Origin of the sequence: Spirillospora sp. NPDC029432, from assembly GCF_040703975.1 — a bacterium.
GTDB lineage: Bacteria > Actinomycetota > Actinomycetes > Streptosporangiales > Streptosporangiaceae > Spirillospora.
Window position 1 is genome coordinate 1 of the sequence record NZ_JBEZWH010000051.1, and the last position, 56,736, is coordinate 56,736.

Below are 56,736 nucleotides of genomic sequence, written 5' to 3' on the forward strand. Positions count from 1 at the left end.
TCCTCCAGCCCCGCCGGCGTGACGGTGAAGACACGCTTGTTGGGACGGTCGTGCTGGATGACCTGGCGGCGCCATCGCCGCGGGCACGCCGAGACCGGCGGCCACCAGCACGGGAACGCCGAGGATGGCCGCCGGCCCCCGAAGCCGGCCACGCACGTCACGCATAGTCGCATCGTTAGGGCGCCCGTAGAGGCGCATCCGACCGTTTACCATCCGCGGATTCCCCGGATCGCCCTTAAAGTCACTTGCTGTGGGGGAACGGGGAGGAACCGGCGAGGTGATCCGGCGCTGGCCGGGCGTCGCCGACTTCGCCGTGCCCGCGGTGCTGGCGGCCGTCCAGCTCGGCGGGACCTGGCTGCTCACCGAGGGGCCGGGCGACGCGGGGACGGGCGGGCCGCTCACCCGCGAGCGCTGGATGATCACGGTGGCGGCCGTCCTGTGCTGCAGCGTCGCGCTGATCTGGCGCCGTACCGCGCCGCTGACCGTGCTGGCCTGCACCGCGCTCATCGGCACCGCCGCGACGCTGGCCGCCGATCATCCCGACGTGCTCGTCGGCGGCGTCGCCGACATGGTCGCGCTGTTCTCGGTCGCCGCGCACCGCGGCCGCCGCGACGCGATGATCGGCTGCGCCGCCGCGTTCGCGCTGATGACGGTGGCGTTCGCACCGCAGCGCACGGACCCCGCCGTCCTGGTCAGCAACGGGTTCCTGGACGCCGCCGCGTACGTCGCCGTCACCGCGCTGGGCCAGCTGCGCCGCCAGCGCAAGGCCCGCCGCCGCGAGATCGCCGGCCGGCTCGCCGCCGCCGACCGCGAGCGCCGCGACGCCGCCGCGGCCGAGCGCGAGCGGCTGGCCCGCGACCTGCACGACGTGGCCGGCCACCACCTCAGCGCCGTGGTCGTCCACAGCACCGCCGCGTCCCGCATCGACGACCCCGACCTGACCGGCCGCGCCCTCACCGCCGCCGCCGACACCGGACGGGACGTCCTCAAGGCGCTGGGCAACCTGGTGGACGTCGTCGGCCCCGGCGAATCGGCCGACGGCGGCCTGGACACCCTCCTGCCGCCGCTCTGCCAGGGGCTCGCCCGCCTGGGAGTGCCCGTCTCGCTGTCCGTGGAGGGCTCTCGGCGCCTGCGGCCACAGGTCACGAACGCCGCGTACCGGATCGTCCAAGAGGCGCTCACGAACGCGATGAGGTACGCGCAGGGGGCGTCCGTCACCGTCGCCGTCCAGTACGAGCCCGGCGCCCTGTACGTCACCGTCCACAACACCGCCCCGCCGGAGGAGATCCCCTCCCCCGCCCTGGGCGGCGGCCGCGGCATCGCCGGGATGCGCGAGCGCGCCGAGTCGCTCGGCGGCACCCTCGCCGCGGGCCCGGACGAGGGCGGCTGGACGGTCCACGCCCGCCTCCCCACCTCCGCCACCGCGGGCCGCGGGCGCGGCTGGCCCGAGGTGCTGGACGGCGCCGCCATCGGGATCTGCGTGGCACTGCCGGCCGCGCTGGCGTTCGCGCCGCCGGACGCGGTCCTCGCCGGCTGGTCCGCGGGCGGAGCGGCCCTCGCCATGCTCGCCGTCCTCGGCCGGGCGCTGCCGCTGTGGTGGCGCCGCCGCGCCCCGTACACCGCGCTCGCCGCACTCGCCGTGATCGACTCGGTGTGGGCGGTGCTGGCCGGCCGCGCCGGTTCCGGAGAGATGCTGGGCCTGCTGTTCCTCGGCTCCCCCGCCTCGATGATCGCGGTGGCCTCGGTCGGCTCGTACGCCCGCCGCGGCCTCGTCACCTGGCCCGCGCCGCTGATCGCCGCCGTCCCGTGGGGCATCGCGTTCGCGGCGCTGGGCACCCTGGACCCGGGCCCGCCGCCGGAACGCCCCGACCTGATCGCGTTCGGCCTGGTCATGGGGGCGCTGTTCGCCGTGCTCGTGCTGCTCCCGTTCTGGGCCTGGGGCCGTACGATCTCCGGCCGCGGGCGGCGCTGGGAGCACAGCGCCCTGGAGAGCATGGCCCTCCGCACCGGCGAGGCCGTCCTCGCCGAACGCCACCGCGTCGCCATCGGCCTGCGCGGCACCGTGCTGGAACACACCCACCGCCTGGTCAAGGCCGCCGACGAAGGTCTGGCGGGCAACGAGGGGCTGGCGGGCGACGAAGGGCTGGCGGGCGACGCGCAGGAGGCGCTGACGGCGGTCGCGGACCACGCCCGCGCGGCCCTGACCGACATGCGCGCCCTGCTGGACGCGCTCGACGAGACCGCCTAGGCGTCCTTCTCCAGCGACGTCTTCTCGGACTTCTCCGCCTTCTCGGGCGCCTCGGGCTCCTCGGACTTCACCGGCTTCTCCGGCTTTTCGAGATCGACCGGCGCCTCGGGGGCCGCGCCAGTCTCGCCCGTCTCGTCCGGCTCGTCCGCCTCGTCCTCGTCGGTCAGCAGGACGCCGACGACGGCGCGGATCTTCTCCTCGGAGACGGCGCCCAGCCGGAGCAGCCGCGGCACGGGCCCGGTGAGGTCGACGATCGTGGACGGCTCGGCGTGCCCGGACGGGCCGCCGTCCAGGTAGACCGAGACCGAGTCGCCGAGCATCTTCTCGGCCTCCGCGAGCGTGCGCGCCGCCGGCTGGCCGCTCAGGTTGGCGCTGCTGACGGCGAGCGGGCCGGTCTCCTTGAGGAGTTCGACGGCGAGCTCGTGCATCGGCATCCGGACGGCGACCGTCCCCTTGGTGTCGCCCAGGTCCCACAGGAGGTTGCTGTTGGCCCGGCAGACGAGCGTTAGAGCCCCGGGCCAGAACTCGTCGATCAGATCCTGCCCGTAGGTGCCGAGATCCTCCACGAGGGCCGTGGCGGCACGTACGGAGCCGACCAGAACCGGCGGTGGCATGTCCCGGCCGCGGCCCTTGGCGTCCAGGAGCGCGGACACGGCGGGCGGCGTGAACGCGTCGGCGCCGATGCCGTACACGGTGTCGGTCGGCAGCACGACGAGCTCTCCACGCCGTACGGCCGAGACCGCCTCGGCGATTCCCCGGGTGCGCTCCATCGGCTCGGAGCAGTCATAGCGTCGGCTCACGGTCGCCCGTCTTCCCAAGTGTGCGGATGTGCTCGGTCGTTGGCTCGGTTGCTGGCCCGATCGTCGGCCCGATCGTCGGCCCGGGTGCAGGATATCCAGGGCCCGGAACGGCTAGGGGACGCCCAGCCGGGCGGTCACGAAGCGGTCCCGGTTGGTCAGGTCGCGGCGGTTGCGGACGTCGCGCCAGCCGTTCTCCTCAGCGAAGATCCAGTAGACGCCGTTGCCCTGCAGGTCGCTGTGCTCGACGGCGACGTACCCGCCGGGGCGCAGCAGCCGGCGGGCGGTGCGCTCCACGACGCGGATGGCGTCCAGTCCGTCGTCTCCCCCGCCCCACAGCGCGTCGGCCGGGTCGTGGTCGCGGACGTCGCGGGGCACGTACTCCCACTCGCTCATCGGGATGTACGGCGGGTTGCTGATCACGAAGTCGACGGTGCCGTCCAGCTCGGAGAGCGCCGCGCCGAAGTCGTCCAGGTGGAGGCGGACGCGGCCGCGCTCGTCGAGCTCCTCGATGTTGCGGGTGGCGTGCACGAACGCGGTGGGGTCCTTCTCGACCGCGTGGACGCGGGCCCGCGGGGCCTCCACGGCGATCGACAGGGCGATCGCGGCGGAGCCGGTGCCGAGGTCGACGACGAGGGGGTCCTGCACGTCCATGTCACGCAGCGTCTCCAGCGCCCAGCCGACCATCACCTCGGTCTCGGGCCGCGGGACGAACACGCCCGGCCCGACCTTCAGCTCCAGGTAGCGGAAGAACGCCCGGCCGGTGATGTGCTGGAGGGGCTCGCCGGCCTCGCGGCGCGCCACGTACTCCCAGAACAGCGCGTCGAACGCGGAGTCGGGCACCTTGTGCAGCTCGGACCGGTTCACGCCGTGCACCGCCGCGGCCAGCTCCTCGGCGTCGGCGCGCGGCGAGGCGGCCCCCGCGTCGGCCAGCCGCGCGGTGGCCCTCGCCACCTCGTCGAGGAGCAGGTTCATGACGCCTTCTGCGCCTCCGCCAGCCGGCGCTCCATGTCGGCGTCCACCAGCGCCTGCGTCACGTTGTGGAGGTCGCCGTCCAGGACGTGGTCCAGGTTGTACGCCTTGTAGCCGACGCGGTGGTCGGAGATGCGGTTCTCCGGGTAGTTGTAGGTGCGCACCCGCTCGGAGCGGTCGACGGTGCGGACCTGGCTCTTGCGCTCGGCGGCCGCGGCGGCGTCGGCCTCCTCCTGCGCCATGGCGAGGAGGCGGGACCGCAGGATGCGCATCGCCTGCTCCTTGTTCTGGAGCTGGCTCTTCTCGTTCTGGCAGGAGACGACCACGCCGGTCGGCTCGTGGGTGATCCGCACGGCCGAGTCGGTGGTGTTGACGCTCTGCCCGCCGGGGCCGGACGAGCGGTAGACGTCGATGCGCAGGTCGTTGGGGTCGATCTGGACGTCGACGTCCTCGGCCTCCGGGGTGACCAGGACGCCGGCGGCGCTGGTGTGGATGCGGCCCTGCGACTCGGTCACCGGGACGCGCTGGACGCGGTGGACGCCGCCCTCGTACTTGAGGCGGGTCCAGACGCCCTCCTCCTGGTTCCCCCTGGCCTTGACCGCGACCGTCACGTCCTTGTAGCCGCCCAGGTCGGACGGGTGCGAGTCGATGATCTCGGTGTTCCAGCCGACGCGCTCGGCGTACCGCAGGTACATCCGCAGCAGGTCGCCGGCGAACAGCGCCGACTCCTCGCCGCCCTCACCCGCCTTGATCTCCAGGATGACGTCCTTGGAGTCGCTGGGGTCGCGCGGGACCAGCAGGCGGCGGAGCCGCTCCTCCAGCTCCTCGCGGCGCTTCTCCAGCTCGGTGGCCTCGGCCGCGAAGCCCTCGTCCTCGCCGGCCAGCTCGCGCGCGGCCGCCAGGTCGTCGGTGGTGCCGGCCAGCTCGCGGGACGTCTCGACGATCGGCCGCAGCTCGGCGTAGCGCTTGCCCAGCCGGCGCGCCAAGGCCTGGTCGGCGTGCACGGCCGGGTCGGCGAGCCGCCCCTCGATGTCGGCGTACTCGCTGATCAGATCGTCGAGATTCACGGTGCTTCCTGGCCCGTTCCGGCCTCGCGGCCTGCGGGAGAGATCGGACGGCCCGGGGAACGCGGCGGATCCCCGGGCCTGCCCCGCCGCCGAGCGGCGGCGGGGGTGGTGCTGCCCGTACGGGCCTGCGCCTACTTGCGGGCGGCCTTCTTGCCGAAGCGCTGCTCGAAGCGCGCGACCCGGCCGCCGGTGTCCAGGATCTTCTGCTTGCCCGTGTAGAACGGGTGGCAGTTGGAGCAGACGTCGGCGTGCATCACGCCGTTCTCGGCGGTGCTGCGGGTCTCGAAGGTGTTGCCGCAGGTGCACGTCACGGTGGTGACGACGTAGTTCGGGTGGATGTCAGGCTTCACGGGTTCTCCTCGCTTGTGGCGGTCGCCGGGCACTTCCCGGGCACTTGCCGACTCGCGCGCGGGAGGCGCGGGAGATGGGGAAGCGTGAACCGGTACCGCAGCGGTTGCACTCCAAGTGTGCCAGATACCCGAACGTGCCGAGGTCAACGGGCATTCCCGATCTTGCGCCCGCGGCGGGGGCGGAACGGGCGGGCCGGACCGGCCTCAGGTCTCGGAACGGCCCAGGTAGGCGAGCACGGCCATCACCCTGCGGTGGCCGCCCTGCGCGGGCTGGAGGTCGAGCTTCATGAAGATGTTGGAGATGTGCTTCTCCACCGCCCCCTCGGTGACCACCAGGTCCTGCGCGATGGCCCCGTTCGACCGGCCCTGGGCCATCAGCCCCAGCACCTCGTGCTCGCGCGGCGTGAGCGCCTCCAGGGGGTCGCCCGTGCGGCGCCGGCCCAGCAGCTGGCCGATCACCTCCGGGTCGATCACCGTGCCGCCGGCCGCGATCCGCCGTACCGCGTCGATGAACTCGGCGACCTCGGCCACCCGCTCCTTCAGCAGGTAGCCCACGCCCTTGGCGCCGCCGCCGATCAGGTCGGTGGCGTACCGCTCCTCCACGTACTGCGACAGCACCAGGATCGGCGTGTCCGGCAGCCGCTCGCGCACCTCCAGCGCGGCGCGCAGCCCCTCGTCGGTGAACGAGGGCGGCATCCGCACGTCCACGATCGCCAGATCGGGGCGGTGCTCGACGACGATGCCGAGCAGGCCCGGCCCGTCCCCCACCGTCGCCACCGTCTCGATCCCGGCGTCGCCGAGCAGCCGGACCAGCCCTTCCCGCAGCAGCACCGAATCCTCGGCGATCACGACCCGCATGGGTCCATTATCGGGGCCCCGGCCGCGGCCGGGGCCCTCGCTGGGAGACGGGGTGCCGAAGATCGCGAACCGCTACCAGGTGCAGGGCAGGTCGGCGCGGATGACCGTGGGGCCGCCGGGCGGGCTGTCGACGATCAGCATCCCGTCGATGGTCGCGGCGCGGTCGGCCAGCCCGGCCAGCCCGCCCTCGGCGCGGGCCACCGCCCCGCCGACCCCGTTGTCGGCCACCTCGACGACCACCCAGGAGTCCTCCCGGGCGACGCGCACGGTCGCGCGGGTGGCGCGGGCGTACTTGGCGATGTTGGCCAGCGCCTCGGCGACGATGAAGTACGCGATGCTCTCGACCGCGGCGGGCGGCCGCTCCGGCAGGTCCACGTCCACCTCGACCGGTACGGGCGCGCGCCCGGCCAGCCCGGACAGCGCCGGGTCCAGGCCCCGGTCGGTGAGGATCGCCGGGTAGATGCCGCGGGCCAGGTCGCGCAGCTCGGAGATCGCCTCCTTGGTGCCCGAGTGGGCCTGCTCGATCAGCGCGCGGGCGCCCTCCGGGTCCTCGTCCAGCTTGGCGCGGGCGCGGCCGATGTCCATCGCGACCGCCAGCAGCCGCTGCTGGGCGCCGTCGTGCAGGTCGCGCTCGATCCGGCGCCGCTCGAACTCCGCCGCGTCCACTCCGCGGGCCCGGCTGGCCTGGAGGTGCGCGGTCCTTCGCCGCAGCCGCTGGTTCTCCTGCTGGGACGCGCTGGGCCCGAGCAGCGGCCGCGCGATCAGCAGGTGCCCCATCGCCATCGCGCGGGTCACGTACATGGCCATCACCGCGAGCAGCACCCCGAACGCCGTGCCGGGCAGCGCCGCCACCGGGTTCCCGGCCCAGAACGAGACCACCCCGAAGTTGACCTCGACTCCGCCGTCGTGCGTCGCGAGCACCGGCAGGAAGAGGAACGTCGCGGCCGCCGACCACACGAGCGCCGACAGCGCGAACTCGACCACCGACAGCGGGAAGCGCAGGAAGAGGTACAGCAGGTCCTTCCAGGTGGCCGGGTCCGTGGCCATCGCCTTCAGCTTGACCAGCGGGTTGCGGCCCTCGGGGAGCGGCCGGTACGGGCTCGGGATCCGCACCCCGAACGCCATCCAGGCCATCGTCCGCTCGACCGCGGCGGCGAACCGCCAGGCGAGCATCATCAGCACCAGCATCGGGATGCCGATCCAGAAGATCGTCAGCGCGGTCGACAGCGCCAGCCCGACGACCAGCCCGATGAACCAGGCCAGCCCGAACCCGAGGCTCGCGGCCAGGTAGAGCGCGGAACGCCAGGTCACCGAGGACCTGGCCATCGCCGCCGGGCGCCATGATCCGGTCACGACCGTCATCGCGCGACCACCAGCGGCGGTGGTGCTGCTCAGCTCGCCCACATCGTCCCTCCGTGCCCGGTCCAGCGTACGTTCCCAGCCTGCCGCCGCGGCACCCCGCCTGCCATGGTGCTCACCAGCGAGGCGGGGGTGGGGCTAACCCCACCATCGGGCGCGGCGCGGCTGTGGCACGAACGCGGCACGGGCGCGCGGGACCGCCCGCGCAAAGGGCGGCGCCCCGGGAGGGATATCCCGGGGCGCCGTCTTTCAGAGTTCGTGCGGTTGTCGCGTTCCCGTCGCTCAGCGGTCGTCGGAGACGGTCGTCTTCTGCACCTGGAGCAGGAACTCGGCGTTGGACTTGGTCTCCTTCATCTTCTCGATGAGGAGCTCCAGCGCCTGCTGGGTGTCCAGCGCGTGCAGCACCCGGCGCAGCTGCCAGACCACCCGCAGCTCCTCCGGCGCCATGAGGATCTCCTCCTTGCGGGTGCCGGACGCGTCCACGTCCACCGCGGGGAAGATCCGCTTGTCGGCGAGCTGCCGGTTGAGCTTCAGCTCCATGTTGCCGGTGCCCTTGAACTCCTCGAAGATGACCTCGTCCATACGGGACCCGGTCTCCACCAGCGCGGTGGCGAGGATGGTCAGCGAGCCGCCGTTCTCGATGTTGCGGGCCGCGCCGAAGAACCGCTTCGGCGGGTACAGCGCGGTCGAGTCGACACCACCGGACAGGATGCGCCCGGACGCCGGGGCCGCCAGGTTGTACGCGCGGCCCAGCCGGGTGATCGAGTCGAGCAGCACGACCACGTCGTGGCCCAGCTCCACCAGCCGCTTGGCCCGCTCGATGGCCAGCTCGGCGACCGTGGTGTGGTCCTCGGCCGGCCGGTCGAAGGTCGAGTGGATGACTTCGCCCTTCACCGACCGCTGCATGTCGGTGACCTCTTCGGGACGCTCGTCGACCAGGACGACCATCAGGTGGCACTCGGGGTTGTTCTTGGTGATCGCGTTGGCGATCGACTGGAGCACCATCGTCTTGCCGGCCTTCGGCGGCGACACGATCAGCCCGCGCTGGCCCTTGCCGATCGGCGACACCAGGTCGATGATCCGCGTGGTCAGCACGCCCGGGTCGGACTCCAGCCGGAGCCGCTCCTGCGGGTACAGCGGGGTCAGCTTGGAGAAGTCGACCCGGCTCTTCGACTGCTCGGGCTCCATCCCGTTCACGGTGTCGAGCCGCACCAGCGCGTTGAACTTCTCGCGCCGCTCGCCCTCGCGGGCCTGGCGGACCGCGCCGGTGATGACGTCGCCCTTGCGCAGGCCGTTCTTGCGGACCTGGGCCAGCGACACGTACACGTCGTTCGGGCCGGGCAGGTAGCCGGTCGTGCGGACGAACGCGTAGTTGTCGAGGATGTCGAGGATGCCCGCGACCGGGATCAGGACGTCGTCCTCGGTGATCACCGGCTCCTCGTAGCGCTCGCGGCCGCCGCGGCCCCGGTTGCGCTCGCGGAACCGGCGCCCGCGCCGGCCGCCGCGGCCGCCGTCGTCGTCGTCGGACTGGCCGCCGCCGCCCTGGCCCTGGCCGCCGCGCTGCCGGCCGCCGTCGCGGCCGCCCTGGTCGCGGCTGTCGTTGCGGTCGCGGTCGCGGTCGCGGTCCCGGTCACGGCCGCCGCGGCCGCGCTGCCGGCCGCCGTCGCGCCCGCCGTCCCGGCCGCCGCCGTGGCCCTCGCCGTCGTCGTCGGAGGACCGCCCGCCGCCGCCCTGGCGCTCGTTCCGCTCGCCGCGCTCCTGCCGGTCGCCGCGGTCGCCACGGTCGCCGCGGTCGCCGCGCTCGTTCCTGCCGCCCCGCTCGCCCTTGTCGCGCTCGCCCCTGTCGGCCTTCTCCGCCTTGTCGGCGCGGCCGTCCTCGGCGGGCTTCTCCGCCTTGTCGGCCCTGGCCTTCTCCGGCTTCTCGGCCTTCTCGGCCTTCTCCGCCTTGGCGGGCTTCTCGGCCTTGCCGGCGGCGGGCGCCTCGGCCGGAGCGGCGTCGGCGATCGTCACCTGGCCCTCGGCCGCGTCGCGCTTGGCGGCGGTCGAACGGGTACGGCGCGGCCGCTCGGCCTTCTCCGCGCCAGCGGCTCCCTGCTCGCCCCCCGCCGAGCCCGCTACCTCGCCACCCTGCTTCTCCTGGATGGCGGCGATGAGCTGGCTCTTGCGCATCCCGGTCACACCGGTGATGCCGAGGCTGGACGCGAGCGCCTTGAGCTCGGGCAGCACCATGGCCGACAGGCCGGTGCCCGACCGGCGGCGCCGGGGGGTGGCACGCTCGGCGCCATCGGCGGCGGGTGCCGTGCTGGATGCGTCCGTAAGGAGTTCGCTGGATTCGCTCACTAAGGGTCCTTCCCAGGGAGCGGGCGTAGGCCGGCGATCGGCCAGGCAACCCGGTGGTGCGGCCCGGCGGGGGCGCCGAGTCGGGCTCCGCGGCCCACGGCTTCGCCGTGTTCCGCGATTTCTGGGTACAGCCAGATGGTGGACGGGACGGTTCGCTCGCGGCCGCTCCCGGTTCCGTGACATCCGAAGCTTGTTCGCTGGAACGCATGACATCGGGATGTCACGGTGTCGGGAAGCCTGGTACGCGGGACCGGCACGGCCGGAGGGCCGGAACGGTGACGCGCGGCTGACGAGCACACGGCCCCGAACGGGGCATCTGGTGCGGCATTCAGCCTAACATCACCAGGGCGCACTGCTATTCCCCAGAGTCGATGTCTTCGCATTTTACCTAGCTGGATCATTCCACCTGGGTGGGTACGTCGCACCGCCCCGGCCCCGCGCGAAGCTCAGGGCCGGACGCCGGAACCGAGGTGCTGAACGCAGGCGCCGCGGGGGGCGACGTTCAGCGGGTGTATGTGCCACCCATTACCCAGTTCCGCGGTCATCGAATCAACTTCGGAAGCGCTTGTGAAGACCAGGACAGTAGGACCTGCCCCGGAAATGACGGCCGGCAGCCCCGCGGCGCGCAGCCGCCCGACCAGCGCCGCCGACTCCGGCATCGCGGGCGCGCGCTGCTCCTGGTGCAGCCGGTCGGCCGTCGCGTCCAGCAGCACGTCCCCGCCGAGCCCCTGCGTGAGGGCCGCGACGAGCAGCGCCGCGCGGCCCGCGTTGGCCGCCGCGTCGCCGTGCGGGACGGTCTCCGGCAGCAGCCCGCGGGCCCGTTCGGTGGCCAGCCCCTGATCCGGTACGAACGCCGTGACCTCGGTGAACGCGGGATCCAGCCGTACCGAGCGAGCGCCGGACTCCGACGTCCAGGCGACCGTCAGCCCGCCCGAGATGCACGGCGCCACGTTGTCCGGATGGCCCTCGATCTCGGTGGCCAGCCGCAGCGCCGCCGCGTCGTCCAGCAGGTGCCCGGCCGGGTGCAGGTGCCGCGCCGCGACGATCCCCGCGACGATCGCGGCCGAGGACGAGCCCAGCCCGCGGCTGTGCGGGATCCGGTTGACGCAGCGCAGCCGCAGCCCCGGCGGCTGGCCGAGACCGGTCTCGGCCAGGCCGTCCAGGACGTCGAACGCGCGCCGCAGCACCCTGACGATGAGATGCCGCTCACCGCGGTCGGCGACCTCGGCGCCCTCGCCCGTCGCCTCGATCGCCAGCCCGCCGCCGGTGATCTCCACTTCGACGTCGTCGTACAGCTCCAGCGCCAGCCCCAGCGAGTCGAACCCGGGGCCGAGGTTGGCGCTGGTGGCCGGGGTGCGTACGGAGACCGCCGCGCCCCAGCCGCCGTGCGCCGCCGTCACGCGAGGCCCAGCGCCGACGCGGCCGCGTGCGCGTCCACCTTCACGGTCGTCGGGGCCGGCGCGCCGGAGATCGCCCAGTCGGGGTCCTTGAGGCCGTTGCCGGTCACCGTGCACACGACCGTCGAGCCGCGCTCCACCACGCCCCGCTCGGCCGCCTGGAGCAGCCCCGCGACGCTCGCCGCCGAGGCCGGCTCGACGAACACGCCCTCCTCGGCCGCCAGCATCCGGTACGCGGCCAGGATCTGCCGGTCGGTGACCGAGTCGATCGCGCCGCCCGACTCGTCCCGCGCGTTGATCGCCAGGTCCCAGGAGGCCGGGTTGCCGATCCGGATCGCGGTGGCGATCGTGGACGGCTTCAGCACCGGCTCGCCCTTGACGAACGGCGCCGCGCCGCTGGCCTGGAACCCCAGCATGCGGGGGCTCCTCGACGCGACCTTGTCGGCGGCGTACTCCTTGTAGCCCATCCAGTACGCGGAGATGTTGCCCGCGTTCCCGACGGGCAGGCAGTGCACGTCCGGGGCGTCGCCCAGCGCGTCCACGATCTCGAACGCGGCGGTCTTCTGCCCTTGCAGGCGGTACTTGTTGACGGAGTTGACCAGTGCCACCGGGTAGTCGACCGACAGCTTGCGGGCCAGCTCCAGGCAGTCGTCGAAGTTGCCGTCCACCTGGAGCAGCCGGGCGCCGTGCACCAGCGCCTGCGCCAGCTTGCCCATCGCGATCTTGCCCTGCGGCACCAGCACGGCGCAGGTCATCCCGGCGCGCACCGCGTAGGCCGCGGCCGACGCCGAGGTGTTGCCGGTGGAGGCGCAGATCACGGCCTTGGCGCCGTCCTCGGCGGCCTTGCTGATCGCCATCGTCATCCCGCGGTCCTTGAACGAACCCGTCGGGTTGGCGCCCTCGACCTTGAAGTACACCTCGCAGCCGGTCAGCTCCGACACCCGCCGGGCCGGCACCAGCGGCGTCCCGCCCTCCAGCAGCGTGACGACCGGCGTCCGGTCCGTCACCGGAAGGCGGTCGCGGTACTCCTGGATGAGGCCGCGCCAGGCGCGGGCGGTCGCGTTCACGTCGTCTCCTCGTATGACCTGCTGTGTTGCGCGAATTCTAGGCCCGTACGGGCTACTGCTCGCCCTCGACCCGCATCACGCTCGCCACCTCGCGCACGATGTCGAGCTCCCGCAGCCGCTCCACGGTCGCCGACAGCGCCGCGTCCGGCGCCCGGTGCGTCACCACGACCAGCTGGGCGTCCTCGCCCATGCCCTCCTGGCGCACCGCCTTGATCGACACCTCGTGCCTGGCGAACTCCTCCGCGACGGTCGCGAGCACGCCGGACCGGTCGGCCACGTCCAGCTGCACGTAGTAGCGCGTCACGGTCTCGCCCATGGGGAGGACGGGCAGCTCGGCGTACGTCACCTCGACCGGGCCGCGGCTGCCGCCGACCAGGTTGCGGGCCACCGCCACCAGGTCGCCGAGGATCGCCGACGCCGTCGGGGCGCCGCCCGCGCCCGCCCCGTAGAACATCAGCGAGCCCGCCGACTCCGCCTCCACGAACACCGCGTTGTACGCCTCGCGCACGCTCGCCAGCGGATGCGACCGCGGGATCATCGCCGGGTACACCCGCACCGAGACGCCGCGGCCGCCGTTGCGGCCGTCCTCCGCGGGCACCCGCTCACAGATGGCCAGCAGCTTCACCACCGAGTCCATCTCCTTGGCGCCCGCGACGTCCGCCGCGGTCACCTCGGTGATCCCCTCGCGGTGCACGTCCGCCGCCGTCACCGGCGTGTGGAACGCCAGCTGCGCCAGGATCGCCGCCTTCGCCGCCGCGTCGAACCCCTCGACGTCCGCGGTCGGGTCGGCCTCCGCGTACCCGAGGGACTGCGCCTCCTCCAGCGCCTCGTTGAACCCGGCGCCGTTGGTGTCCATCTGGTCGAGGATGTAGTTCGTGGTGCCGTTCACGATGCCCAGCACCCGGTGCACGTGGTCGCCGACCAGCGACTCGCGCAGCGGGCGCAGCAGCGGGATCGCCCCGGCCACCGACGCCTCGTAGTAGAGGTCGGCGCCGTACTCGCGGGCCGCCGCGAACAGCGTCCCGCCGTCCTCGGCCAGCAGCGCCTTGTTGGCGGTGATGACCGACTTGCCGGCCTTCATCGCCTCCAGCATCAGCGTCCTGGCCGGCTCGATCCCGCCGATCACCTCCACGACGAGGTCCACGTCGTCCCGGGTCACCAGGGACTGCGCGTCCGTCGTGAACAGGGCCGGGTCGATGCCCGCACGGGCCCGGTCGAGCCGCCGTACGGCGATCCCGGCCAGCTCCAGCGGGGCTCCCACCCGCGCGGCCAGATCGGCCGACTGCTCGCGCAGCAGCCGGACGACCTCCGAGCCGACGACACCGCATCCCAGCAGCGCCACGCGCAGCGGGCCCCGTTCGGGACCGACCCCGGGTTTCACGCTTCGACCTCCGCATCGAGCCGCAACAGATCCTCGTCGGTCTCCCGGCGCACGATGACCCGCGCGACGCCGTCCCGGACCGCGACCACGGCGGGCTTGGGCACGTGGTTGTAGTTACTGGCCATCGATCGACAGTACGCACCGGTCGCCGCCACCGCCACCAGGTCGCCCGCCGCAAGATCTTCGGGCAACCACAGGTCACGCACGACGATATCTCCGCTTTCGCAGTGCTTTCCGACAAGCCTGCTGAGCATGGGACGCGCGTCCGACGCCCTGCTCGCCAGCACGCTCGTGTATTCCGCGCCGTACAGGGACGTGCGCAGGTTGTCGCTCATGCCGCCGTCGACCGAGACGTACGTCCGCAGCCCCTCGACGTTCTTGACCGTGCCGACCTCGTAGACCGTCACGCCGCCCGGGCCCACGATCGCCCGTCCCGGCTCCACCGTCAGCTTCGGCATCCGCAGCCCGTACGCCCGGCACTCCCTGGCCACGATCGTCCGCAGCCCGTCCGCCAGCCCCTTCGGGTCGTGCGGCTCGTCGCCCGCGACATAGGCGATGCCGTAGCCGCCGCCCAGGTCCAGCTCCGGAAGCTCGACGCCGTGCTCCTCGCGAATGGCGACGAGAAGCTCCGCCAGCCGGTGCGCCGCGACCTCGAACCCGTCGGTCTCGAAAATCTGGGACCCGATATGCGAATGCAGACCGACCAGTTCCAGCTGCTTCAACTCCAGCACCCGCCGGACGGCCTCCAATGCCGCCCCGGAACCGCGCGAGAAACCGAACTTCTGGTCGTCGTGGGCGGTCGCGATGAACTCGTGCGTATGCGCCTCGACACCCGTGGTGACGCGGATCATCACCTTGGCCCGGACGCCCTTCTCCTGCGCCAGGTAACCGAGCCGCGCGATCTCCTCGAACGAGTCCAGCACGATCCGCCCGACGCCCGCGTCCAGCCCGCGCTCCAGCTCCGCGACCGACTTGTTGCTGCCGTGCATCGTGATGCGCTCGGGCGGGAAGTCCGCCGCCAGCGCGACGGCCAGCTCGCCCCCGCTGCACACGTCCAGCCCGAGGCCCTCCTCCTTCACCCAGCGCGCCACCGCCGTACACAGGAAGGCCTTGCCCGCGTAGTGGACGTCGCCGTCATGGAACGCGGCCGCGTACTCCCGGGCCCGCGCCCGCACGTCCTCCTCGTCGTAGACGTACAGCGGCGTCCCGTACTTCTCCGCCAGCTCCCGGACGTCCACGCCGCCGATGCTCACGACCCCGCCGTCCCGCTTGGCGCCGGTGGGCCAGATCAGCGGGTCAAGCGCGTTCAGGTCCTCGGCCGGAGGCATCGGGTGGTCTTCGGGCAGCACGTCCGCGTGACGCTGCCCTGCGGGGTGTACTCGGCTCATAGTCGCTCTCTAGGGGATTCACCGATCATTGTCAGGCCGTTGCTCAAGGCGATGCGCGCGGCCGCCGCCAATGTGACGCGCGCCGCATGCACCGCCCCGGGTTTCTCCTGACCCTTGGGCAATGCGGGGCACCGCTCATAGAAGTCGTGAACTCCATCGGCGAGGCGCTCCAGGAACCCGGTCAGCACCCCGCTCCGCGCCCACCCCGGCAATTCACCCAACAGACCCAACAGTGCCAGCTCTTCCCGGCATTCCAGCCCCGCCGGCGGCCCGCCCCGTACGCCCAGATCCCGGGCCCGCCGCCCCACCGCGGCCATCCGCGCATGAGCGAACCGCACCCGGAACCCCGGATTGTCGAACGTCCGCGGCCGATCCGCCCAGCCCGCGGCCGCGACCTCCGCGGCCCCGTACCGCTCCCCCTCGGCCAGCACGTCCTCGACGAGCTCCCAGGGCTCCGCCACGAAGACCTTCAGGAACCCCCGCTCGGTCTCAACCCGCGAGATCCCCGGAACCCTCTCGACCATGCGCCCCAGCACGCCGGCGTCCACCCCGGCCCGGAGCGCCACCGGACTCCCGTACACCCCCGGCCCCAGACACCGAAGCGCCACGTCGGGCACGCCTTTCCCGGCGTCCCGAACCGCGCCCGCGAGAGCGTCGCCCACCTCGGCTGGAGTCACCCTGGCGAGACTATCCGACCACTATGTGGACGCGGCCGCCAGCTTCCGCACGGTCTGGATCAGCTGGTTCGGATCGAACGGCTTGGTCACGTACGCGTCGACACCGATCTCATGCCCCCTCCTGACATCGTGCTCCTGCGCCCGCGCCGTGATCATGACGACCTTCACGTGCCGGGTGTCCTCGTCCTCCCGCAACCGCATCGCGGTCACCCACCCGTCCAGCCGCGGCATCATCACGTCCAGCGTGATCACATCGGGCCGTACCTCCCGCACCCGCTCCAGGCAGTCCTGACCATCCACCGCGGTCGACACCTCGAACCCCTCGAGCTGCAGGTTCACCGCGATGAGCTGCCTGATCACCTCATCGTCATCGACGACCAGCACGCGTCCCAGTGGCTCGGTCACGGCCTCGAAGTTAGTCGACTCCACACAGCAACGCACGGCGAACCGTCCAGGTGCGCGCGGACTCCCCAACCCTGGTAACCTTCTTCTCGCGCCGCAGGGCGCACGCCCCCTTAGCTCAGGGGATAGAGCAACGGCCTCCGGAGCCGTGTGCGCAGGTTCGAATCCTGCAGGGGGCACCACCAACTGATCAGCAAAACACCAAGCTGACCAGCACAGACACCACGAGAGCGGGCGGGACCTCAGTCCAACTGAGTCCCGCCCGCTCTCGTTGTTTAGCAGTGTCCGCGAGAGACCCACGAGAGAGACCCCCGTGATGGCTCGTTGGTCCCCGTCATCCCTCTTCTGTGGCGCTGCAACCTTCGGCGACAGCCACGTGACGGCCGACGAGTTATACGACGTCCTCAGGGCGGCCGGCAGAATGTCGTACCCCTCAGGCACGCTGCTCAGACGCTGGCCTACGCAAAGGCCTCCCGGGACGCTCCGAGGGACAGATGCCCAAGCCGAGGTTGATTGATCATCATGAACTGATGAGCCAATGGCTTTGGGAGCTAAACGAACCACTAGGGCTTGACCCACGTCGCCTACGACAGGGCAGCGACAAAAAGGCATATTGGCGATTCCCCTGCGGCCATGTCGGTGCAGCAATAATCAACGCTCGAGTCAGGGGACACGACTGCAAACTCTGCGCACCGACGAAAGTGGGACTCAAGCGTCGCATTCCACGCCCCGGACAGTCCCTCGCCGAAAAACGCCCCGATCTCCTGGCCGAGTGGGATTACGATCTAAATGAAGTAGATCCCTCGGAAGTTGCAGCCCAATCCAATCTCCGGCGTCACTGGATCTGCCCCACAGGACACAGATACGATGCCGGAGTCAATGAGCGCCACAGAGGCAGGGGGTGCCCATATTGTCGTGGATTAAGGGTAGGGCAAGGCAATGACCTCGCTACTCTACGTCCCGACCTAGCGGCCGAATGGGATTGGGATAACAATGGCACCCTCACCCCCAGTACTGTCACCACCGGCTCAATGAAGATGATTAGCTGGATCTGTTCTAACAACCCTGATCATCGATGGGATGCTACGCCCGCGAATCGTCGTACACGAAACTGCCCGTACTGCGCAAATCGCCGTTTACATGCAAGCAACAGCCTCCTCGCCGCGTCACCTTTGCTGGCATCCGAATGGCATCCCAATAAAAATCACCCACTGACTCCTGATCGAGTCCTGAACGGGGGAGCCCAGAAAGTTTGGTGGCTCTGTGCCGCGTGCGGACATGAGTGGCATGCAGCAATAAGCAGTCGGATCAACGGCACGGGATGTTGGCCTTGCGGAAAGACTAAGACTCGCCAGAAGCTGCGAAAGCCGGAGGCAGGTCACGCTCTTGCGGATCTGGCGCCCGACCTCGCCGTCGAGTGGCACCCAACACTGAATGCCTTGACCTCGTTCGATGTCGGCCCTGGAAGCGGACTGCCCGCTTGGTGGAGATGCTCTAGGGGACACGTGTGGCAAGCTGCACCCGACACTCGTACGCGCATCGGAAGTGGGTGCGAAAAGTGCCAGATGGGAAGCACGTCCGCCCTCGAAATTAGAATATTTGCTGAACTAGAATACGTCTTGAGTCGCTGTAATTTCATTGCCCAACATAGCATTAAGCCAACAGGTGTCGCGCGTGCAATCGGTGCGGTGGACATGCTATTTGCTGACCGCGACCAGACCCAATCCGGGATTGTTGTGGAGTTCGATGGTTCCTGGTGGCATAGCACGCGCGATGAAGCAGATAGACACAAGGTCTACGTCCTCGAAGAGGCCGGATATGGAGTGATCCGGATCCGAGAGAATCCCCTTCCCCTACTAGGTCCGTGTGATATCAGTGTACGCAAATACGCTAGTCCTCACTCGATCACAGTCAAGGTGCTGCGGAAGATCGTGACGCTCGACTGGGTCGACACTCGGACTTCCGATGCCATAGATTCATATGTAGCGAACGGCCTGCCAGTTGCCACAGAGCGTGCCTCTAAAATGATCCACGACAGGGGCGGCTACGATCTAGCAGTATCCGCCGCGTTACTCAGGAAGGCGGTTCGCTCCCGGTAGCGATTGGAAAGACTAAGTTGCAAGGTGTGGGTGCGACTCTGCAAGTCGATCCATCGAGACTGGCCGGACCGAACCGCGGACCAGCCGAAATATCGGGCGAGCACTAAACAAGGTGCCCGCCCGATTCAATTCGTCGACATCGCTCGCGAAAGAAGCCTGCCAGGGGCGCTTACTTGCCTCCGTCGCCCTCCTCTAGTGTCCGTTCGATACGCCGGTTGATGTTGTCCTCCTGACCGTCCAGGCAGCCGGCGTAGCGCTTGAGTAGCACCTCTACCGAGTTGCCCGCGCGCTTCGCCACGTCGGCCGGCGAGACTCCCGCGTTGAGCCATGTGCTCAGGGCCGCGTGCCGCAGGTCGTACGGGCGTCCGGCTAGCGGAGATTGCGCCTGGGCGGGTGTGAGCGCGAGTTGGCGGGCTTCCTCCCATGCTCGGGAGTAGGTAGAGGCGCCCAGGATGCCGCCGCGCTCGTTGCGGAACAGACGGCCGTCATCGGCGGCCCCGAACTCCTTGAGATGCCCCATGAGGATGGCCACAAGGCTCGGCGGGATGGGCACGATCCTCGCGCTGTACGCGGCTCGCTGCTTGAGGCCGCGCGGATCGTGTCGTTCCCCGTGGTCGGTCCACTTCTTGGACGTGACCGGCAGCGTCTTGACCAGCGTGAGCCGTCCCCATCCCTCGTCCGGTAGGTGGCAGTCGATTTCCCGTAGCGCGATGGCCTCAGCCAGGCGGAGTCCGGCGTAGTACAGCGTGGCGAAGAACGCCACCAGGCGGCGGCCACGGGCGCGATGGTACGAACCAACGTAGGACAGAGCGGCCAGCAGCTCCCGAGCCTGCCCGTGCGTGACAACTACGCGCGGGTCTACCTCCTCTTGCTTGGCTATGCGCTTGTCCTTGACGCCCTTGAGCGGGTTCTGGGGCAGCTCCCCCAGCTCTACGGCGTACTCGACCGCCGTGTTGAGCCCGCGCCGGTGCCGGTTATAGGTGTCGCTTGCCGCGGGCTTGTCGTCCAACGTCAGCGCGAGCCGCCGCACCACCCGGCGCGTGATCTCCGGTACGGCAAGCGCGCTGAGCGGCCGGGAGCGCGACCGGAGCCACCGGAGCCCGGCAGACAGCTCCCTTGGCGGCTCGGCATCCTTGTTGACCGGCAGGACGGCCCACAGGAACGACGTACGAAGCTCCCTGTACGGCGGGCAGTCGGCACCGTCCTCAACCATCGCCAGCATCGCCGTTGCGAGACTGTCGGTGATGGAGTCGCGCGTCTTCGCCGCGGCACCGTCCCGGTCGGCAGTACTGACAGCATTACAAAAAGAGCAGATGCAGAGAATGCTTGAGCTGACCTCTACCTCACTCGCAGACACACCACCTATCGAGGTCACGCTAGGACGGGTGCTATACCACCCTGAGGCAGTCATGCTGGGCATAGAGCCCACAGAGGATCTGGCTCCAGTACTGCTCGCAGCAAGATCGGCCACACAGCAAGTCACCGGCCAGGAAGGTGTCACAACTAGCGGCCCTGGTGATTGGGTTCCCCATATGACGCTGTGCTACAGCACTGCTAATCAGCCAGCCAAGCCGTTGATCGACGCCATCGGCCTAACCATTGGACACTGCACCGTGACTATCGACACCATGACACTCGTTGTCCAGTGGGGACCGGAGCGTCAATGGGCTTGGCAGCCGATGGGTGAAGTTCACATTGGCCGCTAGTCGAAGCCTCAGCTCGATCACGATCCTCCGCGTCCTCTGACGCCGATCGAGGAACGCTGACATCATCGACCGTGGGTGCCGACGTCCACCCAAGCGATGCCCGATTTATGCAACATCGACCGAATCCATCTACTACAAAGGGTAGTATTTTCGAATCATTGCAACTATACTATCGACTACGCGCACACCACGACGAATCCGGAGACCATGATGGCCGACAGAAGCAGGATCGAATGGACAGAGGCCACATGGAATCCCACAACTGGATGCGACAAGATTTCTTCTGGATGCGATAACTGCTACGCCTTGACTATGTCTGCAAGACTGAAGGCAATGGGAAAGGTAAAATACCAGAACGACGGAGATCCACGAACTTCGGGTCCTGGATTCGGACTAACGACACACCCCGATGCTCTAGAGTTGCCTCTCAAGTGGCGGAGCCCGCGCGTCGTATTCGTTAATTCCATGTCCGACCTCTTTCATGCACGTGTGCCTCGGTCTTTTATTGGGCGGGTATTTGAGGTCATGGCCGAGACTCCTCAGCACACATACCAGATTCTCACGAAGCGAGCTCGGCGCCTCGCATCGATAGCCGATGATCTCACCTGGCCTCATAATGTCTGGATGGGTGTCTCAGTTGAGGATTCGAGCCAGTTGCACAGGGTCGATGACCTACGCAAAACTCCAGCACAAGTCCGCTTCCTATCGTGCGAGCCGCTTCTTGGACCACTCGACGAGCTGAACTTGCAGGACATTCATTGGGTGATCGCAGGTGGTGAGAGTGGGCCTCAACATCGACCGGTTGACGCCGACTGGGTACGCGGGATTCGAGATAAGTGCACAGAGGCGAGCGTTCCGTTCTTCTTCAAACAGTGGGGAGGACGCACACCGAAGGCCGGCGGACGAACACTGGACGGCCGCACCTGGGACGATCAGCCCCAAAGGAAGGTATTGAGTACAACTCAGTCTGAGGAGCCGTAAAACCTCACGATCGATTCATCCGGCCACGGCGACCTTGACTCTAGTGGACTCTCTCGCACAGCCATCCCGTCCCCAGCCATGGCCGTAAGAACATTACGAAGATGCGTCTTCTTGAAACCAAGGCGAAAAGTCTGCTCGGTCAACTCATGGAGACTCTTCTTCTGCCCTTTCAGGGACTCCAGCCATTCACGCAGCCTGTCAACGAGCGGCTCTTCACCGCCAAAGATGTCCAACTGTTCCGTACCACGAAACTCGTTGACCACTTCGCCTTTGTAGTTGTCCATACGCCACTTGACCTGATTAAAACACTGAAGTCCAGCAGGGTTGTGGGTGGCGAAGACAATAGAGTATCGGGCAGCCTCATTCTTGCTCGATATAGAGAAGGCTTCAGTGTAGACAGACCCGAGAGACTCAAGACTATCGCGATATATACGCTGGAGTTTTGCTTTTCTCGCTGACTCTCCTTCGACTTTCAGCGCCTCCTTCCAGTTGGCGCCACCAAAGTGCCGATTCAGAGCCTCATGTTTGTTAGGGTCACCACAGAAGCGGTAGATCTCATCCGCGAACCATGTAATCAGCACTTCGTCTCGTGTTTGCGCGAGACAGCGTCTTACCAGATCCAGAGGCAGACTGTTGATGTCGAACGGGTCAAGAATCCAGAGCGCAGGAATCCCCGAATCATTCCCATGCGCAGCGAAGTTCAGTTCATCAAGCCTGTCGAGAGCGGTCCCAGGCGGCAGAACGTTAGAGACAAGTTTCGGCGTCTTCGGCAGCGCAGCAAGCAATCCAGCCAGGTGATCGCGTCGATCTTGCCGCTTCTCGGAGCACACCAGGCGCAGTGTGTTAAAGCGATCCCGTCGAGAATGCTCAAGGAACGTCTTGGCGATGACGATAGACGACCCATCCGGGCCGTCCAAGTACTCACCAGGACCAGCAAACGCATCGACGATCGCTGCGTAGTTGAAACGCTGGCAGAGCTTCCCCATCCAACAGCCCAGATAGCCTCGGTACACCTGGTGCTTGAGCAGAGTACGCGGCTCACTCTTCCACAGAAGCCCCTGCGGCTGCCCCATCTTGCCCCCTTGGTGTATGCCCTCGTACCGCTCAATTGTGCACAAGCAACATCACTCTGACAACAGACCGTTACCGGTCTAGTACACATCTGGCTGCCGAACCTGGCCGTAAACCAACTAGCTCCTCGCGCGTCCCGCGCGCAGCAGCAGTCGATGCGAAGACTCAGGACCGACGTGGCTGAACCTCGGACAGGGACTAGATCACCCCCGACGAGAGAGACGCGAGAGGGCGGCGGTTCTAGGCCGAACTCCAGGCGTCGCCCCAGCTCAGCGCCTCGCGCTCTACGGAGTTGGTATGGCCTCCGGAGCCGTATGTGCAGGTTCGAATCCTGCAGGGGGCACCCAAGATGATCAGCCAGAACCCCGGTTGACCAGGCACTACGCCGGTCACCGGGGTTTCGCATGTAGGCAGCCATGCGCCAGGGGAGGCCACCGTTTGTCGCCGTTCCCGGAATATACGCGGAATGGCTTCCGAGCCCCTCAGCGCAGGTCACCCCAAAGAAAAGGGCCCCGGTACGGAACCGGGGCCCATGTCCCCCACTCGGCCACGTTGACCGCCGGCACCTCGGCGTTCAGCCGCCACGAGACCCCGGCATGCCGGAAGTCGCACGGCCTCCGCGCCAACAGCGCACTCGGGGCGCGGCAACGGCCCGAGTCGCCAAGGGCTGGGCGTTCGTGTCCCAGTGCCCGCCGTTCCTCGGCTGCCATCGGTCACTGGGCAACGCGTTGATACCAAAATCGTTAGAACCGCAACATTCACTGGGAGATCAACTCGTGTCACCGTGGCACCTATGAACCGCGAAGAGCATTCGAATCGGATGCAGAAGCAGCGCGAAGCCAACGGCGAAACCTTTACCGGTGTTCTACGGCGGGTGGGAACGCGGCCACTTCTGGCGATCAAGGTGCTTCTCGTCCTCATCACCACAGCCATTATCGGTATCGCTCTCTTCGAACCACCCTATGAGTCAGTTCTGACGATGCTCGTCGGTGTGCCGGCGGTGACATGGCTGATACGCCGATCCCAGTAGCAGGTAGCTGGTAGACCGCTGCACAACAAGCCTCCGGCAGGGCCTCAAGCAGTCACCCTGATTTCGGAGGAGAGTAGATCAATTCGATCGGCCTGGACCGGGCTATGACGTAGCCACATGCCCACTCGGCTTGCATGCGATAAGAATATGCAACCTCCGTCGACAGATTGGGCCGACCGCGATTCTGAGAGCCGCTTCACCCTCGTCCACACCAACCAAAGGTCGGCAGCATGCGCGAGGTCGTGATCTGAGGAGGACTACTGATAGATGCGGTCACCCGGTCTCGATCGGCAAATCGGCACCATGCTCGCCTTATGTGGAAGAATCCGCGCATGACCGACCGCTGGCCTGAGATTGATGAGCACATCGTCAATCATCGAATTATCCCGGCCCTGAGGGTCTTGCGAGAGACGTTCGGCTACTGTATTTCCGAGGCGATCGAGGTATTCGACGAACGGTGCAGCCATCTGCGGGAGACCAGGCCTGGCAACTTCACCGTGGGCCCCGAGGAGTACGGCAAGTACGTCTACAGCTGACTTGCGAGATCTAGAACGTGCGCGAAACAGGGCGAGGGCGAATTTTGTTCTGGCGGGTGGTCAGTCGTACTGGGACTGACTTCTTGCCCATCGGCGGAATTTCCATCGGTAGATCGGGCCGACCGCGAACCTGAAAGCCGCTTCATCCTCGTCGAGCGCCAGCCGTAGTCGCCTGATGGTCGGAGAACCGTCGGTCGAGCGCAAGCGAAGGCGCAGCAGGCGAACGCGGAAGAACGCCGCCCACGTGGGGTCGTTCCGTTGAGCCTCGATTACCGGCCGGACGGCGTCGAACGCCGGCAAGGGATGGAAGCGGCACCGGACCACGGGTTGGTCCCGCTCGATCTCCCGGAGGAGGGCGATCGGCTGCGACCCTCGTGTGAGGACGTAATCGACTTCGTCCATCTCCGCCCGCTCCTGCCGCCGATTCGCCGCACTCAGCCCTGATCGCTGTACAGCCTCCCATTGGCGGGCTGCCAGGGAAAGCCTCAGCGTGGGCACTCAGGGAAGGGCCTGAACGAGTCGTGCTACTGGGCCGAGGTCGCTCGGGCTAGTCATCTGGACTCTGGGGCGAAGGCGGATGGAAATAGACGGTCAGGCTCGGCCATGGGCCGTCTTCGTTGATCTCGTTGTGGAGGATGAGGTCCTGCACCTCGATCGGCCCGAGCTCTTCTATGGAGTCGGCGACACGTCTCAGCAGGGCGGGCACGTCCCCTTGCTCAGGGCCCCTCGGGTTGGACTGCGAGAAGTGACGGATCGGCCAGGAAGTTGTCATCCGGCCATGTTGCCCTGCATGGGCGCCTCCGCACGAAAGTCCGGCGAGATCCCACTGGGGCTGGTCGCTGCTGGTGGCTGTGCTGATTTTCGGGCGGCGGCTCTGGCCTTGCGTGCGGTATCTGCCTGTGGGGCCGCGACAACGGATGGCTGCTTGCTTGGCGGTTCAGGCGGGGCTTTCGTGAGTTGGTGTGCTGGATGCAGTCGATCAGCCCGGAGGGTGATGTTCCCCGTGCGCCGGGACGCGGCGCATGGGGAACGGGGTCATTCGCCGGGGTTGCGGCGGCGCATGGATCTTGGGAGGGCGGTCACGGAGCGGCCGACCCGGAAGCTGACGGATTCGCGGACGCAGCGGAGCTCGTCGCGCGTGTCGGCCAGTTTGCGCTCCGTACGGGCGAGGCGCTCCTTCAGCTTGGCGACCTCGTCCTTCTTCGCGGACGAGGACTTCCCCTTGACGCGGACGAGAGGGCGCCCGGCGACCTGCTGCACCTCGTGCCAGAGGTCCTCGCGCCCGGCCAGCCATTCGAGGAGGTCCTTCTGCACGGGTTCCATGTCGCCCCAGACGCCGTACAGCTTCTGGGTGGTGACGCAGATCGGGCGCAGGCCGTCGACGGCGACCGCCTCCCAGACCGCGGCCGACACGCCGGGGGTGTGCTCGGAGCGGTAGTCGTCGCAGACGACGACGCCGTCGTCGGGCAGCATCACATGGGAGGCGTCGATGTCGGCGTGGACGTGTTCGTACAGGTGGGACGCGTCAACGTGCACGAAACGGCAGCTGTCGGGGTCGACATGCTCGAGGATCTGGGACGTCGGCGCCTGGACGATCTCTGGAAGCCGGTCGTGGAAGGCGGTGTAGTTCGCCTCGAAGGCCTGGCGGGTCAGGGTGGAGTACGACCCGTTCATCTCGGCCTGGTTGGAATCGTCGGGCGCCTCGGAGTCGAAGAGGTCGCAGACGGTGAAGTTCTCGTCCCCGCGCAGGTGGCGTCCCATGAGGACGGCGCTCTTGCCGAGGTAGGAACCGAGTTCCACGAGGTCGCCGTGCTGGCCGAGGCGTTCCTGGCGTTCCAGGAACCAGGTGAACAGGAGTTGGTCGACCTTCGGGAACCATCCCTTGATCTGGTCGAGTGAGGCTGGGGGCTTGGTCTCTTCTCTGATCACGTGAAGCTCCAACGTCATCATGTCGGGAGCGGTGGGCACAGGGATGCCCGCGCACGCGGGGCGTACGGAGGACAACGTCGTCGGCTTTGGCGGAGGGCCGAAGCCGACATGATAGGTGAGCCGGGCTTCTTGGCAACCGCAGCCGATCACTCGGTCGTGGCCTTACGAGTACGGTACGTTCCCTGCCGGCCGGCCGCGCCCTTTCACGCCGGGTTTTACTCGTAGTAATCCAGGCCGATCCCCAGCGTGCTCTGCATCGGGAGGAGGCCGGTGGCGACGATGTCGAGGACCGGGGGCATCAGGAGGTCGGCGAGACGGTCGGTCTCGGCGGGGGTGAGCGCGTCCCAGGGGGCGGCGGCCAGGTCGTCGGTGCGGTGCTCGACGGCGGTACGGAGGCGGCGGCCCTCGGCGGTGGCGGTGCCGTCGGCCTCCAGCAGGCCGCGGGCGGTGAGGCGATCGCGGGCGGCGGCCCATTCCTCGGCGGGCCACTGCCTGCTGCCGAACACCTCTTCGGGGGCGGCGCCCATGGCCGCGTGCGTGATCAGGGATTCGGCGGGGCCGAGGCCGTGGGCCTGGAGGGCGGCGATGTGGCCGTCGCCGCGGTGCTCGCGCAGGATCGTGGCGGCGTGCCAGAGCTCCAGGTGGGGTTCGGCGGGCCAGGGCAGCGCGGCGTTCGCGGCGGCCATCGGGCGGCCGGCCGTGCCGGCCGCCTCGGCGGCGCGGCGGGCCAGGGCGGCGGCCTCGCGCAGTTCGGGCGAGCCGATCCGGTCGCCGAGGAGGCGGCGGAGGGCGCGGTCCATTCCGGCGGTACGGGTCTTCAGCACCTGCTCGGGCGTGGCGGTACGCCAGGCGGGCGCCGTGTAGCGCTCCACCATGCGGGGGTTGAAGCTGTAGAACAGCGCGTTCACCAGGTGCGGGCCGGCCGGGCCGAGGGGCGCGGCGCGGTACGGGAAGTAGGCCGGCCAACGCTCGCCGGTGTCGTACCCGAGCGCGGCGGCCTCGGCGATCACCTCGGGCGCGTAGTAGAGCGTCGCGTGGACGGGCTCCAGCAGCTGCCACAGTCGCCGGGCGGTGTTCTCCATGTCGTTCCCCCAGTCCTCAATTCTTGACAGTGTCTAGATTGGGGCATGAGGGGCCATCTTGTCAATGACAAGTCGGGGGTGGGTCAGTCGCAGCCCTCGAACTGCGGCACTTCGGTCATCGCCACGTCCAGGCCGGTGCCGCCGAACCACTTCGCGACCAGCGTCCGGGCGGTTCCGTCCTGGTACATCCGGGTGATGGCCTGATTGAGGGCCACGCAGCCGTCCGGATCGCCGTGCCGGATGCCGATGCCGGTGTTCTGCTCGCTGAGCTTGACGTTCAGCAGGCGGGCGCCGCCGCCGTCGCGCTTGATCAGGCCGGCCAGGATCACGTCGTTGGTGGTGATCGCGTCGACCGCCCTCGCCTTGATCATCGCCATGCAGGCGTCGTAGTCCTTGGCCGGGACGAGCTGGGCGGACATCCCGTGCAGCGCGAGCAGCCGCTTGGTCGGATCGGCGCCCTCGACGGCGCAGAACCGCCGGTCCTTCAGGTCGCGGACGGCCTTGACCCGGGCGTCTCCGGCACGGACCATGACGTCCTGGTACGAGGTGTAGTACGGGCCGGCGAAGGCGATCTTCGTCTTGCGGTCGGGGGTGACCGACAGCGTGGCCAGGACGAGATCCGCGCGCTTCGAGGTCAGGGCCGGGATGCGATCGGCCGCCAGTACGGGGATGAACCGGACGTCCTTCCCGAGCCGGCGGGCGACATAGCGGGCGACGTCGATGTCGAAGCCCTCGAACGTCCCGTCCGGGCGCCGGAGGCCGAGCGACGGAAGGTCCGGCCGCACGCCCACGACCAGGGTCTCCTTGTCGAGGATCGACTCGGAGCGGGCACCGCCACAGCCCGCCGCCGCGAGACCTGCCAGCAGGACCATCGCTATGAAGAGCCGCATTTCCCGCCTCCCGGCGTTTTCAGATCCGTATCACCCGGATCCGCCCGTGGAGTCGGGCCTTGAACCGGGATTATCCCGGCATTGGAGATCGCGCCACAAGGGCGACGGCGAACGCCCATTCCGTTCGACCAGATCCGGCTCACGCTCATGTCGAACGGTGCCGCCGCGACGGGGCAGGCGGCGATCCCGCCTGGCGGACGTGCTCGCGCCATCGAGGACGTCCAGCGAGTTCACCGGTGACGATCTGCGGGTGTTCCCTGGGACTTCGCGTCGTTCGTGCGGATGTGCCGGGAGGTTGCGCGGGCCCGAGCCGATGGGCTTGGAATTCGGCGCCTAAGTCCTGGTGCGGGTGATCAGGTTCTCAGTGCGGGGCGGCCGCCGGGGTGGGCGGTGGTGGCTCCGGCGGCGGCTACGGCGTGGCGGGCCGCGTCGGGCGGGGACGCGCCGTGCAGCAGGGCGGCCGTGAGCGCCACCACCAGCGCGTCGCCGGCGCCGGTGGTGTCGACGACCGGCACGTCCTCCAGGGGCAGGAAGAGCTCACCGTCCGGCCAGACGAACATGTTTCCCGCGTCACCGACGGCCAGCGCGACCAGCGACGGGCCGCGGCGCAGCAGGTCGCGGCCGAGCCGGGCGGCTGTTTCGGGTGTATCGACGGGCGTTCCGGCCAGCAGGGCGGCCTCGCGGGCGTCGGCGCGCAGCACGTCCGCCGCGGCCAGCAGTTCGGGATCGTCCGCCGGCGGCGCGCCGTCCAGCACGATCCCCGCGTCCCGCGCCAGCCGCGCGGCGCGCAGGGCGGCGCCCGGCGGCTGCTGGAGCTGGAGGAGCACGAACCGCGCCCGCCGCAGGGAGCCGCGCGCCGCCTCGACGTCGGCCTCGGTCAGCAGGGTCGCGTCCGGGATGTCCTCCAGGTAGCGCCAGCGTGCGGAGCGGTCCACGATGTCGACGATCAGCGCGCTGCCGGTGCCCGTCCGGCGCACGACCGGCGCGGTGTCGATCCCGTCGGCGGCCGCCTGCTCGATGAGGCCGGTGCCGGCCGCGTCGTCGCCGACCACGCCGAGCAGCGCCACCCGCGCCCCGAGCTGGGCCAGGCCGACCGCCTGGTTGGCGCCCTTGCCGCCCAGCATCTCGCGCCGCTCCCGTACCGGGGCGGAACCCCCGGCGCCGGGGACCTCGTCCACGAGCAGGACGAGGTCGCGCGCCACCTGTCCCATCACGACGACCTCGGCGCCGGCCATCCGCATCACCCCTTCTCCGCCGTCGTCAGCCCAGGCAATCGGCGGCGTCGACGATCTCCGCCCGCATGTTGCGCTCCATCATCCGCAGCGCCGCGGCACCGAGCTCCGGATCGATGTGCGCCACCGCGTCGCGCGGGATCCTGATCTGGAAATGCCGGACGTACGCGTCCAGCGCGCTGTAGAGCACGCACTGCTCGGTCACCTGGCCGGTGAGGATGATCGTGCGCACTCCCTCGCGGACCAGCAGGTACTCCAGCGCGGTGCCGTAGAAGACGCTGTGCCTGACCTTGGAGAGGAACGGGCAGCCGGCCGGTGGCCGGATCGGCTCCACCAGGTCGGGACGGCGGCCCCGCAGCGCGCTGCCGACCAGCTCGTCGGACGTGGCCGAGAAGTCGCCGTAGTTGTCGTTGACGTACAGCAGGTGCACGTCCTCGTGCTCGCGGGCGCGGTAGATCAGGTCCCGCAGCGGCTCGACGATCTTCTCGACATTGTTCCCGAGCGTGTCGGCGTCCTCGTGCTCGTACGGGTTCAGCATGTCGATCACGACCAGGGCCACGGTGCTCACGACCGGCTCCTGCCCTGATGATCGCCCGTTACTCCGGCCGGGCCGCCACAATGAGGGGATGCCCAAACGCCCCGCCACCTGCCCCTGCGGCTCGTCCGCCCCGTACCGCGACTGCTGCGGGCGGCTGCACCGCGGCCAGGCCCAGGCCAGGACGGCCGAGGAGCTGATGCGCTCCCGGTTCAGCGCCTTCGCCGTCCGGGACGCCGCGTACCTGCTGAAGAGCTGGCATCCCGGGACGCGGCCGCGGACGATCGACCTCCCGGCCGGGCTCCGCTGGGAACGCCTGGAAATCCTGAACACGGCCGAGGGCAGCCCGTTCCACACCAAGGGCACGGTCGAGTTCCGCGCGTACCACTCCCAGGGGGAACTCCACGAGGTCAGCCGCTTCGTCCGGCACGAGGGCGCCTGGGTCTATCTCGACGGCGACACCGCCTGACCCCGGCCGCGTGCGGCCAGGACGGGCCGCGGGCGCCCTCCGCTGCGTACGGTGAAGGCAGGTTGATCACCGGAGGAGCGGATGCGCGTCAGGAAGGGCGGGCGGGCGCCGGACGCGGACGAGCCGTGGAACGAGATCATCCCTGGTCTGTGGATGGGCGGCCACGTCTACGGCGGCGGCACGCAGGCGATCGTCCGGGACGAGTTCGACGTCGTCCTGAGCCTCTACGGGCGCGACGGCCACGGGCCGGACGAGCACGTGGAGCACCACTACGCGCCGATGCCGGACGGGCCGCTCGACCCCGATCAGATCTCGGCGGTCTGCCGGCTCGCGGACATCGCCGCCGAGGCCGTGCGAGACGGCCGGACGGTGCTCTCCCGCTGCCACTCCGGCTACAACCGGTCGGGCCTCGTCACGGCGCAGGCGCTGATCGCGATGGGCTACCCGGTCGGGGACGCGATCTTCCTGATCAGGTACCGCCGCTCCAGGTGGGCGCTCAACAACCCCCTGTTCGTGGACTACCTGGAGAGCGGTCTCGACGTCGCGCGCCTGCTCACCGGACTCGAATCCTGAACGCCGCTCCGGCCGCCGGCTCCCGGCTCCCGCCGGCCGTCAGGCGTCGGCGGACTCCTTCTGCGACCGGTCCTTCTCCTGCTCTGCGGCCTTCTCCTCCTCGGCGACGGCCTCCTCGTGCGTCTTGACGACCTCGCTGTCGCGGATCTCGCCGCGCCAGCCCTCGATCTCGTCGGGGCGCAGCAGCGACTGCGTCATCACGTACCGGCGGAAGTGCTTGAGCTCCAGCCGGACGCGGCGGCCCTGCGCCCGCCACAGGTTGCCGGTCCGCTCGAACAGGCCCTGCGGGTGGTACTCCAGGACGAGCAGGACGCGGGTCAGGTTGGGCGCGATCTTGTGGAAGCTGACCGTGCCGTCGACATGGCCCTTGGAGCCCTTGGAGCGCCACACGATGTGCCGGTCGGGGACCTGCTCAACGATCGTGGACTCCCACGTGCGGCTGGACCAGAAGATCTTGGCCTTCCAGTTCAGCTTCTCGTCGGCGGCCTGGTCGACGCTGACGACCTTCTTCATGAACGCCGGGTAGTCCTGGAACTGCGTCCACTGGTCGTACACCAGCCGCCGTGAGGCGCCGATGTCGATGTGCTCCTCGATGTTGGTCACCTTGACCTTCTTGGCGCCGCCACCGCCGCCCTTCCTGCCGAAGGACTCCTTGATGCGGGCGAAGAGGCCCGGCTTCTTCTCCTCGCCGCCGCCGTCGGGGTTCTCGCCGGTCTCGGCGGGGCGCTGCTCGTCCCTGGCCTCGGTGTCGGCCTCGTCGGGACGGTCCGCGCCGTCCTCGGCGCGGCGGCCGTTGAGGCGCTGCACGGCGCGTCCCGCGGCCACGGCGGCGCCGGCGCCGAGCAGCAGCCCGCCCGCGGTGCCGGCGGTACGGCCGCCGGGGACGCTGGGGAGCCGGCTCTTGGAGCCGCCGATCGGCAGCCTGCTCAGGGGGGACGCCTTCTTCCGGCCGCCGATCGGCAGGCGTTTGGCGACCTGCCCGGCGGGGAGCTTGGACGCCCAGTTTCCGCGCTTCATTGAATTCCTCCGTTCGTCAGCGCGCGATCGCGCGCTTCCGCTCGCTTTTCGGGGCTTCGACGACCTCGCCGTCATGGATCACGCCGCGCCAGCCCGCCACTTCCTCGGGGCGGACGAGCGAGCGCGTCATCACATGGCGGCGGAAATGCTTGAGTTCGAGCCGGACGCGGCGGCCCTGCGCCCGCCAGAGATTGGCGGTGCGCTCGAAGAGCCCGCGCGGCCGGTACTCGATCACCAGGAGCACGCGGGTGAGATCGCGCGCGAGGGCGTGGAAAGTGACCGTTCCGTCGATGCGGCCCCCGGCGCGCCAGGTGATGTGGTCGTCCGGCACCTGATCGACGATCGTGGCCTCCCAGCGGCGGCCGGACCAGAAGATCCTGGCCTTCCAGCTCAGCTTCTCGTCCGCGGTCTGGTCGACGCTGACGACCTTTTTCATGAAGGTCGGAAAGTCCTGGAACCGCGTCCACTGGTCGTACACCAGCCGGCGCGGCGCGCCGATGTCGATCTGCTCGACGATGGTGGTGACCCGCGCCTTCCGGCCGCCGCCGAAGATGCCCGCGAGCGTCTCCTTCAGCGCCGTCCAGCCCACGCTCAGCAGGGCCCGCACGGGGCTCTTGCCCTCGCTCAGCGCCCGCGCCCCGGCCAGTGCGGCCTTGACGAGGGGGCCGCCCTGCTCGGCCCTGGCGGTGAGCCGGCGGACGGCGCGTTCCAGCCTGCGCTCGTAGTACGCCACCAGGGACGCCCTCAGCCGCCGCCCGGGCCGCCACCGGCGCAGGGACATCCGTGCCCACAGTCCGGCCAGATAACCGGCGGCTCCGACCGCCACGCCTGTCCGGAATTTCATCTGCGCTTCACCTCGCCGTTCGCCCGGGGTCCTGCGCGGATTACCCGCGCAAATCCGAACAAAACAAAACGCAGCACCGGTCGAGAAGCCTGGAAGGCGAGAGAAGCGCCACCGTGATGAATCAGTCACGTACGGTGCCTGAAGTGGCCGCCTGGGCGGCCGCCGCAATGGCGGGTGCACATTTTGTGACGCCGCGCACATAAAGCGTGCGCGCCCTCACGCGAGAACGATTGTCCGGGTGATGAATCGGTAACCCACTGTGCCGTTCACCCCCACCCGAAAAGGCGACCACTCTCCGCGTGCGGGAGGGCGTGCGGGAGGGCAGGCGTGAAGGCCCCGCCTCCTGGTGGAGGCGGGGCCGTGGGGAGGCGGGCGGGTCAGGCCAGGGCCTTGGTCTCCTGGTGGTCGAACTGGGTGTGGTAGAGGTCGGCGTAGCGGCCGCCGGCCTCCAGGAGGGCGTCGTGGGTGCCGCGCTCGACGATGCGGCCGTCCTCGACGACCAGGATCTGGTCGGCGGCGCGGACGGTGGAGAGGCGGTGGGCGATGACCACCGCGGTGCGGCCGTCCAGCGCTTCGGTGAGGGCCTCCTGGACGGCGGCCTCGGACGTGGAGTCCAGGTGGGCGGTGGCCTCGTCGAGGATGACGACGCGGGGGCGGGCCAGCAGGAGGCGGGCGATGGTGAGGCGCTGGCGCTCGCCGCCGGACAGGCGGTAGCCGCGCTCGCCGACGATGGTGTCGAGCCCGTCGGGGAGGCCGGCGATGAGGTCCTTGAGGCGGGCGCGCTCCAGGACGTCCCACAGATCCTCTTCGGACGCCTCGGGGCGGGCCAGCAGCAGGTTGTCGCGGATGGACTCGTGGAACAGGTGACCGTCCTGGGTGACCATGCCGAGCGTCGCGCGGATCGTGGCGAAGTCCAGGTCGCGGACGTCGACGCCGCCCAGGCGGACGGTGCCGGCGTCGGGGTCGTAGAGGCGGGGCAGCAGCTGCGCGATGGTGGACTTGCCGGCGCCCGAGGAGCCGACCAGGGCGATCATCTGGCCGGGCTCGGCGCGGAACGAGACGTCGTGCAGGACGTCGACGCCGCCGCGGGTGTCGAGGGTCGCGACCTCTTCGAGGCTGGCCAGCGAGACCTTGTCGGCGGACGGGTAGGCGAAGGTGACGCCGTCGAACTCGACCGAGGCGGGCCCGTCGGGCATCGGGCGGGGCGAGCCCGGCTCGGCGACCAGCGGCTTGAGGTCCAGCACCTCGAAGACGCGCTCGAAGCTGACCAGGGCGCTCATCACCTCGACGCGGGAGCTGGCGAGGGCGGTCAGCGGGGCGTACAGGCGGGTGAGCAGCAGCGCGAGGGCGACCACGGCGCCCGCGTCGAGCTGGCCGCGCAGGGAGAAGAAGCCGCCGAGCCCGTAGACGAGGGCGAGGGCCAGCGCGGAGACCATCGTGAGCGCGGTGATGAAGACGTGCTGGACCATCGCGGTGCGGACGCCGATGTCGCGGACGCGGCGGGCGCGGGCGGCGAACTCGGCGGACTCGCGGTGGGGCCGGCCGAACAGCTTGACCAGGGTGGCGCCCGGCGCCGAGAAGCGCTCGGTCATCTGGGTGCTCATGGCGGCGTCGTGGCGGGCGGCCTCGCGCTCCAGGCGGGCGAGGCGGGAACCCATCCGGCGGGCCGGCAGCACGAAGACCGGGAGCAGCAGCAGCGCGAGGAGGGTGATCTGCCAGGAGATCTGCACCATGACGGCGAACGTCAGCAGGACGGTCACCAGGTTGCTGACGACGCCGGAGAGGGTGTCGCTGAACGCCCGCTGCGCCCCGATCACGTCGTTGTTGAGCCGGCTGACGAGTGCGCCCGTGCGGGTCCGGGTGAAGAACGCGACCGGCATGCGCTGGACGTGGTCGAACACGGCGGTGCGCAGGTCGAGGATCAGGCCCTCGCCGATGCTGGCCGAGAGCCACCGGTTGGCCAGCCCGAGCGCGCCCTCGGCGAGCGCCAGCCCGGCGATCAGCACGGCGAGCCAGACGACGGTGGAGGTCTCCGAGCCGCCGACGATCGCGTTCACGACGCGGCCCGCGAGGACGGGGGTGGCGACCGCCAGGACGGCCATCACGACGCTGGCGACCAGGAAGCAGGTGAGCATCCGGCGGTGCGGCCTGGCGAAGCGGCCGATGCGCTTCAGGGTCGCCTTCGAGAACGGCCTGCTGTCCTGAGCGTTCATGGCGTGGTGCAGCGACATCCACGCCGTGACTTCCATGTCCATCGGTCTCCCCGCTTCCCTCGGGCCACCGCCGGGCTGGCGGCCGTACGAGACGATGATGGAACCTCAAGAAAGCTTGAGGTCAACTCTCGCGTTGCCCTCAGCGTCGCAGGCGGGTACGACATTCCTGATGGACATCGATGAGCTGCGCGAACAGACCCCCGGATGCGCTCGGGTGACCCACCTCAACAACGCGGGCGCCGCGCTCCCGCCCCGGCAGGTGATCGACGCCGTGTCGGGCCACCTGCGCCTGGAGGCGGAGATCGGCGGGTACGAGGCCGCCGACCGCGCCGCCCCCGAACTGGAACGCTTCTACGACGCGGTCGCCGCGCTCATCGGCGCGGACCGCGACGAGATCGCGTACGTGGAGAACGCGACGCGCGCGTGGGACATGGCCTTCTACTCGATCCCGTTCGAGCCCGGCGACCGGATCCTGACGACCACGAGCGAGTACGCCAGCAACGCCATCCCCTACCTGCAACTCGCCGCGCGGCGCGGCGTCCGGGTCGAGGTCGTCCCCGACGACGCGCACGGGCAGATCTCCCTGGAGGCGCTGGAGGCGGAACTCGCCAGGGGCGGCGTGCGGCTGGTGTCGATCAACCACGTCCCGACGCACAACGGCCTGGTCAACCCGGCCGCCGAGGTGGGCCGGCTGTGCCGGGCGGCGGACGCGCTCTTCCTGCTGGACGCCTGCCAGTCCGCCGGCCAGCTGCGTCTGGACGTCGCCGAGCTGGGCTGCGACATGCTGTCGGCGACCGGCCGCAAGTTCCTGCGCGGGCCGCGCGGGACGGGGTTCCTGTACGTGCGGCGGTCGCTGCTGCGGACGCTCGAACCGCCGTTCCTCGACCTGCACTCGGCGAAATGGACGGCGCCCGACACGTACGAGATCCGCGGCGACGCGCGGCGCTTCGAGACGTGGGAACGGTACGTCGCCGGCCAGATCGGGCTCGGCGTCGCGGCGGAGCTCGCGCTGGACCTGGGCCTGGACGCCATCGAACGGCGGGTGACCGGCCTGGCCGCGCGGCTCCGGGAGGAACTGGCGGCACGTCCCGGGATCAAGGTGCTGGACCGCGGCGAACGGCGGTCGGGAATCGTGACGTTCCTCGTGGACGGCCACGACTCGCCCGAGCTGAAGCTCGCGCTGCGCGAGCGCGGCGTCAACGTCAGCTCGACCCATGTGGACGACCAGCGGTTCGATCCGGCCGCCACCCGCTCCGCGGTCCGCGCCTCGGTGCACTACTACAACACCGAGGAGGAGATGGAGCGCCTGCTGGCGGCGCTCCCCCTCTGATCTCTGAGTGAGCCTTCTCTGCGCTCTCCGAACGCTCTGGGCGGACTAGGCGGACTAGGCGGACGTCAGGCGTTGCCCTTGGCGGCGCTGATGTCCGCGAGCGCGGAGCCGCTGTCCTTCTCGATCGCCAGGTCGCCCAGCGAGACGATCCCGACCGGCTTCCCGTTCTCGATGACGGGCAGCCGGCGCACGGAACGTTCCCGCATGCGCTCGGCGGCCGTGTCGAGCGAGTCGTCCGGGCCGACGGTGGCGGTGACGTCGCTGCACAGCCCGCCGACCTTGGCGCCGGTCGGGTCGCCGCCCGCGGCCAGCCCGCGGACGACCAGGTCCCGGTCCGTCACCAGCCCGTACAGCCTGTCGTCGTCGGCGACCAGGACGGCGCCGATGTCCTCGTCGCGCATCGCCCGCGCGACGGTGACGATGTCGAGCTCCGGGGACACCGCCGTCGGTGATCCCGTCATGATGTCGCGGATCTTGGTGGCCATCGCTCCTCCTCGTGGTTCGGCCTCATGGTTCGGCTCGTCCCTCACCCCTGGGACACCCCCGCCCTACCCGGCAGCACGGGGGTCACTCACGGCTCGGAGCGGCGGCCCAATGAAGATCATCAATGCCTGGTCGCACGAACTTTCCGGCTAAACTCCACATCCTTGAATGGTGTACGGGGAGACGCCGGCGAGACCACTCCCGCCCGCCCGTGATCACGAGCCGAGGAGGTCGCGCCGTGCAGGATTCAGCGCCCCCGCAGGATCCTGAAGAGGCCACGACCGGAACGGGCGAAACGTCCCGTTCCGACACCGCGGAATTCGCCGTGGTACCGCCGCCCGAGAAGTCCCACGACGCCGAGAAGGCCGGAAAAGCCGAAGAGACCGAAGAGGTCGAAGAGGTCCGGCAGGCCGAAGAGGCCGGAGAATCCGAGGCGGCCGAAGAGGACGCCGGCGGTGCGGCGGAGGACGAAGCCGAGGCCCCGGAGGACGCCGCCGAGGACGCCCCCGAGGACTCTGGCGTCCCTGAGGAGCCCGGGCAGCCAGAGCAGCCTGAGGAACCCGAGAGGCCCGCGCGCGCCGAGCCGCCGAAGCTCGACCCGTCCGGACAGTGGACGATCAACCTGCCGTCTCCGGCCCCTTCCCCGTCTTCGTCGGCGACCGTTCCCGAGATCGATCCGAAGCCGGCGCTGAAGGCGTACGCGGAGACCGTCCCGGAGATCGACACCACCGCGTACAAGCCGGAGACCGAGCAGGAGCCCGAACCGGAACCGGTACCCGAGCCGGCGGAAGAGGAGCCCGAGGCCGCGACCACGGCCGAAGAGCCCCGCGAGGAGGTCACTCCGGAGCCGGAACCCGCACCGGAGCCAGAGCCGGAGCTGGAGCCGGAGCCGGAGCCGGCCGAGGAGTCCCCGACGCCGCCCGCGGCGTTCACCTCGCTGGACCTGCCGGCCGTTCAGGAGCCTCCGCAGCAGCCGCAGCGGCGGTACGCGGCGCCGCAGGCGTTCGCGCCCCCGCAACCGCAGCCTCCGCAGTCGCAACCGCAGCCGCGGCACGGCTCACCTCAGGGGTACGCGCCGCCACCACAGCAGCAGTTCCCGCGAGAAGCGCAGTACCCGCGGGAATCCCAGTACGCCCAAGAAACGCACTACGCACAAGAAGCGCAATACGCGCGCGAAACGCAGTATCCCCGCGAATCGACCTACACCCGCGAACCGCAGCTGCAGCCTCAGCCCCAACAGCAGCAGTACGAGCAGGAGCAGGAGCGCGATTACGGGGCCGTCTACGATGCGGCCGCCGCCGAGGCCAAGGGCGGCAAGAAGAAGCGCCGTGGGCTGATCTTCGCCGTCGTCGTGCTGCTCGTGGTGGCGGGCGCGGTGGCCGGGCAGTTGCTGCGCCCCTTGCCGGACCCGACCGTACGGCTCACGATCCCGACGTCCAGCCACACCTTCCCTGGTGCGGCGCCCACGCTCCCCTGGCCCGTGCAAGGGCAGTCGGCCCTCTACGTCGAGGGGCTCGGCATGATGGGCTCTTCCGGCGGGACGGTCCCGACGCCTACGGCGAGTGTCGCCAAGGTGATGACGGCGTACGTGTTCCTCAAGGAGCATCCGCTCGCCACCGGCCAGCCGGGGCCGACGTACACGGTCGCCCCTGAGGCGGCGGCGCAGATCCCGTCCCGCAAGCAGCGCGGGGAGTCGCTGCTCGGTGTGACGGCGGGGATGCGGCTGACCGAGCGCAAGGCGCTCGAAGCGCTGATGGTCATCTCGGCGAACGACGTCGCGCACGAGCTGGCGCGCTGGGATTCGGGCGATCCGAAGCTGTTCGTCCAGAAGATGAACGACACCGCCAAGGCGCTCGGGATGACGAGCACGACCTACACCGACCCGAGCGGCTACCTGTCCACGACCGTGAGCACCGCGGCCGACCAGCTGAAGCTGCTGCGGGCGGCGATGCGGGTGCCGGCGTTCGTCGAGATCGTGAGCAAGCGGGCGTACGTGCCGGACGGTCCCGGGCAGACCCGGCCGGGCGGCAACATCCTGCTCGGCCAGTACGGCGTGCTCGGCGGCAAGACGGGCTACACCGACGCGGCGGGCGGCAACTACGTGTTCGCCGCGCGCAAGGACGTCGGCGGGGTCAGCACGCTGTTCCTCGGCGCCGTGATGGGGCAGCAGTCGCCGAGCGCGATGGGCGCGCTCCAGGTGGGCCGGGATCTGGTCGCGGCGGCGCAGAGCGCCGTCACGGCGGTCACGCTGGCGCCGCAGGGCGCGCGGGTGGCGCAGGTTGACGACGGGCTCGGCGGCCGTACACCGCTGAACGCCGCGGCCCCGGTGACCGTGGTGGGCTGGCCGGGGCTGACCGTTCAGCTCAGCGTCGACGGGGATCCGCCCCATACGGCGGGCCAGGGCGAACGGGTGGCGTCCGTGAAGACGGGCGCGGCCAGCGTCCCCCTGCAGCTGGGCCAGAACCTGGATGAGCCGTCCATACCCGAACGGCTCATCCGGCTCCAGTGACCGTTCAGACGTGCCCTGAGTAGAGCGCGGACAGGAAGCGGATCAGGAGTTCCTCCCTGGTGCCGGGCGGGAGGGCGTTCAGGATGGCGTTGACGACGGCCATCTCGGGCTGCCCGCCCCCGCCGAGGCCGACGCCGACGGAGCCGAGCAGGCCGGCGAAGCCCTCGTCGTCGAGGGCGTCCAGGTCGAGGGAGGCGAGGGCCTCGGTCAGCTCGGCGGGGACGTCGGGCGGGCCGGCGTCCCGGGCCGCCTTGGCGGACTCCGCCAGTGTCTCCAGGAGCGCCTCCACGCCCGCGAGGCTCACGCCGGTCAGCGTGAAGTGCACGTTGGCCGGGATGCCCTGGTAGGAGAGCTGCGGCTGGAAGAACCAGCCGCGCGCCCGCGCCTCGTCCGCGAGCACGAACACGTCCAGTTCGGGGTCGTCGGACGCCACCGCGACCAGGGGCGCGTCGGGGGTGCCCAGAACGCGCAGGCCGGGGATGCCGGCGACGCCGTCGATGAGCCGTTCGGCGGCCCGCATCGCGCCGGACGCGAGGTCCCGGTAGCCCTGCGCGCCGATCGCCATCATGGTGGCCCACGCCGCCCCCAGCGGGCCGGCGCTCTTGCTGCTCTGGACGGTGGAGTTGATGACCGTGTAGCCGGGCCACTCCGCTGAGGCGAAGTAGGCGCGGCGCCGGACCGACTCGTCCCGGAACAGCACGACTGACGCGCCCTTGGGGGCGTAGCCGTACTTGTGGAGGTCGCAGGACAGGGACGTCACCCCGGGCACGGACAGGTCGAACGGCGGTACGTCCCGTCCGCTCTCCCGCAACCAGGGGAGCATCCAGCCGCCCACGCACGCGTCCACGTGGCATAGGACGCCCGCCTCGGCCGCTATGGAGGCGATGTCGGCGACGGGGTCGATGACACCGTGCGGGTACGACGGCGCCGAGGCGACCACCAGGACGGTACGGGGCGTCATCGCGGCGGCCATCGCGGCCGGGTCGGCGTGGAACGTGGCGGTGTCGACGGGCACGGCGACGACGTCCATGCCCAGGTAGTGGGCGGCCTTGTGGAACGCCGGGTGCGCGGTGTTCGGGACGACGATCTCGGGCCGCCCGGCCGAGCCGTCCCCGGGGCCGTCCCCGGAGCCGCCCCGGGTCCCGGCCGCGGCGGCGTCCCGGGCCGCCTTGACCGCCAGCATGATCGACTCGGTGCCGCCGCTGGTGAAGATCCCCGTACCGCCGCCGAGCCGCCCGGCGACCGCGTCCAGGACCTGCCGCTCCAGCGCCACGATGCTCGGGAACGCGGTCGGGTCCAGCCCGTTGACCTCCAGCATCTCCAGGTACGCGCGGGACGCCAGGTCGTGGATCTCGGCGCGGCCGGTGTCGTAGACGTACGCGGTGACCTGGCCGCCGCGCACGGGGAGGTCGCCCGCGGTGATCCGCTCCAGTTCGGCCAGGAGCTCGTCCGCCGGGCGCCCGTTCTCCGGGAGGGACGGGCGGGGAGGGGTGGTCGGTTCAGGTGGCATGGGCTTCCTTAGGGATCCGGTTCGCGAGGCGGGCGTAGGCGAGCAGCATGGGCACGCTGAGCAGGAGCAGCAGGGCCGGGACGGCGGTGAAGCCCGCCGTGAGGCCGGCGAGCGCCGCGTCCGGCTGCGTGACTGGGGTGTCGAAGTCGGCGGACCGGAACGACGTGGCCGCCAGGATGAGGGCGAAGAGGCCGGGGCCGAGGGCCAGCGCGCCGGTCTCGGCGGCCGTCCACAGGCCGGTGAACGCGCCGGACTGGGCGTGCCCGGTGCGTTCGGCGTCCGCGCGCACGGTCTCGGGGAGCAGGGACAGGGGCAGCAGCTGGACGGCCGCGTAGCAGACGCCGATCAGCGCCGTCAGCGCGAGCACGGGGCCGACGGCCCCGGCGGTCAGGACGGGATGCAGGGCCAGCGTCGCCGCCGCGAAGGCGCCCACGGCGGCCAGGTAGCAGGGGACATGGCCGTAGCGGCGGGCGAGCAGGCCCCACAGCGGTACGGCGACCGCGCTGGGCCCGACCAGGCACACGAACATCACGGAGGTGAGGCCGTAGTCGTCCAGCCGGTAGGTCGCGGCGTACGGGGCGCCCGCGAGCATGACGGCCACGGCGAGGGACTGCGTGGTGAACGCCCCCAGCAGGGCGAAGAAGGGCCGGTTGCCCCGCGCCGTGCGGAGCGCGGCGGCCAGCCCCAGGGGGCGGGGGCCGGGACGGGACGGGATCCAGCGGGTGGCGAGCGTGCTCGCGACCATGGCCGCGCCCATGATCAGGCCGATGGCGGCGCCCATGGCCGCGTAGCCGCCGCGGCCGCCGCCCGCCGCCCCGACCAGCGCGGGCGCCAGCCCGCCCGCGAGCAGGATGCCGACGGTCAGGCAGACGATCCGCCAGGCCATGGCCCGGCTCCGCTCCCCGGCCAGGCCGGAGATCTCGGCGGGGAGCGCGACGTACGGCACCTGGAAGCAGGCGAACGCGCTGGCGGCGAGCAGGAAGGCCAGCCCGGCCCACACCGCCGCGAACCCGAGCGAGCCGGCCGGGACGGCGAACATCGCGGCGAAGCACACGGGCAGCGCGAGGGCGCCCGCGAGGAGCAGCCGGGTGCGGCGGCCGCTCCGCACGGCCTCCCGGTCGCTGGCGGCGCCGACCACCGGGTTGAGCACGACGTCCCATGCCTTGGGGACGACCAGTACGGCTCCCGCTATGGCGGCGGACACGCCCAGTACGTCGGTCAGGTAGTAGAGGAGGAGCAGGCCCGGTACGGCGGAGAAGACGCCGGTCCCCACCGAGCCGATGCCGTAGCCGAGCAGTCGGCGCCGTGAGAGCGTCGCGGGCGCGGTCATTCGGGGAAGCCGAGGAGGCGGGACACCATGCGCTGGAGGTGGGCGCGGAAGCGCGCGACCTCCTTCGCGCTGCCGATGCCGGTGCGCTCGCCGTTGACGTCGAGGACGCCGCCGCGGCAGAAGCCGTGGGTGGCCCAGATGACCGTCATGACCGCGTACTCGACGTCCACGTCGGGGCCGGCGGCCTCCTGCACGGTCTCGCTGACGTAGGCGATCAGCGGCTTGACGTAGCGGCTCTCCAGGTGGACGACGTCGGCGGCGTCCGACAGCCAGCGGTGCATCCAGAGGGCGGGGACGTCGGGGTTGTCGACGCAGAAGTCGAGGTAGCGGTCGATCAGCATCCGGACGCCGGCGGGGTCCGGGGTGAAGTCCGCTATGGCGGCCTCCAGCGCGGCGCGCTCGGCCTCGTGGGCGCGTTCCATGACGGTCAGGTAGAGATCGCGCTTGCCGCCGGCGTGGTAGGCGACGGTGGCGATGTTCAGCCCGGCGGCGTCGGCGATCATGCGGGTGGAGGTGCCGTCGTACCCGAGCGCCGCGAACAGCCGGGTGGCCGCCTCGACGATCCGGTCCCGGCCGGATTCGCTGCTGTCCATGCGCCCACCGTAGATCGGGCCACGAGCCTCCGTCAATCACTTGATGGAGGACTTTGCCGGGCCTCTACCTGCGGTTTCCCGCCGCATCCCGGCTCTCCTTCTTGATCTTTTCTAGGGTTTTCCCGCGGGCCGGGCCGGGCATCGTGGTCTCTACGCGGTCGTCCGGAAGATCGTTCGGGGGGACGAAGAGTGAGCATCCTGCACCACTGCACCGGCGCGCGGCGCACGGTGGTCCGCCGGTCCCCTCCCGGCGGCCCCGCGCCCGGCCGCCCGCCGGCCGCGCCGCCCGCGGCCCCGGCCGGGCGGGCCGCGCTCACCGCGGCCCGCACGCTGGCCAGCGTCCTGGTCGTCGCGGCCGGGCTCTTCTACGCGGCCGTCGCCGTCAAGGGCGTGGCCGGGCTGCTGGGCCCGCCGCCCGAGATGGTCACCACGGCGGGCGAGGTCGCGGTCGAGAACACCCGGAACGCGCACGCGCTGCCCACCGCGCAGGTCACCACCGGCATGAGCGGCACGGACCTGAACCTGCTGCTGCGGCCGCTGGCCCTCACCGGCGCGGCGCTGGCCGGGCTGCTGCTGCTGTGGTCGGGCGCCCGCGGCCTGTACTTCCGGCGGGACCAGCGGCGCTGGCGGAGCCGGCAGGCGACCGCGCTGGCCGGCTGCGCCGCCGGGGTGCTGGCGTTCGCGATCGGGATCGGCGCCGCCGACGGGTCCGCCGCGGCGTACGCCGACGCCGCCTGGAACGGGCTGGAGCCGATCCGGCCGACCGCCGTGCTGGCCCTGGCCGTGCTGACGCTCGCGCTGCTCGTCCCGGTGCCGGAACGGGCCGCGCCGAACGCCGGCAACGAGGCCCGCTCCCCCGACCGCTGATCCGCCGCCGACCCGTGGAAGCGCCCGCTCCGGCGGGCGCTTTTCGCGGCTCTGGACCCCTTTTCCGCCGCCCGAACGGGGTTCTTTAAGCAAGATCTTGACAGCGGTTACGCCCCCGATTCGAACCGTCGACCAGTCTGGTCGATAGCCGCAAAGTGGACGTACCTCACCATGCACGATGAATTCGGGGGAACTGCATGACGATGCCGCGCATCACCCACCCGCGAAGGACACGTAAGCGAACGTTCCGGCAGCGCGCCGACGAGTGCCTGGTGGCCGCCTACACGACCGGGCTGACCAAGGTCTTCGACCCGCGGGCCGAACCCGTCCTCGACAACGTGAACGTCGCCTTCCGGGCAGGCGAGCTGTGCGCCCTCATGGGGCCGTCCGGATCGGGCAAGAGCACCCTGCTGGCCTGCCTCGCCGGGCACGAGCCGCCCAGCGTCGGCCGCGTCTACGTCGGCCGCGGCGACGCGCGGCCCTGGCTGCCCCAGCAGATCCGGCAGATCTGCCGCGGCGACGTCGGGTTCGTGCTCTCCCACGCCCGCCCGTTCCCGGACCGCTCGGTACGGGAGAACCTCGAATGGGCCGCCGCGCTCGCCGGCCACCCCGAGGACGCCGACCGGATCGAGCCGGTCACCGAGGTGCTCGGGCTGATCGACGAGCTGGAGACACCGGTGGGCGCGCTGCCGCCCGACCGGCGGCACCTGACCATGTGCGCCGCCGCGCTGCTGCCGGACCCGAGCGTCCTGCTGGCCGACGAGATCGAGGGCGGCGGGGCGATGACCGAGGAGACCTTCGCCGTGCTGCGCCGCGGCACCACCGAGTTCGGGACGACCGTCGTCGCCGTGACGGACTCCCCGGCGGCCGCCGCGCTGTCGGACCGGGTGATGTTCCTGAACGGGGGCCGGATCGCCGGCATCGTGTCCCGGCCGGCCGAAGACGTCGTGCACGAGCTGCGCGCGTCGTTCTTCGCCGCCCGGAGCGCGCCCCGGCCGTACGTGCCGGTGACCCGGCGGCCGCCGAGCACCGTCGACCCGCGGGTGCCGGCGACCCGCCGTCCCGCCGAGACGTGACCGGCCGCCGAGCGGCCGGCCGCTAGAGGCGGGCCGGCCGCCGAACGACCGGCTACAGGCCGGCGGCAAGGGGTGCGGCACCGCGCCGCGCCCCTTCCGCGTGCTCGCCGTCGCCGCCGGGGTCCTCACCCTCCGGAGCGGTGAGCCAGACGGTCAGCACCATCTCCATCTCCAGCCGCGACTCGGGGTCGTACAGCCGCGGGCCGAACAGCTCCTCCAGCTGGTGCAGGCGGTAGCGGACGGTCTGCGGGTGCACGTGGAGGCGGTTGGCGACCTCGGTGGCGTTGAAGCCGTTCTGCAGGCAGGACAGCAGCGTCCGCATGAGCCGCTCGCGATGCCGGGGCCGGACGGCCTTGAGCGGCGCCAGCCGCAGGTCCGCGACCGCGCGCACGAGCTCCTCGTCCTTGAACACCACCAGCTCGGGCATGTGGTCGGCGCACCGGATCACCCGGTCGGCGGGCAGGATGCCGCGGCGCGCCAGCGGCAGCGCCTGCCGGGCCCAGCGCAGCGACTTGGCGGCGTCGCAGGTCCGCACGGTCGGCCCCAGCGCCGCGACCCAGTCGCGCAGCGCCGTCTCCAGCATCCGGCCGCGTCCCGGCCCCTCCGGATCCGGGACGACCAGGCACGGCTCGCGGCGGTTCACGTCGGCGAGGACGTCCGGCGGCAGCGACGGGTGGGAGAACGGCTGCCGGCCCCGCTCGTACAGCACCACGGCCGCCACCGTGCGCGGCACCCGCCACTGCGCCAGCCGGGCCAGGTCGGCGATCGCCTGCGGGGCCGCGGGCGGCTCGGCCAGCAGCAGGTCCAGCAGCCGGCGGCGGCGGTGCTCCAGCTCGCCGGCCTCCTGCGCCCGCGCCTTGGTGTAGCCCTCGGTGGCGGCGCGGGCGATCTCGTCCAGGAACGCGAAGATCGCCTCGGCGATGCTGGCCAGCGCGTGGCGGGAGAGGTTGAGGCTCTCCGACTCGGCCGCCAGCCGCCGCCAGGCCACCCGGGCGCCCAGCCGCAGCGACGTCTGGAGCACGTCCAGGCTGCGCCCCTCGCGCGCCTCGGCCCAGCCGATCTCGCGGTAGACGGCCGCGACCGGTTCCCAGGAGCTCTCCGGGTCCATGATGAGGTCCACGAACTGCCGGAGCGCGCCCTCCACGGCCAGCCGCACCAGCCGGGAGTACTCCTCGTCCTGCGGCCTGGAGTACTCGGGGACGCCGGCCAGGATCTCCTGGATCATCTCCTCGGCCAGCGTGTCGAGGTGGGGCCGCATGAGGTCGGAGAGTTCGCATGGGACGCCGTCCCAGGCCTTCAGCGGGGAGCGTTCCTCGAGCGACGTGGTCACGTTCACACCTCCCGCCCCCGACGGGGACCGGGGGCGCAACGGAAGTTACCTCCGCGTGATCGGGAAGGCTGCGCACCGGGCCGCGCAATAAACCGGTCCGCTTGTCATCTGAATGACAAAGGCCGTGACCGCATCGGGAACGGTCTGGCAGGACGGGCCGGCGGGCGGGTCAGCGGACGGCGCCGGTGACCTTACCAGGGCTCCCGAACGCCGCGACCGCGCCCAGCGCGAGGTAGACGGCCCCGGTCGCGTACCGCCCGGCGCGCCGGAACCGGCCGCTCTGGCGGCGCAGCCGCTCGCCGATCGCCCCCGCCGCGACCGCGTACAGCATGTCGCTGACCAGCCCGATCAGCGCGGCGGCCAGTCCCAGCGCCACGATCTGCGCGGGCACGTTGCCCGCGCGCTGGTCCACGAACTGCGGCAGGAACGCCAGGAAGAGCAGGATCACCTTGGGGTTCAGCAGGTTGATCAGCAGGCCGTCCAGGTAGACGCGGCGCAGCGGGCGCGGGGCGGGCGCGGCGCCGGCGCCGTCCTCGCCGCCGCGCGACCGCAGCGTGCGGATCGCCAGGTAGACCAGGTACGCGGCGCCCGCGTACCGCAGCGTCGAGAACGCCGTCGCCGAGGCCGCCACCACCGCCGACAGCCCGGCCGCCGCGGCGGCCACGTGCACCAGCGTGCCGGTCTCGACGCCCAGCGCGGACGCGATGCCGGCCCGCCGCCCCTCGGCCATGCCGCGGGCCGTGATGTAGAGGTGGTTCGGACCCGGGATCGCGATCAGTGTCGTGGCCGTCAGCAGGAAGAGGAGCGGATGGGTCATGGTCTCGAACGTAGGGCGGCGGGCCCGCGCTTCACAGGTCCAATCGGTCGTCGCGTACGGGGTCCATCCCCAGCGCCGGGGCGGTCGCGCCGCGGGGCGCCGCCGGCGGCGGCACGGTCAGCGGCGGCAGGCCGCGGTGGAGCAGGCCGAACAGCCACTCCCAGCGGTCCAGCACCGCCTCCGGATCGAACCGGCGCACGGCGCGCGGCGCCTCCCCGCCCAGCCGCGCGCGCAGCGCCGGATCGGTGATCAGCCGCTCCAGCTCGGCGGCGAACGCGGCCGTGTCGCCGGCCCGGACCAGCAGCCCGTTCCGGCCGTCGGCGACCAGGTCGCGGACCCCGGGCGCGCAGTCGAACGCCACCGCCGGCAGCCCCGCCGCCATCGCCTCCAGCAGCGCCATCGGCAGGCCCTCCTGCCGGGACGGCAGCGCGAAGACCGACGCCCGGCCCAGCGCGCCCGGCACGTCCGCGGTCACCCCGGCGAACTCCACCGAGCCGGCGACGCCGAGGCGGGCGGCCTGCGCGCGCAGGTCGTCCTCGCGCGGGCCCGTCCCGTACAGCCGCAGCCGCCACTCCGGGTGCCGCTCCGCGATCGCCGCCCACGCCTCGATCGCCAGGTCCACGCCCTTCTCGTGCGCCAGCCGCCCCACGCAGACGACCACCGGCTCCCGCTCGGCCGGTACGGAACCGGGCCGGACGTGCAGCGCGTTGGGCATGTGGTCGGCGTTGGCCATCCCGTCGCGCGCCCACGCGTCGGCGTCCTCGGCGGTCAGCGCGAGCATCCGGTCGGCCCCGGCGTACAGCTCCCTGACCCGGGCGTAGCGGGACGAGCGGCGGCTGGCCTGGTACGACTCGTGGCACATCCCCACCACGCGCAGCCCCCGCGTGCGGGCGAGGTCCACCCACTCCATCGCCCAGACCTGAGCGACGATCACGACGCCTCCGGGCCGGGCCCCGGCGAACAGCTCCGACAGCCGCTCGGCGCCGCGCCGCACGGCCGCCGCACGCCTGCCGTCCCTCAGCCGCGCCCGGACGTCGGCGCGCGCGCGGAACGTGCGGGGCCGCCACGGCAGGGCGGGAAGCGTCCAGGTCTCGTGCAGGTGCTCCACCTTGTACGGGCGCGCCTCCCCGTACGGGCCGCCGAAGTCGTGCGGGACCTGGGCGCGCGTGATGCCCACGAGGATCACGCGGTGGCCCCGCCCGGACATCAGCCGGGCCAGGCCGTGCGCCCACTGCTGGACGCCGCCCATCTCCTCCACGTTGTTGCACACGATGAAGACGTCCCGTCCCCTGCCGCGAGCGTCAGCCACGGCGCGCCCCCTTCCCGAAGAACCGGCCGACGACCGCCGCGGCCGCGGTGCCCTGGTCGTGCTCCCCGTAGCGGTCGGCGAAGGCGTGCCGCGCGCCGGCGTAGTCGTCCCGGACGGCGTCCAGATTGCACAGCGCGCCGAACAGCGCGTCCTCGTCCTCGACGACCGGGCCGGGGGCGTGCGCGGCCAGGTCGAAGTAGCCGCCCGGGCTCTCCCGGCCGCGCGGCGCCCAGGCCCGGCCGGGCGGTGGAGCGGGCTCCGGCTCCGGCGGCGTGTAGAAGATCATCGGGCGATCCAGCAGCGCGTAGTCGAACATCACCGACGAGTAGTCGGTGACCAGGACGTCCGCGAGCAGCAGCAGCGGCGTGACGTCGGCGATGTGGCCGGCCGCCCGGACCGCGTGCCGCAGCCCGCGCGGCACCACGGTCCGGCACAGGTAGTGCGGCCGCACCAGCATGATCTGCTCGCCGCCCAGCTCGGCCGCGAACCTGGCCGCGTCGAACGGCAGCCCGGCCCGCGCCACCGGCCGCCCGCCCGGACCGCCCCGGAACGTCGGCGCGTACAGGACGACCGTGCGCCCGTCGTCCAGCCCCAGCTCGCGGCGCAGGTCCGCCAGCTCGCGGGCCAGCTCCGGATCGCCGCCGCTCCCCCGCACCAGCGGGTCGTTGCGCGGGTAGCCGGCCGGGAGCAGCTCGGCGGTCACGCCCAGGCCGGGCACCAGCGTCCGCTCGTCGTGCGCGGAACGGACGAGGAAGCAGTCGTAGCGCTCCACCGCCCGCCGGAACCGCTGCTGCTCGGCGCGCGTGGCGTTCTTCAGCGCCGGCTGGTCGAACCCCATCAGCTTGTACGCCGAGCCGTGCCAGGTCTGGAGGTACGTCGTCGCCTTCCTCTTGCGCAGCCCCTCCGGGAAGCCCTGGTTGTCGATCCAGAACTCCGCCCGTGCGAGCGCCCGGAAGTAGGCCCACGACCCGCGCCGCACGAGCGCCGCGTCCTTCGGGAAGCCCTTGGGGCTCCCCTCGTACGACCAGTAGGCCCGCACGGGGACGCCGGCGCGGCGCAGCTCCCGGTAGATGTACTTGGGGTTGTCCGAGTACTGCTTGCCCAGATGGCTCTCGAAGACGACCGTGCCCTTGCGGACGGGAAGCCTGGACAGGACCCGGTTGAAGACGGCGATCTTGGTCTTGCGGGCGGTGAGCCGGCGCCGCAGCGCCGCCCGCAGGGAGCGCGCCGACCGTTCCGCACGGCGCAGCCCCCGCCAGGCCCGCCGGAAGGCCGGGCTGTGGCGGAGGGCACGGAGGGCCGCCTTGAACGGCTCGGTCAGCAGCCCGCCGCCTTCCAGGACGAACGACAGGTTCCCCGCCTCCGTCTCGTACGGCCTCAGCCGCGTGCCCGCGAGCCGGGTGAGCCGCGGCCGCACCGGCAGCGGCACACCGGTCACGCCGGCGCCCCCGCCCGCCAGGCCGATCCGGAGGACGAGCCGGTCGCCGTTCACCCGCATGATCAGCCGGGCGTCCCACAGCGGGTCGACCAGCCCGATCGGCCGGACCCGGCGGGCGGTGTCGAGCCCGGCGCGGAACTCGATCGCGTCGCCGCGGTGGGCGAACTCCGCCGGGAACCGCACGGTCCGGCGGCGGTGCCGCCGGTCCCGCAGCTCCACCTCGCCGCGCAGCCGGGCCCCGGCGGGCACCCGGCCGAGCGGGTTGGCGACCAGGCCGGTCAGCCGCGCGCGGCGGCCGGCGCGGCGCAGCGCGGTCGCGGTGGTCGCGGGCCGCAGCTCGGTCAGCGGGCGGGCGTGGATGCCGAGCGCGGTGACGTCGAGGATCTCCCGGCCCGGCCCGTCCCGCAGGTGCCGCTCCCCCCAGTAGACGCGGCCCTCGTGCTCGACCAGCTCGGCGCGCAGCTCCGGGATCTTCTTGCGGGCGAACTCGGCGGCGGAGATCGCGCCCTCCAGATCGCCGCGCCCGACCATGTACGCGGCGATCGCGGGCAGCCGCCTGGCCGCCGCCAGCGTCCCGGGGTCCAGGCCGGCGACGTACGGCCGGGCCAGCTCCAGGAACCGCCGCCGGTACTCCTCGTCGCGGGCCCGCAGGTCGTCGAGGTAGAGGAGCAGGTCGTGGTTGACGAACTTGACGTCCTTGGCCGCCTTGAGGTCCGCCGCCCCGTGCGCCCGGAACACCCGGTCGATACGGCGGTGGATCTCCAGCCGGTCGGCCAGGTTGCGCAGTTCCCGGCGGCGGTTGGAGATCGACGGGCGGTCGGCGTCCGCCTCCACGTACCAGGTGTAGACCCGGTGCGGGACGACCGCGATCCGGTCCGCGGCCAGGTACGCCTCGGCCGAGAACAGCAGGTCCTCGTAGTGCAGGTCCTCGACGAAGCGGAGCCCGCGATCCAGGAGGAAGTCCCGCCGGTAGCACTTGTTCGTGGAGAGCGTGTCGTACAGCAGGTCGGGATGGTCGAGGACGGAGTCGTGGACGGCGCGGCGCCGGTAGAGCCGCGGATACCAGGGCGTCTCGCGGGCCTTCGGGCCCAGGTGGGACCGGACGCACAGGCCCGAGACCAGGTCGGCGCCGGTCTCCTCGGCGGCGGCGACCATCGTGAGGCAGGCGTGCCGGTCCAGGACGTCGTCGCTGTCGAGGAACATCACCCGGTCCCCGCGGGCCAGCTCCACGCCGGTGTTGCGGGGGCGGCCGCAGCCGCCGGAGTTCTCCGGCAGGTGGACGGCCCGGACCCGGCCCGGGTGCGCCGCCGCGAACCGGTCGGCGGCCTCGCCCGTCCCGTCGGTGCTGGCGTCGTCGACGATCACCACCTCGACGCCGCCGAGCGTCTGGCCCAGGGCCGAGCGGACGGCGCGCGGCAGCCGTCCGGCGTCGTTGTAGGCGATCACTACGACACTGACGTCCGGCCGGACCCGCATCCCATCCCCTTTCAGACGTTCCGGGACAGTGATTTCCAGCCAGGTCCATCACCGGGTCGACACGGGATCAAGTGGACGTCAATATTCACGGATTCTCGTGTTCTGTCCCGGAACGCTCGGAAGCCCGGAGAACGCGCCGAGGGCGCCCGCACCAGGTGCGGACGCCCTCGGACCAGGGGTTGTGCGGGAGTGGCTCAGCTGTTCCGGTAGTCGGGGTAGCCGTAGCCGACGATCTGCGACTTCTGCCGCGTCTTCTCCTTCACGGCGTTGCCGGTGTTGCCCTCGACGGTGTCGACGGTGCCGTCGCCGTTGTCCTTGACGACAAGGCCGACGTGCTCGATCGAGTTGATGCCGCCGCCGTTCCAGGAGAAGAACACCACGGCGCCGGGCTTGGCCTCGTGGCCCCAGCGGCCGGTCTTCTTGAACCACTTGGCGTGCTCGACGGTGTAGGCGTCCCAGCCCATGCCCTTGACGCCGGTCTGCGCGCCGACCCAGGACACGAACATGTTGCACCACTGCGCGCCGTTGTAGCTGGACACGTTGCCGCCGTCGCGCGCGGCGGTCAGCTTGGCGTTGTCGGTGCCCACGTACCAGTCGTGGAACTTGGTCTGGCCGCCCTTGCCCTCGCTGATCCCGACCTGCTTCTTGGCCAGGGAGATCACTTCCTTGGCGGTGGCGGAGTTGGCGTTGGCGGTGGCCTTCTTGGCGGAACCGGCCTTCTTCTGGGCGTCGGCGGCCTTGCCGGCGACGGTCCCGGTGGCCTTCTGGGCCTCGCTTCCGGTCACCTGCTCGGGCTGGACGGCGGTGTGGCCGGCCTTGCCGACGCCGGCGACACCGGCGACGGTCTGGACCTCGGCGCCCGAGGCGCCGGTGGAGGCCGCGGCGCCCACGGCCGAGCCGAGGGCGAGCACGCCCAGGGCGGCGCCGCCGGCCACACCGGCCGCGGCACGGCCCCGAAGGGCGAAGGTCTGGGTGGTCAGCTCGCTCGCACGGGTACGAAGGTCGGCGAGCAGAGCGGGAGAGATACGGAACGACACAGCAGGGGTCTCCTGATTTCTTCCATGGCCGCCTACCGGGTTAGCTGTCGGATTCGGGCGTGGAAGTCGCCCTACAGCGCACGCGGACGTGCACCGATTCACCCCAGATGGTTGGGTCCCCGGCTCCAGGCGCCGCTTTCGGCGCGGAACGGACTCGGCGGTCCGGCGGCCGTTCAGGGGCCACCGGCACTGCGATCAGATGGATGGACGGTTCGCGCGGGTCTTGATCCGCACACGCGACCGCGTTCGGCGGGATCCGGCCCGGTCGGCTCGGCCCGCCTGCCAATGGCGACGCATGGGGCGCATCGCCCAGAGGTGGTCAGAAGGTATCAAACTTCTAGCTCGTGGCAAATCCGGTGCAAAGCACGCGGACACAGGTTCAAAACCACACGAACCCCGCATCTCTTCCCGACATCGGGGAACGATTCGGACTCTCGTGTCCGATCGACCCGTACGCACCGGGAGGGGAACGCGGCGATGCTGCCGGATCTGGGGTTGTTGGCGATCGCTCTGCTGGGCCTCGCGGGACTGGCCGTGCTGGCCCTCGCGCTCTGCGTGGCCGGGGGCCTGCGGCTGGCCCGCTCCCTCGCCGAACGGGTCCCCGTACGGCCCGACGGGGCCCCGCTCCCGATGCGCCGCCCAGCCCCGAAGGAACGCGCGACGAGCGGCCGCATGGGCACGGCCCGCTAGCCGAGCAGGGCAGGCAAAACCCCGCCTCTACACCGTCTCACCTGCGCCTTCAGCGACAAAGGCCACACCAAGGCCGAGTCACGAGCGCCGTGAGACGTGCCTCACACGCGCACCCACACCCCGCTCCCAAGCCGCACCCGAAAGTGACCCGGGTCACGGCCCGGTGGCGGCCTCCGCGCCGGCGGCTCCGGCGGCGGCCGGGGCAGCGCCCGCGATGGCGCCGGCCAGGACGAGCCGCCCGGCGGTGGTGACCATGGCGACGACCTCGTCCACCGGGGTCCGCAGCGAGGTCAGGCTGACCAGGGCGGCCAGCAGCACGTGGCCGAGGACGACCTCGACCTCGTCCCGCTCGGGCACCGGGTCGCCGATCGCGGCGGCCAGCCGGTCCCGCAGGGTCATGAACAGCACCAGCCGGTCGTCCTCGACCGAGGAGTCCTCGGACGTCACCGCCTGGACGATCGCCGACGTGAGCGGGATCTCCTCGGCCCCGACCCGGATGATCCGCTCCAGCAGCGCGGTGAGCCGCTCGACCGGGGTGTCGCCGACCGCGAGCGAGTCGATGTCGTCGGTGACCTGGTGCACCCAGTCGCCCGCCACCTCGGTGATCAGGTGGTCCTTGGTGGCGAAGTAGCGGTAGACCGTGGCCCTGGCCACACCGGCGCGGTCGGCCACGTCGTGCATGGTCACGGCCGGGTAGCCGCCCTCCAGCGCCAGCAGCCGGGCGGCGTCGACCAGCCGTTCCCGGCGGGCCTGCTGCTCCTTGCTCAGCGTCCGGGTCACGGTGAACCGCGCATCGCCGCTCAACGCGCCTCCTTCGGGATGGCCGATCGGGTGACGGACGCCATCTTCTCGCACATCCGTTCCCATCGCGCGCCGGGCACGGGCGGGCGGGCGCGCGGGGCCTTGTCCGCCGCGCCGCCCGCGGGCGAGGATGCATCCAGAAGATCGTTCTTCGCCCTATCGCTTGCTTGGTTGTGACGCTAGTCTAGACACCCGTCTCCGAACGGAGCCGCCGATGGACCTGCACGAGGCCCTCTACACCACCCGCGCCATGCGCAGGGTCCGCCCCGACCCGGTGCCGCTGGAGGTGCAGCGCCGGATCATGGACGCCGCCGTGCGCGCGCCCAGCGGCGGGAACGCCCAGGACTGGCGGTTCCTGCTCGTCGACGACCCCGGCGCCAAGGGCCGGCTCGGGCCGCTGTACCGGGACTCCATCGACCAGCTCTGGAAGACCGTCTACAAGGACCGGCTGGAGACCGCCTGCGCCGCCCCCGAGGAGCCGGACAACGCGCAGATGCTGCGCGTCCAGCGGTCGGCGCAGTGGCTCGCCGACCACTTCGAGGAAGTCCCGCTGTTCCTGTTCGCCTTCACCCGGTTCGACCCGAACGGCGGCTCGATCTTCCCCGCCGTCTGGAGCGCGCAGCTGGCCGCGCGCGCCGAGGGCGTCGGCAGCTCCCTCACCTCGGTGCTGGGCTTCTTCCACCCGGACGAGACCTACGAGATCCTCGGCGTCCCCAAGGACGAGCACTGGACCATGTCCTGCTGCGTCTCGTTCGGCTACCCCACCGGCCGGTGGGGCGTGGCCGCGCGCCGTCCCGCGCACGAGGTCACCCACCGCAACGCCTGGGGCGCCCCGGCCGGATTCGAGACCCCCGAACCACTCTGGAGCCCTGAATGACGCTCGAAGGCACGTCCGCGCTGGTCACCGGAGGCGGCAGCGGGATCGGCCTGGCCTGCGCCCGGCGGCTGGCGGCCGACGGCGCGGCGGTGACCATCTGCGGCCGTACGGCCGAGCGCCTGGAGGCCGCCGCCAAGGAGATCGGCTGCGGCTGGACGGTGGCCGACGTTACCGACGAGGACCAGATCGCGGCGGCGCTGCGCACCGCCGCCGAGGCCGGCCCGCTGCGCGCCGTGGTCCACTCCGCCGGCGGCAGCAGCTCGATCGGCCCGCTCCCCCAGCTCGACACCGCCGCCTGGCGGGACACGATGGACCTGAACGCGACCGGCACGATGCTCGCCCTCAAGCACGCGGCGCGGCTCATGTCCCGTACCGGCGGCGGCGCCTTCGTGGCGATCTCGTCGATCGCCTCGTCCAACACGCACCGCTGGTTCGGCGCGTACGGGGTGTCCAAGGCGGCGGTCGACCACCTGGTGAAGCTGGCCGCCGACGAGCTGGGCGGGATCGGGATCCGGGTGAACGGGATCCGCCCCGGCCTGGTGCGCACCGAGCTGGTCGCCGGGTTCACCGAGCCGGGCCCGGTGCTGGACGACTACCTGGCGTGCATGCCGCTGGAACGGGTCGGCGAGCCGGAGGACATCGCCGAGGCGGCGCGGTTCCTCGTGGGGCCCGAGTCGTCCTGGATCACCGGCCAGGTCATCAACGTGGACGGCGGCCACCATCTGCGCCGCGGGCCCGACTTCCACGCCGCGTTCGAGCCGATGTTCGGCGCCGACGCGCTCAGAGGTGTCAGCACGGAGGAGTGAGGCGATGCGCACGACCGTGGACCTGCTGGACGGCGAGATGTACGCGGGCGACCCCTGGCGGGTGTACGCCGAGCTGCGGGCCGAGGCGCCCGTCTACCACGACGAGGCCAACGGGCTGTGGGGGATCGCGCGGCACGCCGACGTCTTCGCGATCGAGCGCGACCCGAGGCTCTGGACGAGTTCCGGCGGGTACCGGCCGCAGCTGCGGCCGGCCGACCCGTCCATGATCGGGATGGACGATCCGGAGCACGCGGTGCGGCGCCGCATGGTCTACCGGTGGTTCACCCCGCGCAGCGTCTCCCGGTACGCCGACCGGATCAGGGCGACCGCGGTCGACTGCATCGACACGGCGCTGGAGGCCGGGACGGTCGACGCGGTCCCCGCCCTGGCCGCGCCCCTCCCCGCCCGCGTGATCGGCTGGCTGCTGGGCTTCCCCGAGGACCAGGTGGACCGGCTCGTGCACTGGTCGGCGACCGCCGTGCTCGCGGGCGGCGGGCTGCGCTACGTCACCCAGGAGTCCACCGAGGCCGCCGCCGAGTTCGCCATCGCCGCCCTGGAGGTGGCCAAGGACCGCCGCGCCTGCCCGGCCGAGGACCTGATGTCGATCTGGGCCAACGCCGGCCCGGACGACCCCGAGTACGACGACGAGCACCTCGCGCACGAGGCGCTGCTGCTGCTGGTCGGCGGCGCGGAGACGACCCGTACCGTGATCGCGACCGCGATCGACGCGCTGATCGCGCATCCGGACCAGTGGCGGCGGCTGCGCGAGGACCCCGGGCTGATCCCGGGCGCGGTCGAGGAGTTCGTGCGCTGGACGACGCCCATCCTCAACATGTGCCGGGTCGCGAGTGCCGACACCGAGGTGCGGGGCGTGCCGATCCCGGCGGGCGGCCAGGTCCTGCTGATGTACGGCTCGGCCAACCGGGACGAGGAGGTCTTCGACGACCCGGACGCGTTCGACGTGACCCGCCGTACCGGCGACCACATCGCGTTCGGCCTCGGCCCGCACTTCTGCCTCGGCGCCTCGCTCGCAAGGCTGGAACTGCAGATCTTCTTCGAGGAGTTCGTCGCGCGCGTCGGCACCGCCGGACGCGCCGACGCCGAAGGCCCGCGGATCCTCCGGAACGCCTTCGTACGCGGGGTGACGGAGTTCCCGATCACCCTCACCCCGCGCGCCTAGCGAGGCTCAGGCGGCACCCAGCGTGCTGCGCCGCGACGCCCATTCCAGGGAGTGGCGGATGGCGTCCTCGATGGAGAACTCCGGCTTCCAGTCGAGCAGCTCGCGGGCCTTGGCCGGGTCGACGTAGGCACCGACCACGTCACCCGGCCGGGCCGGCGCCTCCTCGACCAGGAAGCCGTCGCCGACGACCCCGCGGAACGCCTCGACCAGCTCCCGCACGGTCGTCCCGCCGCCGGTCCCGAGGTTGATCACCTCGTACCCGCCGGCGCCCGCCGGGACGATCGCGTCGAACCGGTCCGCGGCCTGGCAGAACGCCCGCGCGATGTCCCACACGTGGATGTAGTCGCGCACCGCCGTGCCGTCGCGGGTCGCCCAGTCCACCCCGGTGATCCGGAACGGCACGCCCAGCCCGTACGACTCGATCATCTTGCCGAGCGCGTGCGTGGGCTTCGCGCTCTGCAGGCCGGTGCGCATCCGCGGGTCGGCGCCGATGGGGTTAAGGTAGCGCAGCGAGACGACCCGCAGCCCGTAGGCGGCGCACAGGTCCTCCAGCAGCAGCTCGGCCATCATCTTCGAGCGGGTGTAGGGGTTCTGCGGCTCCAGCGCGGACCGCTCGGTGACCGACAGGTCGGGCTCGGGGCGGTACATCCCCGCAGTGGACGCGAAGATCATCCGATCGCACCCGTTGCGGATCAGATGGCCGGCCAGGTCCAGCGTCCTGGTCAGGTTGACCTGGTAGTAGCGGTGCGGATCGGCCATCGAGTCGG

The 56,736-nt window shown here is 71.0% G+C and carries 51 protein-coding genes, 2 tRNA genes and 1 riboswitch (1 of these 54 only partly in view); of the genes, 18 read left to right on the plus strand and 35 right to left on the minus strand.

What is annotated here, in order from left to right:
* Positions 1-250 precede the first annotated feature (250 nt).
* Positions 251-2,248, plus strand: a complete 1,998-nt coding sequence (locus AB0881_RS30225; protein WP_366622314.1) for a histidine kinase — start codon at positions 251-253, stop codon at positions 2,246-2,248.
* Here AB0881_RS30225 and AB0881_RS30230 read toward each other — a convergent pair.
* From AB0881_RS30230 to AB0881_RS30290, 13 genes are all read right to left on the minus strand, one after another.
* The gene (locus AB0881_RS30230) at positions 2,245-3,048 is read right to left on the minus strand and encodes an L-threonylcarbamoyladenylate synthase (protein WP_366622316.1); all 804 of its coding nucleotides are present in this window, start codon (positions 3,046-3,048) and stop codon (positions 2,245-2,247) included. The genes AB0881_RS30225 and AB0881_RS30230 overlap by 4 nt on opposite strands.
* Positions 3,049-3,159: 111 nt before the next feature.
* Complete coding sequence (prmC, locus tag AB0881_RS30235) at positions 3,160-4,020, minus strand: peptide chain release factor N(5)-glutamine methyltransferase (protein WP_366622317.1); 861 nt, start codon at positions 4,018-4,020, stop codon at positions 3,160-3,162.
* Complete coding sequence (gene prfA, locus AB0881_RS30240; protein ID WP_366622319.1) at positions 4,017-5,084, minus strand: peptide chain release factor 1; 1,068 nt, start codon at positions 5,082-5,084, stop codon at positions 4,017-4,019. The genes prmC and prfA overlap by 4 nt, the downstream gene beginning before the upstream one ends.
* Before the next feature lie 131 nt (positions 5,085-5,215).
* On the minus strand, positions 5,216-5,434 hold the full coding sequence (gene rpmE, locus AB0881_RS30245; RefSeq protein ID WP_366622320.1) for a 50S ribosomal protein L31: 219 nt from the start codon (positions 5,432-5,434) through the stop codon (positions 5,216-5,218).
* Between the two features lie 204 nt (positions 5,435-5,638).
* On the minus strand, positions 5,639-6,292 hold the full coding sequence (locus tag AB0881_RS30250; protein ID WP_366622322.1) for a response regulator transcription factor: 654 nt from the start codon (positions 6,290-6,292) through the stop codon (positions 5,639-5,641).
* Positions 6,293-6,364: 72 nt separating this feature from the next.
* On the minus strand, positions 6,365-7,696 hold the full coding sequence (locus AB0881_RS30255) for a sensor histidine kinase (protein ID WP_366622324.1): 1,332 nt from the start codon (positions 7,694-7,696) through the stop codon (positions 6,365-6,367).
* 237 nt (positions 7,697-7,933) lie between these two features.
* Positions 7,934-9,991, minus strand: a complete 2,058-nt coding sequence (gene rho / locus AB0881_RS30260; protein ID WP_366622326.1) for a transcription termination factor Rho — start codon at positions 9,989-9,991, stop codon at positions 7,934-7,936.
* Positions 9,992-10,437: 446 nt separating this feature from the next.
* Positions 10,438-11,391, minus strand: coding sequence for a homoserine kinase (thrB, locus tag AB0881_RS30265; protein ID WP_366622327.1), 954 nt, complete (start codon positions 11,389-11,391; stop codon positions 10,438-10,440).
* Positions 11,388-12,455 (minus strand): threonine synthase, encoded by a 1,068-nt coding sequence (gene thrC, locus AB0881_RS30270; protein ID WP_366622329.1) that lies wholly within the window; start codon positions 12,453-12,455, stop codon positions 11,388-11,390. The genes thrB and thrC overlap by 4 nt, the downstream gene beginning before the upstream one ends.
* 52 nt (positions 12,456-12,507) lie before the next feature.
* Positions 12,508-13,797 (minus strand): homoserine dehydrogenase, encoded by a 1,290-nt coding sequence (locus tag AB0881_RS30275; protein WP_366622399.1) that lies wholly within the window; start codon positions 13,795-13,797, stop codon positions 12,508-12,510.
* A gap of 35 nt (positions 13,798-13,832) precedes the next feature.
* Positions 13,833-15,224, minus strand: coding sequence for a diaminopimelate decarboxylase (gene lysA / locus AB0881_RS30280; protein WP_366622331.1), 1,392 nt, complete (start codon positions 15,222-15,224; stop codon positions 13,833-13,835).
* Entirely contained in the window at positions 15,221-15,901 is a 681-nt protein-coding gene (locus AB0881_RS30285; RefSeq protein WP_366622333.1) for a DALR anticodon-binding domain-containing protein, read from the minus strand. The genes lysA and AB0881_RS30285 overlap by 4 nt, the downstream gene beginning before the upstream one ends.
* Before the next feature lie 21 nt (positions 15,902-15,922).
* On the minus strand, positions 15,923-16,285 hold the full coding sequence (locus AB0881_RS30290) for a response regulator (RefSeq protein ID WP_366622401.1): 363 nt from the start codon (positions 16,283-16,285) through the stop codon (positions 15,923-15,925).
* Between the two features lie 125 nt (positions 16,286-16,410).
* Here AB0881_RS30290 and AB0881_RS30295 point away from each other — a divergent pair.
* A tRNA-Arg gene (locus AB0881_RS30295) sits at positions 16,411-16,485 on the plus strand.
* Between the two features lie 348 nt (positions 16,486-16,833).
* Entirely contained in the window at positions 16,834-18,402 is a 1,569-nt protein-coding gene (locus tag AB0881_RS30300; protein ID WP_366622403.1) for a zinc-ribbon domain-containing protein, read from the plus strand.
* Between the two features lie 169 nt (positions 18,403-18,571).
* On the opposite strand, the gene AB0881_RS30305 is transcribed toward AB0881_RS30300, so the two are convergent.
* Positions 18,572-19,759 (minus strand): site-specific integrase, encoded by a 1,188-nt coding sequence (locus AB0881_RS30305; protein ID WP_366622409.1) that lies wholly within the window; start codon positions 19,757-19,759, stop codon positions 18,572-18,574.
* Between AB0881_RS30305 and AB0881_RS30310 the strand changes: the two genes are divergently transcribed.
* Together AB0881_RS30310 and AB0881_RS30315 are read left to right on the plus strand one after the other, a co-directional pair.
* Complete coding sequence (locus tag AB0881_RS30310) at positions 19,725-20,108, plus strand: 2'-5' RNA ligase family protein (protein WP_366622405.1); 384 nt, start codon at positions 19,725-19,727, stop codon at positions 20,106-20,108. The genes AB0881_RS30305 and AB0881_RS30310 overlap by 35 nt on opposite strands.
* 210 nt (positions 20,109-20,318) lie before the next feature.
* Complete coding sequence (locus AB0881_RS30315; RefSeq protein WP_366622407.1) at positions 20,319-21,089, plus strand: phage Gp37/Gp68 family protein; 771 nt, start codon at positions 20,319-20,321, stop codon at positions 21,087-21,089.
* Here the strand turns inward: AB0881_RS30315 and tcmP are convergent.
* On the minus strand, positions 21,071-22,162 hold the full coding sequence (tcmP, locus tag AB0881_RS30320) for a three-Cys-motif partner protein TcmP (RefSeq protein ID WP_366622335.1): 1,092 nt from the start codon (positions 22,160-22,162) through the stop codon (positions 21,071-21,073). The genes AB0881_RS30315 and tcmP overlap by 19 nt on opposite strands.
* 259 nt (positions 22,163-22,421) lie before the next feature.
* On the opposite strand from tcmP, the gene AB0881_RS30325 reads away from it, so the two are divergent.
* The 3 genes from AB0881_RS30325 (at position 22,422) to AB0881_RS30335 (ending at position 23,726) form a co-directional block, all read left to right on the plus strand.
* Positions 22,422-22,503, plus strand: a tRNA-Arg gene (locus tag AB0881_RS30325).
* Between the two features lie 450 nt (positions 22,504-22,953).
* Positions 22,954-23,190 (plus strand): hypothetical protein, encoded by a 237-nt coding sequence (locus AB0881_RS30330; protein WP_366622337.1) that lies wholly within the window; start codon positions 22,954-22,956, stop codon positions 23,188-23,190.
* 332 nt (positions 23,191-23,522) lie between these two features.
* Positions 23,523-23,726, plus strand: a complete 204-nt coding sequence (locus AB0881_RS30335) for a hypothetical protein (RefSeq protein WP_366622339.1) — start codon at positions 23,523-23,525, stop codon at positions 23,724-23,726.
* Between the two features lie 60 nt (positions 23,727-23,786).
* On the opposite strand, the gene AB0881_RS30340 is transcribed toward AB0881_RS30335, so the two are convergent.
* The 6 genes from AB0881_RS30340 to AB0881_RS30365 all read right to left on the minus strand — a co-directional run bounded on the left by AB0881_RS30340 (position 23,787) and on the right by AB0881_RS30365 (position 29,427).
* Positions 23,787-24,128, minus strand: a complete 342-nt coding sequence (locus tag AB0881_RS30340) for a hypothetical protein (protein ID WP_366622341.1) — start codon at positions 24,126-24,128, stop codon at positions 23,787-23,789.
* Positions 24,129-24,761: 633 nt separating this feature from the next.
* Positions 24,762-25,655, minus strand: a complete 894-nt coding sequence (locus tag AB0881_RS30345) for a class I SAM-dependent methyltransferase (protein WP_366622343.1) — start codon at positions 25,653-25,655, stop codon at positions 24,762-24,764.
* Between the two features lie 215 nt (positions 25,656-25,870).
* Positions 25,871-26,737 carry a hypothetical protein gene (locus AB0881_RS30350; protein ID WP_366622344.1) on the minus strand — a complete coding sequence of 289 codons (867 nt, stop codon included), beginning with the start codon at positions 26,735-26,737 and terminating at the stop codon, positions 25,871-25,873.
* Positions 26,738-26,820: 83 nt separating this feature from the next.
* Positions 26,821-27,627 (minus strand): transporter substrate-binding domain-containing protein, encoded by an 807-nt coding sequence (locus tag AB0881_RS30355; RefSeq protein ID WP_366622346.1) that lies wholly within the window; start codon positions 27,625-27,627, stop codon positions 26,821-26,823.
* A 353-nt stretch (positions 27,628-27,980) separates the two neighbouring features.
* Positions 27,981-28,868 carry a PfkB family carbohydrate kinase gene (locus tag AB0881_RS30360; protein ID WP_366622348.1) on the minus strand — a complete coding sequence of 296 codons (888 nt, stop codon included), beginning with the start codon at positions 28,866-28,868 and terminating at the stop codon, positions 27,981-27,983.
* Between the two features lie 19 nt (positions 28,869-28,887).
* Positions 28,888-29,427, minus strand: coding sequence for an isochorismatase family cysteine hydrolase (locus AB0881_RS30365; RefSeq protein ID WP_366622350.1), 540 nt, complete (start codon positions 29,425-29,427; stop codon positions 28,888-28,890).
* Between the two features lie 58 nt (positions 29,428-29,485).
* Between AB0881_RS30365 and AB0881_RS30370 the strand changes: the two genes are divergently transcribed.
* Both AB0881_RS30370 and AB0881_RS30375 read left to right on the plus strand, forming a co-directional pair.
* Entirely contained in the window at positions 29,486-29,863 is a 378-nt protein-coding gene (locus AB0881_RS30370) for a YchJ family metal-binding protein (protein ID WP_366622352.1), read from the plus strand.
* 81 nt (positions 29,864-29,944) lie between these two features.
* On the plus strand, positions 29,945-30,436 hold the full coding sequence (locus AB0881_RS30375) for a hypothetical protein (RefSeq protein WP_366622354.1): 492 nt from the start codon (positions 29,945-29,947) through the stop codon (positions 30,434-30,436).
* A 39-nt stretch (positions 30,437-30,475) separates the two neighbouring features.
* Here the strand turns inward: AB0881_RS30375 and AB0881_RS30380 are convergent, their stop codons facing one another.
* From AB0881_RS30380 to AB0881_RS30390, 3 genes are all read right to left on the minus strand, one after another.
* Positions 30,476-31,453, minus strand: a complete 978-nt coding sequence (locus AB0881_RS30380; RefSeq protein WP_366622355.1) for an SRPBCC family protein — start codon at positions 31,451-31,453, stop codon at positions 30,476-30,478.
* Positions 31,454-31,469: 16 nt separating this feature from the next.
* Positions 31,470-32,297, minus strand: a complete 828-nt coding sequence (locus AB0881_RS30385; RefSeq protein ID WP_366622356.1) for an SRPBCC family protein — start codon at positions 32,295-32,297, stop codon at positions 31,470-31,472.
* Between the two features lie 377 nt (positions 32,298-32,674).
* A complete protein-coding gene (locus AB0881_RS30390; RefSeq protein ID WP_366622358.1) occupies positions 32,675-34,552 on the minus strand; it encodes an ABC transporter ATP-binding protein in 1,878 nt (625 codons plus the stop codon).
* 127 nt (positions 34,553-34,679) lie between these two features.
* Here AB0881_RS30390 and AB0881_RS30395 point away from each other — a divergent pair, with 127 nt between their 5' ends.
* On the plus strand, positions 34,680-35,840 hold the full coding sequence (locus AB0881_RS30395) for an aminotransferase class V-fold PLP-dependent enzyme (protein ID WP_366622360.1): 1,161 nt from the start codon (positions 34,680-34,682) through the stop codon (positions 35,838-35,840).
* Between the two features lie 65 nt (positions 35,841-35,905).
* Here the strand turns inward: AB0881_RS30395 and AB0881_RS30400 are convergent, their stop codons facing one another.
* Complete coding sequence (locus AB0881_RS30400; RefSeq protein WP_366622363.1) at positions 35,906-36,325, minus strand: CBS domain-containing protein; 420 nt, start codon at positions 36,323-36,325, stop codon at positions 35,906-35,908.
* Positions 36,326-36,561: 236 nt separating this feature from the next.
* On the opposite strand from AB0881_RS30400, the gene AB0881_RS30405 reads away from it, so the two are divergent.
* The gene (locus tag AB0881_RS30405; protein ID WP_366622365.1) at positions 36,562-38,832 is read left to right on the plus strand and encodes a hypothetical protein; all 2,271 of its coding nucleotides are present in this window, start codon (positions 36,562-36,564) and stop codon (positions 38,830-38,832) included.
* Between the two features lie 4 nt (positions 38,833-38,836).
* Here the strand turns inward: AB0881_RS30405 and AB0881_RS30410 are convergent, their stop codons facing one another.
* The 3 genes from AB0881_RS30410 to AB0881_RS30420 are packed head-to-tail and all read right to left on the minus strand — an operon-like array spanning position 38,837 to position 42,265.
* Positions 38,837-40,342 carry an aspartate aminotransferase family protein gene (locus AB0881_RS30410; RefSeq protein ID WP_366622367.1) on the minus strand — a complete coding sequence of 502 codons (1,506 nt, stop codon included), beginning with the start codon at positions 40,340-40,342 and terminating at the stop codon, positions 38,837-38,839.
* Positions 40,332-41,672 carry an MFS transporter gene (locus AB0881_RS30415; RefSeq protein ID WP_366622369.1) on the minus strand — a complete coding sequence of 447 codons (1,341 nt, stop codon included), beginning with the start codon at positions 41,670-41,672 and terminating at the stop codon, positions 40,332-40,334. Before AB0881_RS30415 ends, AB0881_RS30410 begins: the two co-directional genes overlap by 11 nt.
* On the minus strand, positions 41,669-42,265 hold the full coding sequence (locus tag AB0881_RS30420) for a TetR/AcrR family transcriptional regulator (protein ID WP_366622370.1): 597 nt from the start codon (positions 42,263-42,265) through the stop codon (positions 41,669-41,671). Before AB0881_RS30420 ends, AB0881_RS30415 begins: the two co-directional genes overlap by 4 nt.
* Before the next feature lie 189 nt (positions 42,266-42,454).
* Here AB0881_RS30420 and AB0881_RS30425 point away from each other — a divergent pair, with 189 nt between their 5' ends.
* Together AB0881_RS30425 and AB0881_RS30430 are read left to right on the plus strand one after the other, a co-directional pair.
* Positions 42,455-43,132: a hypothetical protein gene (locus AB0881_RS30425; protein WP_366622372.1), complete on the plus strand. Its 678-nt coding sequence runs from the start codon at positions 42,455-42,457 to the stop codon at positions 43,130-43,132.
* A gap of 197 nt (positions 43,133-43,329) precedes the next feature.
* On the plus strand, positions 43,330-44,208 hold the full coding sequence (locus AB0881_RS30430) for an ATP-binding cassette domain-containing protein (protein WP_366622374.1): 879 nt from the start codon (positions 43,330-43,332) through the stop codon (positions 44,206-44,208).
* A 52-nt stretch (positions 44,209-44,260) separates the two neighbouring features.
* On the opposite strand, the gene AB0881_RS30435 is transcribed toward AB0881_RS30430, so the two are convergent.
* From AB0881_RS30435 to AB0881_RS30455, 5 genes are all read right to left on the minus strand, one after another.
* Entirely contained in the window at positions 44,261-45,538 is a 1,278-nt protein-coding gene (locus AB0881_RS30435) for a helix-turn-helix domain-containing protein (RefSeq protein WP_366622376.1), read from the minus strand.
* Positions 45,539-45,707: 169 nt separating this feature from the next.
* Positions 45,708-46,355, minus strand: coding sequence for a LysE family translocator (locus tag AB0881_RS30440; protein ID WP_366622378.1), 648 nt, complete (start codon positions 46,353-46,355; stop codon positions 45,708-45,710).
* A gap of 31 nt (positions 46,356-46,386) precedes the next feature.
* Positions 46,387-47,664, minus strand: a complete 1,278-nt coding sequence (locus AB0881_RS30445) for a glycosyltransferase (RefSeq protein ID WP_366622380.1) — start codon at positions 47,662-47,664, stop codon at positions 46,387-46,389.
* On the minus strand, positions 47,657-50,578 hold the full coding sequence (locus AB0881_RS30450; RefSeq protein WP_366622382.1) for a CDP-glycerol glycerophosphotransferase family protein: 2,922 nt from the start codon (positions 50,576-50,578) through the stop codon (positions 47,657-47,659). The genes AB0881_RS30445 and AB0881_RS30450 overlap by 8 nt, the downstream gene beginning before the upstream one ends.
* Positions 50,579-50,772: 194 nt before the next feature.
* Positions 50,773-51,615 (minus strand): CHAP domain-containing protein, encoded by an 843-nt coding sequence (locus tag AB0881_RS30455; RefSeq protein WP_366622384.1) that lies wholly within the window; start codon positions 51,613-51,615, stop codon positions 50,773-50,775.
* A gap of 14 nt (positions 51,616-51,629) precedes the next feature.
* Positions 51,630-51,769: riboswitch (cyclic di-AMP (ydaO/yuaA leader) on the minus strand.
* Positions 51,770-52,092: 323 nt separating this feature from the next.
* Between AB0881_RS30455 and AB0881_RS30460 the strand changes: the two genes are divergently transcribed.
* Positions 52,093-52,305 carry a hypothetical protein gene (locus AB0881_RS30460; protein ID WP_366622386.1) on the plus strand — a complete coding sequence of 71 codons (213 nt, stop codon included), beginning with the start codon at positions 52,093-52,095 and terminating at the stop codon, positions 52,303-52,305.
* Positions 52,306-52,458: 153 nt separating this feature from the next.
* On the opposite strand, the gene AB0881_RS30465 is transcribed toward AB0881_RS30460, so the two are convergent.
* Positions 52,459-53,109, minus strand: a complete 651-nt coding sequence (locus AB0881_RS30465) for a TetR/AcrR family transcriptional regulator (RefSeq protein ID WP_366622387.1) — start codon at positions 53,107-53,109, stop codon at positions 52,459-52,461.
* 211 nt (positions 53,110-53,320) lie between these two features.
* On the opposite strand from AB0881_RS30465, the gene AB0881_RS30470 reads away from it, so the two are divergent.
* Genes AB0881_RS30470 through AB0881_RS30480 form a run of 3 tightly spaced genes read left to right on the plus strand, consistent with a single transcriptional unit; the run spans position 53,321 to position 55,969 of the window.
* The gene (locus AB0881_RS30470) at positions 53,321-53,983 is read left to right on the plus strand and encodes a nitroreductase family protein (RefSeq protein ID WP_366622389.1); all 663 of its coding nucleotides are present in this window, start codon (positions 53,321-53,323) and stop codon (positions 53,981-53,983) included.
* On the plus strand, positions 53,980-54,789 hold the full coding sequence (locus tag AB0881_RS30475; protein ID WP_366622391.1) for an SDR family oxidoreductase: 810 nt from the start codon (positions 53,980-53,982) through the stop codon (positions 54,787-54,789). Before AB0881_RS30470 ends, AB0881_RS30475 begins: the two co-directional genes overlap by 4 nt.
* A 4-nt stretch (positions 54,790-54,793) precedes the next feature.
* On the plus strand, positions 54,794-55,969 hold the full coding sequence (locus AB0881_RS30480; protein ID WP_366622393.1) for a cytochrome P450: 1,176 nt from the start codon (positions 54,794-54,796) through the stop codon (positions 55,967-55,969).
* A 6-nt stretch (positions 55,970-55,975) separates the two neighbouring features.
* Here AB0881_RS30480 and galE read toward each other — a convergent pair whose 3' ends face one another.
* Positions 55,976-56,736, minus strand: partial view of a UDP-glucose 4-epimerase GalE gene (gene galE, locus AB0881_RS30485; protein ID WP_366622395.1) — the 3' portion only. It continues 238 nt past the right edge of the window; the window shows 761 of its 999 coding nt (coding positions 239-999); the start codon falls outside the window, past its right edge — the gene reads right to left on this strand; it ends in the stop codon at positions 55,976-55,978.

Excerpts from the sequence above, each read along its gene's own strand:
- AB0881_RS30390 (WP_366622358.1), bottom strand. The coding sequence starts at position 34,552 with ATGGACATGGAAGTCACGGCGTGGATGTCGCTGCACCACGCCATGAAC.
- AB0881_RS30335 (WP_366622339.1), top strand. The coding sequence starts at position 23,523 with ATGACCGACCGCTGGCCTGAGATTGATGAGCACATCGTCAATCATCGA.
- AB0881_RS30440 (WP_366622378.1), bottom strand. The coding sequence starts at position 46,355 with ATGACCCATCCGCTCCTCTTCCTGCTGACGGCCACGACACTGATCGCG.
- AB0881_RS30420 (WP_366622370.1), bottom strand. The coding sequence starts at position 42,265 with ATGGACAGCAGCGAATCCGGCCGGGACCGGATCGTCGAGGCGGCCACC.
- tcmP (WP_366622335.1), bottom strand. The coding sequence starts at position 22,162 with ATGGGGCAGCCGCAGGGGCTTCTGTGGAAGAGTGAGCCGCGTACTCTG.
- AB0881_RS30310 (WP_366622405.1), top strand. The coding sequence starts at position 19,725 with ATGCTTGAGCTGACCTCTACCTCACTCGCAGACACACCACCTATCGAG.
- AB0881_RS30330 (WP_366622337.1), top strand. The coding sequence starts at position 22,954 with ATGAACCGCGAAGAGCATTCGAATCGGATGCAGAAGCAGCGCGAAGCC.
- AB0881_RS30415 (WP_366622369.1), bottom strand. The coding sequence starts at position 41,672 with ATGACCGCGCCCGCGACGCTCTCACGGCGCCGACTGCTCGGCTACGGC.
- lysA (WP_366622331.1), bottom strand. The coding sequence starts at position 15,224 with ATGAGCCGAGTACACCCCGCAGGGCAGCGTCACGCGGACGTGCTGCCC.
- AB0881_RS30395 (WP_366622360.1), top strand. The coding sequence starts at position 34,680 with ATGGACATCGATGAGCTGCGCGAACAGACCCCCGGATGCGCTCGGGTG.
- AB0881_RS30370 (WP_366622352.1), top strand. The coding sequence starts at position 29,486 with ATGCCCAAACGCCCCGCCACCTGCCCCTGCGGCTCGTCCGCCCCGTAC.
- prmC (WP_366622317.1), bottom strand. The coding sequence starts at position 4,020 with ATGAACCTGCTCCTCGACGAGGTGGCGAGGGCCACCGCGCGGCTGGCC.
- AB0881_RS30480 (WP_366622393.1), top strand. The coding sequence starts at position 54,794 with ATGCGCACGACCGTGGACCTGCTGGACGGCGAGATGTACGCGGGCGAC.
- AB0881_RS30360 (WP_366622348.1), bottom strand. The coding sequence starts at position 28,868 with ATGCGGATGGCCGGCGCCGAGGTCGTCGTGATGGGACAGGTGGCGCGC.
- AB0881_RS30355 (WP_366622346.1), bottom strand. The coding sequence starts at position 27,627 with ATGCGGCTCTTCATAGCGATGGTCCTGCTGGCAGGTCTCGCGGCGGCG.
- AB0881_RS30460 (WP_366622386.1), top strand. The coding sequence starts at position 52,093 with ATGCTGCCGGATCTGGGGTTGTTGGCGATCGCTCTGCTGGGCCTCGCG.
- AB0881_RS30250 (WP_366622322.1), bottom strand. The coding sequence starts at position 6,292 with ATGCGGGTCGTGATCGCCGAGGATTCGGTGCTGCTGCGGGAAGGGCTG.
- AB0881_RS30380 (WP_366622355.1), bottom strand. The coding sequence starts at position 31,453 with ATGAAGCGCGGAAACTGGGCGTCCAAGCTCCCCGCCGGGCAGGTCGCC.
- AB0881_RS30300 (WP_366622403.1), top strand. The coding sequence starts at position 16,834 with ATGAGCCAATGGCTTTGGGAGCTAAACGAACCACTAGGGCTTGACCCA.
- AB0881_RS30450 (WP_366622382.1), bottom strand. The coding sequence starts at position 50,578 with ATGCGGGTCCGGCCGGACGTCAGTGTCGTAGTGATCGCCTACAACGAC.
- AB0881_RS30315 (WP_366622407.1), top strand. The coding sequence starts at position 20,319 with ATGGCCGACAGAAGCAGGATCGAATGGACAGAGGCCACATGGAATCCC.
- AB0881_RS30375 (WP_366622354.1), top strand. The coding sequence starts at position 29,945 with ATGCGCGTCAGGAAGGGCGGGCGGGCGCCGGACGCGGACGAGCCGTGG.
- AB0881_RS30385 (WP_366622356.1), bottom strand. The coding sequence starts at position 32,297 with ATGAAATTCCGGACAGGCGTGGCGGTCGGAGCCGCCGGTTATCTGGCC.
- AB0881_RS30475 (WP_366622391.1), top strand. The coding sequence starts at position 53,980 with ATGACGCTCGAAGGCACGTCCGCGCTGGTCACCGGAGGCGGCAGCGGG.
- AB0881_RS30340 (WP_366622341.1), bottom strand. The coding sequence starts at position 24,128 with ATGGACGAAGTCGATTACGTCCTCACACGAGGGTCGCAGCCGATCGCC.
- AB0881_RS30470 (WP_366622389.1), top strand. The coding sequence starts at position 53,321 with ATGGACCTGCACGAGGCCCTCTACACCACCCGCGCCATGCGCAGGGTC.
- AB0881_RS30400 (WP_366622363.1), bottom strand. The coding sequence starts at position 36,325 with ATGGCCACCAAGATCCGCGACATCATGACGGGATCACCGACGGCGGTG.
- AB0881_RS30350 (WP_366622344.1), bottom strand. The coding sequence starts at position 26,737 with ATGGAGAACACCGCCCGGCGACTGTGGCAGCTGCTGGAGCCCGTCCAC.
- AB0881_RS30430 (WP_366622374.1), top strand. The coding sequence starts at position 43,330 with ATGACGATGCCGCGCATCACCCACCCGCGAAGGACACGTAAGCGAACG.
- AB0881_RS30410 (WP_366622367.1), bottom strand. The coding sequence starts at position 40,342 with ATGCCACCTGAACCGACCACCCCTCCCCGCCCGTCCCTCCCGGAGAAC.